The organism is Pseudomonas sp. PA-5-4B, from assembly GCF_021606215.1.
GTDB classification, from domain to species: domain Bacteria; phylum Pseudomonadota; class Gammaproteobacteria; order Pseudomonadales; family Pseudomonadaceae; genus Aquipseudomonas; species Aquipseudomonas edaphica.
The window spans coordinates 56972-113604 of record NZ_WKDB01000004.1 but is presented as its reverse complement, the minus strand read 5'-3'; the positions used below and the strand labels follow the sequence as shown (position 1 = coordinate 113604).

At 60.8% G+C, this 56633-nt stretch carries 55 protein-coding genes (1 of these 55 cut by a window edge); 27 read left to right on the top strand and 28 right to left on the bottom strand.

Annotated elements, in window-relative coordinates:
- Positions 1-206 precede the first annotated feature (206 nt).
- The 10 genes from GIW28_RS03990 (at position 207) to GIW28_RS03945 (ending at position 10031) form a co-directional block, all read left to right on the top strand.
- Positions 207-1220, top strand: a complete 1014-nt coding sequence (locus tag GIW28_RS03990) for an iron ABC transporter substrate-binding protein (protein ID WP_058421302.1) — start codon at positions 207-209, stop codon at positions 1218-1220.
- Between the two features lie 3 nt (positions 1221-1223).
- Positions 1224-2813: an ABC transporter permease gene (locus GIW28_RS03985; RefSeq protein ID WP_026013755.1), complete on the top strand. Its 1590-nt coding sequence runs from the start codon at positions 1224-1226 to the stop codon at positions 2811-2813.
- Positions 2810-3877: an ABC transporter ATP-binding protein gene (locus tag GIW28_RS03980; RefSeq protein WP_017137709.1), complete on the top strand. Its 1068-nt coding sequence runs from the start codon at positions 2810-2812 to the stop codon at positions 3875-3877. Before GIW28_RS03985 ends, GIW28_RS03980 begins: the two co-directional genes overlap by 4 nt.
- Before the next feature lie 61 nt (positions 3878-3938).
- Entirely contained in the window at positions 3939-4703 is a 765-nt protein-coding gene (locus GIW28_RS03975) for a COG4705 family protein (RefSeq protein WP_138450645.1), read from the top strand.
- A 23-nt stretch (positions 4704-4726) separates the two neighbouring features.
- Positions 4727-5149, top strand: coding sequence for a hypothetical protein (locus tag GIW28_RS03970; RefSeq protein WP_236446523.1), 423 nt, complete (start codon positions 4727-4729; stop codon positions 5147-5149).
- A gap of 82 nt (positions 5150-5231) precedes the next feature.
- Positions 5232-5897 carry a response regulator gene (locus GIW28_RS03965; RefSeq protein ID WP_017137706.1) on the top strand — a complete coding sequence of 222 codons (666 nt, stop codon included), beginning with the start codon at positions 5232-5234 and terminating at the stop codon, positions 5895-5897.
- Positions 5873-7219 carry an ATP-binding protein gene (locus GIW28_RS03960; protein ID WP_236446525.1) on the top strand — a complete coding sequence of 449 codons (1347 nt, stop codon included), beginning with the start codon at positions 5873-5875 and terminating at the stop codon, positions 7217-7219. The genes GIW28_RS03965 and GIW28_RS03960 overlap by 25 nt, the downstream gene beginning before the upstream one ends.
- A gap of 83 nt (positions 7220-7302) precedes the next feature.
- Positions 7303-8250, top strand: a complete 948-nt coding sequence (locus GIW28_RS03955) for an ornithine cyclodeaminase family protein (protein ID WP_169987182.1) — start codon at positions 7303-7305, stop codon at positions 8248-8250.
- Between the two features lie 21 nt (positions 8251-8271).
- Positions 8272-9405, top strand: a complete 1134-nt coding sequence (locus GIW28_RS03950) for an NAD(P)/FAD-dependent oxidoreductase (protein ID WP_017137703.1) — start codon at positions 8272-8274, stop codon at positions 9403-9405.
- A complete protein-coding gene (locus GIW28_RS03945; RefSeq protein ID WP_017137702.1) occupies positions 9405-10031 on the top strand; it encodes a helix-turn-helix transcriptional regulator in 627 nt (208 codons plus the stop codon). Before GIW28_RS03950 ends, GIW28_RS03945 begins: the two co-directional genes overlap by 1 nt.
- Before the next feature lie 140 nt (positions 10032-10171).
- Here GIW28_RS03945 and GIW28_RS03940 read toward each other — a convergent pair whose 3' ends face one another.
- Positions 10172-10948, bottom strand: coding sequence for an ABC transporter substrate-binding protein (locus GIW28_RS03940; RefSeq protein ID WP_138450004.1), 777 nt, complete (start codon positions 10946-10948; stop codon positions 10172-10174).
- A 387-nt stretch (positions 10949-11335) separates the two neighbouring features.
- Between GIW28_RS03940 and GIW28_RS03935 the strand changes: the two genes are divergently transcribed.
- The 3 genes from GIW28_RS03935 to GIW28_RS03925 all read left to right on the top strand — a co-directional run bounded on the left by GIW28_RS03935 (position 11336) and on the right by GIW28_RS03925 (position 13669).
- Positions 11336-12085 (top strand): response regulator, encoded by a 750-nt coding sequence (locus GIW28_RS03935; RefSeq protein WP_177034135.1) that lies wholly within the window; start codon positions 11336-11338, stop codon positions 12083-12085.
- On the top strand, positions 12082-13143 hold the full coding sequence (locus GIW28_RS03930) for an ATP-binding protein (protein WP_017137699.1): 1062 nt from the start codon (positions 12082-12084) through the stop codon (positions 13141-13143). The genes GIW28_RS03935 and GIW28_RS03930 overlap by 4 nt, the downstream gene beginning before the upstream one ends.
- 220 nt (positions 13144-13363) lie before the next feature.
- The gene (locus GIW28_RS03925; RefSeq protein ID WP_236446527.1) at positions 13364-13669 is read left to right on the top strand and encodes a hypothetical protein; all 306 of its coding nucleotides are present in this window, start codon (positions 13364-13366) and stop codon (positions 13667-13669) included.
- Positions 13670-13864: 195 nt separating this feature from the next.
- Here the strand turns inward: GIW28_RS03925 and GIW28_RS03920 are convergent, their stop codons facing one another.
- Positions 13865-14719, bottom strand: coding sequence for a DNA/RNA non-specific endonuclease (locus GIW28_RS03920; protein ID WP_236446528.1), 855 nt, complete (start codon positions 14717-14719; stop codon positions 13865-13867).
- A gap of 320 nt (positions 14720-15039) precedes the next feature.
- On the opposite strand from GIW28_RS03920, the gene GIW28_RS03915 reads away from it, so the two are divergent.
- A complete protein-coding gene (locus GIW28_RS03915; protein ID WP_017137695.1) occupies positions 15040-15936 on the top strand; it encodes a LysR family transcriptional regulator in 897 nt (298 codons plus the stop codon).
- A 105-nt stretch (positions 15937-16041) separates the two neighbouring features.
- On the opposite strand, the gene GIW28_RS03910 is transcribed toward GIW28_RS03915, so the two are convergent.
- From GIW28_RS03910 to GIW28_RS03900, 3 genes are all read right to left on the bottom strand, one after another.
- A complete protein-coding gene (locus GIW28_RS03910) occupies positions 16042-16341 on the bottom strand; it encodes a putative quinol monooxygenase (protein WP_017137694.1) in 300 nt (99 codons plus the stop codon).
- 239 nt (positions 16342-16580) lie between these two features.
- Positions 16581-17651, bottom strand: coding sequence for an NAD(P)/FAD-dependent oxidoreductase (locus tag GIW28_RS03905; RefSeq protein ID WP_236446529.1), 1071 nt, complete (start codon positions 17649-17651; stop codon positions 16581-16583).
- A gap of 47 nt (positions 17652-17698) precedes the next feature.
- Positions 17699-18553, bottom strand: a complete 855-nt coding sequence (locus GIW28_RS03900) for a helix-turn-helix domain-containing protein (protein ID WP_099547730.1) — start codon at positions 18551-18553, stop codon at positions 17699-17701.
- Positions 18554-18710: 157 nt separating this feature from the next.
- Here GIW28_RS03900 and GIW28_RS03895 point away from each other — a divergent pair, with 157 nt between their 5' ends.
- Positions 18711-19262, top strand: coding sequence for a GNAT family N-acetyltransferase (locus GIW28_RS03895; protein WP_017137691.1), 552 nt, complete (start codon positions 18711-18713; stop codon positions 19260-19262).
- Here GIW28_RS03895 and GIW28_RS03890 read toward each other — a convergent pair.
- The gene (locus tag GIW28_RS03890) at positions 19226-19717 is read right to left on the bottom strand and encodes a DUF2938 domain-containing protein (protein ID WP_026013751.1); all 492 of its coding nucleotides are present in this window, start codon (positions 19715-19717) and stop codon (positions 19226-19228) included. The two genes, GIW28_RS03895 and GIW28_RS03890, sit on opposite strands and share 37 nt — an antisense overlap.
- An 81-nt stretch (positions 19718-19798) precedes the next feature.
- On the opposite strand from GIW28_RS03890, the gene GIW28_RS03885 reads away from it, so the two are divergent.
- Positions 19799-20224 (top strand): helix-turn-helix domain-containing protein, encoded by a 426-nt coding sequence (locus GIW28_RS03885; RefSeq protein ID WP_017137689.1) that lies wholly within the window; start codon positions 19799-19801, stop codon positions 20222-20224.
- Positions 20225-20227: 3 nt separating this feature from the next.
- Here the strand turns inward: GIW28_RS03885 and GIW28_RS03880 are convergent, their stop codons facing one another.
- Complete coding sequence (locus GIW28_RS03880) at positions 20228-21112, bottom strand: LysR family transcriptional regulator (RefSeq protein WP_017137688.1); 885 nt, start codon at positions 21110-21112, stop codon at positions 20228-20230.
- 119 nt (positions 21113-21231) lie between these two features.
- Between GIW28_RS03880 and GIW28_RS03875 the strand changes: the two genes are divergently transcribed.
- Complete coding sequence (locus GIW28_RS03875; RefSeq protein ID WP_017137687.1) at positions 21232-22617, top strand: M20 family metallopeptidase; 1386 nt, start codon at positions 21232-21234, stop codon at positions 22615-22617.
- A gap of 66 nt (positions 22618-22683) precedes the next feature.
- A complete protein-coding gene (locus GIW28_RS03870; RefSeq protein WP_017137686.1) occupies positions 22684-23973 on the top strand; it encodes an MFS transporter in 1290 nt (429 codons plus the stop codon).
- 8 nt (positions 23974-23981) lie between these two features.
- Here GIW28_RS03870 and GIW28_RS03865 read toward each other — a convergent pair whose 3' ends face one another.
- Both GIW28_RS03865 and GIW28_RS03860 read right to left on the bottom strand, forming a co-directional pair.
- Positions 23982-25346 (bottom strand): ArnT family glycosyltransferase, encoded by a 1365-nt coding sequence (locus tag GIW28_RS03865; RefSeq protein ID WP_329606423.1) that lies wholly within the window; start codon positions 25344-25346, stop codon positions 23982-23984.
- Positions 25347-25529: 183 nt separating this feature from the next.
- Positions 25530-26315: an AraC family transcriptional regulator gene (locus tag GIW28_RS03860; protein WP_017137684.1), complete on the bottom strand. Its 786-nt coding sequence runs from the start codon at positions 26313-26315 to the stop codon at positions 25530-25532.
- Positions 26316-26411: 96 nt separating this feature from the next.
- On the opposite strand from GIW28_RS03860, the gene GIW28_RS03855 reads away from it, so the two are divergent.
- The 4 genes from GIW28_RS03855 (at position 26412) to GIW28_RS03840 (ending at position 28984) form a co-directional block, all read left to right on the top strand.
- The gene (locus GIW28_RS03855) at positions 26412-26663 is read left to right on the top strand and encodes a hypothetical protein (RefSeq protein WP_017137683.1); all 252 of its coding nucleotides are present in this window, start codon (positions 26412-26414) and stop codon (positions 26661-26663) included.
- A gap of 396 nt (positions 26664-27059) precedes the next feature.
- Positions 27060-27236, top strand: a complete 177-nt coding sequence (locus GIW28_RS03850; RefSeq protein WP_017137682.1) for a hypothetical protein — start codon at positions 27060-27062, stop codon at positions 27234-27236.
- Between the two features lie 257 nt (positions 27237-27493).
- Positions 27494-27949, top strand: a complete 456-nt coding sequence (locus GIW28_RS03845) for a GNAT family N-acetyltransferase (RefSeq protein WP_099547725.1) — start codon at positions 27494-27496, stop codon at positions 27947-27949.
- A gap of 15 nt (positions 27950-27964) precedes the next feature.
- Positions 27965-28984: an alpha/beta hydrolase gene (locus tag GIW28_RS03840; RefSeq protein WP_169987156.1), complete on the top strand. Its 1020-nt coding sequence runs from the start codon at positions 27965-27967 to the stop codon at positions 28982-28984.
- A gap of 100 nt (positions 28985-29084) precedes the next feature.
- Here GIW28_RS03840 and gabP read toward each other — a convergent pair whose 3' ends face one another.
- From gabP to GIW28_RS03820, 4 genes are all read right to left on the bottom strand, one after another.
- The gene (gene gabP, locus GIW28_RS03835) at positions 29085-30497 is read right to left on the bottom strand and encodes a GABA permease (RefSeq protein ID WP_178110952.1); all 1413 of its coding nucleotides are present in this window, start codon (positions 30495-30497) and stop codon (positions 29085-29087) included.
- A 246-nt stretch (positions 30498-30743) separates the two neighbouring features.
- Positions 30744-32111, bottom strand: a complete 1368-nt coding sequence (locus tag GIW28_RS03830) for a glutamine synthetase family protein (RefSeq protein ID WP_169987154.1) — start codon at positions 32109-32111, stop codon at positions 30744-30746.
- A gap of 72 nt (positions 32112-32183) precedes the next feature.
- On the bottom strand, positions 32184-33581 hold the full coding sequence (locus GIW28_RS03825; protein ID WP_236446530.1) for an aspartate aminotransferase family protein: 1398 nt from the start codon (positions 33579-33581) through the stop codon (positions 32184-32186).
- A 168-nt stretch (positions 33582-33749) separates the two neighbouring features.
- Entirely contained in the window at positions 33750-34541 is a 792-nt protein-coding gene (locus GIW28_RS03820) for an SDR family NAD(P)-dependent oxidoreductase (RefSeq protein ID WP_236446531.1), read from the bottom strand.
- 95 nt (positions 34542-34636) lie between these two features.
- On the opposite strand from GIW28_RS03820, the gene GIW28_RS03815 reads away from it, so the two are divergent.
- On the top strand, positions 34637-35542 hold the full coding sequence (locus GIW28_RS03815) for a LysR family transcriptional regulator (protein WP_017136660.1): 906 nt from the start codon (positions 34637-34639) through the stop codon (positions 35540-35542).
- Between the two features lie 112 nt (positions 35543-35654).
- Here the strand turns inward: GIW28_RS03815 and GIW28_RS03810 are convergent, their stop codons facing one another.
- From GIW28_RS03810 to GIW28_RS03790, 5 genes are all read right to left on the bottom strand, one after another.
- Positions 35655-37265: a gamma-glutamyltransferase family protein gene (locus GIW28_RS03810; protein ID WP_236446532.1), complete on the bottom strand. Its 1611-nt coding sequence runs from the start codon at positions 37263-37265 to the stop codon at positions 35655-35657.
- A 23-nt stretch (positions 37266-37288) separates the two neighbouring features.
- Positions 37289-38068, bottom strand: a complete 780-nt coding sequence (locus GIW28_RS03805; protein WP_065888097.1) for an amino acid ABC transporter ATP-binding protein — start codon at positions 38066-38068, stop codon at positions 37289-37291.
- A gap of 2 nt (positions 38069-38070) precedes the next feature.
- A complete protein-coding gene (locus GIW28_RS03800) occupies positions 38071-38847 on the bottom strand; it encodes an amino acid ABC transporter permease (protein WP_056857994.1) in 777 nt (258 codons plus the stop codon).
- 12 nt (positions 38848-38859) lie between these two features.
- Positions 38860-39669 carry an ABC transporter substrate-binding protein gene (locus GIW28_RS03795; RefSeq protein WP_236459068.1) on the bottom strand — a complete coding sequence of 270 codons (810 nt, stop codon included), beginning with the start codon at positions 39667-39669 and terminating at the stop codon, positions 38860-38862.
- Positions 39670-39745: 76 nt separating this feature from the next.
- Positions 39746-40414, bottom strand: a complete 669-nt coding sequence (locus GIW28_RS03790; protein WP_170038649.1) for a GntR family transcriptional regulator — start codon at positions 40412-40414, stop codon at positions 39746-39748.
- 434 nt (positions 40415-40848) lie between these two features.
- Between GIW28_RS03790 and GIW28_RS03785 the strand changes: the two genes are divergently transcribed.
- The gene (locus tag GIW28_RS03785; RefSeq protein WP_236446994.1) at positions 40849-41910 is read left to right on the top strand and encodes an aromatic ring-hydroxylating oxygenase subunit alpha; all 1062 of its coding nucleotides are present in this window, start codon (positions 40849-40851) and stop codon (positions 41908-41910) included.
- Between the two features lie 29 nt (positions 41911-41939).
- Positions 41940-42890, top strand: coding sequence for a PDR/VanB family oxidoreductase (locus GIW28_RS03780; protein WP_170038653.1), 951 nt, complete (start codon positions 41940-41942; stop codon positions 42888-42890).
- Positions 42891-42896: 6 nt separating this feature from the next.
- On the opposite strand, the gene GIW28_RS03775 is transcribed toward GIW28_RS03780, so the two are convergent.
- The 6 genes from GIW28_RS03775 to GIW28_RS03750 all read right to left on the bottom strand — a co-directional run bounded on the left by GIW28_RS03775 (position 42897) and on the right by GIW28_RS03750 (position 50967).
- Positions 42897-43610: a GntR family transcriptional regulator gene (locus GIW28_RS03775; RefSeq protein WP_177034113.1), complete on the bottom strand. Its 714-nt coding sequence runs from the start codon at positions 43608-43610 to the stop codon at positions 42897-42899.
- A gap of 55 nt (positions 43611-43665) precedes the next feature.
- A complete protein-coding gene (locus tag GIW28_RS03770) occupies positions 43666-45408 on the bottom strand; it encodes an acyl-CoA dehydrogenase (RefSeq protein ID WP_236446995.1) in 1743 nt (580 codons plus the stop codon).
- Between the two features lie 34 nt (positions 45409-45442).
- A complete protein-coding gene (locus GIW28_RS03765) occupies positions 45443-46678 on the bottom strand; it encodes a thiolase family protein (RefSeq protein WP_236446996.1) in 1236 nt (411 codons plus the stop codon).
- Complete coding sequence (locus GIW28_RS03760) at positions 46675-48549, bottom strand: feruloyl-CoA synthase (protein ID WP_177034107.1); 1875 nt, start codon at positions 48547-48549, stop codon at positions 46675-46677. The genes GIW28_RS03765 and GIW28_RS03760 overlap by 4 nt, the downstream gene beginning before the upstream one ends.
- Before the next feature lie 62 nt (positions 48550-48611).
- Positions 48612-50060: an aldehyde dehydrogenase gene (locus GIW28_RS03755; RefSeq protein ID WP_099547708.1), complete on the bottom strand. Its 1449-nt coding sequence runs from the start codon at positions 50058-50060 to the stop codon at positions 48612-48614.
- Positions 50061-50136: 76 nt separating this feature from the next.
- A complete protein-coding gene (locus tag GIW28_RS03750; RefSeq protein ID WP_017139056.1) occupies positions 50137-50967 on the bottom strand; it encodes a p-hydroxycinnamoyl CoA hydratase/lyase in 831 nt (276 codons plus the stop codon).
- A gap of 213 nt (positions 50968-51180) precedes the next feature.
- On the opposite strand from GIW28_RS03750, the gene GIW28_RS03745 reads away from it, so the two are divergent.
- On the top strand, positions 51181-51669 hold the full coding sequence (locus tag GIW28_RS03745) for a MarR family winged helix-turn-helix transcriptional regulator (RefSeq protein ID WP_099547707.1): 489 nt from the start codon (positions 51181-51183) through the stop codon (positions 51667-51669).
- Positions 51670-51674: 5 nt separating this feature from the next.
- On the opposite strand, the gene GIW28_RS03740 is transcribed toward GIW28_RS03745, so the two are convergent.
- A complete protein-coding gene (locus tag GIW28_RS03740; RefSeq protein ID WP_176991976.1) occupies positions 51675-53000 on the bottom strand; it encodes an OprD family porin in 1326 nt (441 codons plus the stop codon).
- A 306-nt stretch (positions 53001-53306) separates the two neighbouring features.
- On the opposite strand from GIW28_RS03740, the gene mhpT reads away from it, so the two are divergent.
- Complete coding sequence (gene mhpT, locus GIW28_RS03735) at positions 53307-54515, top strand: 3-(3-hydroxy-phenyl)propionate transporter MhpT (RefSeq protein ID WP_176991977.1); 1209 nt, start codon at positions 53307-53309, stop codon at positions 54513-54515.
- Here mhpT and GIW28_RS03730 read toward each other — a convergent pair.
- The 3 genes from GIW28_RS03730 to GIW28_RS03720 form a co-directional block, all read right to left on the bottom strand.
- The gene (locus tag GIW28_RS03730) at positions 54493-55440 is read right to left on the bottom strand and encodes a SphA family protein (protein WP_236446997.1); all 948 of its coding nucleotides are present in this window, start codon (positions 55438-55440) and stop codon (positions 54493-54495) included. The genes mhpT and GIW28_RS03730 overlap by 23 nt on opposite strands.
- 80 nt (positions 55441-55520) lie before the next feature.
- Positions 55521-56288 carry a coniferyl-alcohol dehydrogenase gene (locus GIW28_RS03725; protein WP_017139051.1) on the bottom strand — a complete coding sequence of 256 codons (768 nt, stop codon included), beginning with the start codon at positions 56286-56288 and terminating at the stop codon, positions 55521-55523.
- 73 nt (positions 56289-56361) lie between these two features.
- Positions 56362-56633, bottom strand: partial view of a benzaldehyde dehydrogenase gene (locus GIW28_RS03720; RefSeq protein WP_236446998.1) — the 3' portion only. It continues 1204 nt past the right edge of the window; the window shows 272 of its 1476 coding nt (coding positions 1205-1476); the start codon falls outside the window, past its right edge — the gene reads right to left on this strand; it ends in the stop codon at positions 56362-56364.

Sequence of the window (56633 nt, the reverse complement as noted above, 5' to 3'; positions counted from 1 at the left end):
ACATTCGCGAGCAAGCCCGCTCCCACATTTGACCTGCGTCATTTAATAGGCCTCATCACATTTGTTAACCGTTTATTTGACGTTTTTTTCTCATCTGCGCCTCTACATTCGCCGCGCCCCAACATGCAAATGATTCCTATTGGTCTAGTCTCAATCGACCCCTCACGGGCTTCCCGTGCCTACATAAAAACCGGAGCATTCAACGTATGGCTTCCCGTCTACCGTCTTTCCTCACTAAAGCCCTGCTCGCCACTGCATTGGTGGGCGCCGGGCAGGTGTATGCCGCCGAAACCGCCGGCATCGTGGTGTACAACGCCCAGCACGAAAGCCTGACCAAGGCCTGGGTTGAGGGCTTCACCGAGGAAACCGGTATTCCGGTAACCATCCGCAATGGCGACGACACCGAGATGGGCAACCAGCTTGTGCAGGAAGGTGCAGCCTCGCCGGCCGACGTGTTCCTCACCGAAAACTCCCCGGCCATGGTGCTGGTGGACAACGCCGGGCTGTTCGCGCCAGTAGCGCCGAGCACGTTGGAACAAGTGGACGCCGCCTACCGCCCCGCCCACGGCAAGTGGCTGGGCATCGCCGCACGTTCGACGGTGTTCGTGTACAACCCGAGCAAACTCAAAGAAGCCGAGCTGCCAAAATCTTTGCTGGATCTGGCCTCGCCAAGCTGGAAAGGCCGCTGGGCTGCCTCACCGGCCGGTGCCGACTTCCAGGCTATCGTCGCCGCCGTGCTGGAACTCAAAGGCGAAGCCGCCACCCTCGACTGGCTCAAGGCGATGAAAGCCAACGCGAGCATCTACCGGGGCAACAGCGCAGTACTTAAAGCCGTCAACGCCGGCCAGGTCGACAGCGGCGTGATCTACCACTACTACAGCTTTGTCGACCAATCCAAGACCGGTGAAAACAGCAAGAACACCCAGTTGCACTACTTCAAACACCAGGATCCAGGCGCCTTTGTGAGCATCTCCGGCGCCGGTGTATTGGCCTCCAGCAAGCATAAAGACGAAGCCCAGGCCTTCTTGAAGTGGATCACCGGCAAAGACGGACAGGCGATCCTCAAGGACGGCAACTCGTTCGAATATGCCGTGGGCCAGGGCGCACAGTCCAACCCCAAGCTGACACCGCTGGCCCAGCTGGACGCGCCGAAAGTGGACGCCTCCAAGCTCAACAGCAAAAAGGCCGTCGAACTGATGACCCAAGCCGGACTGCTCTGATTGCTGCCTGAACCTTTAGCTCCCGCCTTAACGCAGGCGCAACCGCGTAAACGCGCCCACGGTTTGTTTAAAAGCCGTGGGGGCACGTGGGTCACCAGTTTGTCAGTAGTGGTGTCGCTGCTGGCGCTGCTGCCCATTGCGTTTGTGATCGGCGTGTCCTGGCAAATCGGCTGGGCGCAGATTGAAGCGTTGGTGTGGCGTCCGCGTGTGGGTGAACTGCTGGTCAACACCGTGTTGCTGGTGGTGTTCACCCTGCCCTTGTGCGTGGTGCTGGGCATTGCGCTGGCGTGGCTGACCGAGCGCACCAACCTGCCAGGGCGCCGTGTGTGGTCGCTGCTGGCGGTTGCGCCGCTGGCGGTGCCGGCGTTTGTGCACAGTTACGCCTGGGTCAGCCTGGTGCCGTCGATGCATGGTTTGCCGGCCGGCGTGCTGGTCTCGGTGATTGCCTATTTCCCGTTTTTGTACTTGCCGGTGGCGGCGACCTTGCGCCGGCTCGACCCTGCCATTGAAGACGTGGCCGAGTCCCTGGGCCTCAAGCCCTGGGCGGTATTTTTTCGCGTGGTGCTGCCGCAGTTGCGCCTGGCGATCTGCGGCGGCGCACTGCTGGTGGGCCTGCATTTACTCGCAGAATACGGCCTGTACGCGATGATTCGTTTCGATACGTTCACCACCGCGATTTTCGATCAGTTCAAATCCACCTTTAACGGCCCTGCCGCCAATATGCTTGCGGCGGTGCTGGCGCTGTGTTGTTTGGCGATGCTCACGGCGGAATCCGCTGCACGCGGGCATGCGCGTTATGCGCGGGTCGGCTCCGGCAGCGCCCGCGAGCAACGTATTGTGAGCCTGCGCACGCGCACCACGCTGCTTGCCCTTGGCTTGCAAGGGCTGACCTGTGCGCTGGCCCTGGGTGTGCCGTTGATCACCCTGGGCAAGTGGCTGATCGCCGGTGGCCGTGAGGTTTGGCAGTTCAACGAACTGCTGCCCGCGCTGGAGCAGACCGTGCTACTGGGCGTGGCCGGTGCCGTGCTGACCACCTGTGCGGCGGTGCCGATTGCGTGGCTGTCGATTCGGGCGCCAGGGCGTTTACAGCGCATCCTGGAAAGCTGCAACTACATCACCAGCTCGTTGCCCGGCATTGTGGTGGCGCTGGCCTTGGTCACAGTGACCATTCATTTCGCCCGGCCGATCTACCAGACCACCATCACCGTGCTGCTCGCCTATTTGCTGATGTTCCTGCCACGGGCGCTGGTGAGCCTGCGCGCGGGTATCGCCCAGGCGCCGGTAGAACTGGAAAACATGGCGCGCAGCCTCGGCCGTTCGCCGGGCCGCGCCCTGTGGCTGATCACTTTGCGGCTGGCCGCGCCTGCTGCGGCTGCGGGTGCGGCGCTGGTGTTCCTGGCGATCACCAACGAGTTGACCGCCACCTTGCTGCTGGCGCCTAACGGCACGCGCACCCTGGCCACCGGTTTCTGGGCGCTGACCAGCGAAATCGACTACGCCGCTGCCGCGCCTTACGCGCTGATCATGATCCTGTTGTCACTGCCGTTAACCGGCCTTCTCTACCATCAATCCAAACGCACGGCAGGCCGATGAACGCCCTCGAACTCCACGCCCTCTGCAAGACCTTCGGCACCCAGCGTGCCCTGGCGGACGTCTCCCTCGCGGTGCCCACCGGCAGCCGCACAGTGATCGTCGGGCCTTCGGGCTCGGGCAAGACCACCCTGCTGCGCATGATCGCCGGCTTTGAATTCCCCGACACCGGCAGCCTCACGCTCAACGGCCAGGTATTGGTCGACGCCACCCACGCGGTGCCGGCCCACCAGCGCCAGATCGGCTATGTACCGCAGGATGGCGCGCTGTTCCCGCACATGACGGTGGCCGACAATATCGGCTTTGGCCTGGCCACCCAAGGTGAAGCCCGGCACACGCGCATCGCCGAACTGATGGACAGCGTGGCCCTCGACGCCAACATGGCCCGGCGCTGGCCCCATGAACTGTCTGGCGGCCAGCAGCAACGCGTGGCACTCGCCCGGGCCTTGGCCCAGCAACCCCGGTTGATGTTGCTGGATGAACCGTTTTCCGCGCTGGACACCGGCCTGCGCTCGGCCATGCGCAAAATGGTCGCGCGCCTGCTGAGCGACGCGGGCATCACCACGATCCTGGTCACCCATGATCAAAGTGAAGCGCTGTCGTTTGCCGACCAATTGGCAGTGATGCGTCAGGGGCGCCTGGTGCAGGCGGGCCACCCGATGGACCTGTACCAATACCCGGTCGATGAGCAAACCGCGTTGTTCCTCGGCGAAGCGGTGGTGATGCCCGCCCGTATTGAAGCTGGCTGGGCGCATTGCGGGCTGGGCCGTGTGCCGGTGGACAGTACGGCGGACCACGCAGCAACGCGGATCATGCTGCGCCCGGAGCAATTGCAGCTGAGTACCACCGACCTGTCGGGCTGCCGTGGTGTCGTGACCGAGCGCGAATTCGGCGGCAATACCTGCACGTTGACCGTGGTGTTGCAGCCTGCCGAGGATGAACCGGGCCAGGCGATTCTGGTGCGCAGTTCCGGCCTGCAAGCCCCGCCCACCGGCAGTGTGGTGCACCTCACGACACTCGGCACGGCGCATGTATTGAAAAAAACCCAGGCCCTCAGTCTCAGCTAAGTGTCGGGGCTTACCTTCTCCCCTGCGCCAACCACTGCGCAGTCAAGGAGAGGTAACCCCGATGAATGCCACAGCAGCCCGTTGGCTGAACAAAGTACCCGAGGTGACGCTGTCATTCTGGGTGATCAAGATACTGTCCACCACCGTGGGCGAAACCGGCGCGGATTACCTCGCCGTGGATGCAGGCTTCGGCGCCGGCTGGACCAGCATCGGCATGGCCGCTTTGCTGGGGCTCGCGTTGTTCGGACAACTGCGCACCAAGGCCTACACGCCGTGGATCTACTGGCTGACGGTGGTGCTGGTGAGCATCGTCGGCACGCAGATCACCGATATCCTCACCGATAAGCTCGACGTCAGCCTGTACACCAGTACGGCGATTTTTTCGGTGCTGCTCGCGCTTAACTTCATCGTCTGGTATCGCACCGAGCGCAGCCTGTCGATCCGCGACATCGTGACCCCACGGCGCGAGTGGTTCTACTGGACCACCGTGCTGTGCACCTTCGCTTTAGGCACCGCCGCCGGTGACCTGGCCACCGAAGCCCTGGGCCTGGGCTTTACCCTCGGCGCGGTGATTTTCGCCGGTTTAATCGGCGTGACACTGCTGGCCTGGCGCCTGGGCGTCAACAGCGTGCTGACCTTCTGGATCGCCTACATCCTCACCCGCCCGTTCGGCGCCTCCCTCGGCGACCTGCTCACCCAAGCCAAGACGTACGGCGGCCTGGGCATGGGCGCCAGTTGGACCAGCGCGTTGTTCTTGTGCGTGATCGTGTTGCTGGTGGCCGTGGCGCAAATCAGCATCGGCAGCCGTAAAACCCTCATTCAATAAATTCTCACTCCAAGGAAACTGCCATGAGCAAAGTTCGCAATGTGATCCGCCACGCCGCCATTGTTTCAGCGATTTTCATGCTGGGCATCGCCACCGGTTGTTCCAAGCCGGCTGACAAACCTGCCAGCGCGGCCAACCCCACCAGCAGCCAGCGCCATATGTCGCAACTGGGTGATCTGTCGGCGTTTCGTAACATCGCGGTAGACGTTTCCGATCTTGTCGCCAAGAACGACCTGTCAGGTGCCAAAGCCCGCATCAAAGACCTGGAAACCAGCTGGGACAGCGCTGAAGCCGGGATCAAGCCACGTGCCGCCAACGACTGGCACGTGCTCGACAAAGCCATCGACCGCGCCCTCTCGGCCCTGCGTGACGGCAACCCTAACCAGGCAGAGTGCAAAGCCTCGATGGACGACCTGCTCAAGACCTTCGACCTGATGAAGGGCTGATATCGGACAAATGCCTGCCCAGGTGCTTCAATACACACGCGGCGATCACCTCGCCGCGCGTGCTTTTTGTGCGGAGAGACTTATGCGAATACTGCTGGTCGAGGACGACCCGATGATTGGCGATGCGATCCAGCGTGCGCTCAGCGACGCGAGCTATGCCGCTGACTGGGTCAAGAATGGCCTCACCGCCCTCGCCGCCCTCGACACCCATCCCTATGACCTGGTGCTGCTCGACCTTGGCCTGCCTGGCAAGGATGGCCTCGACGTGCTGGACACGATTCGCGCACGCAACAACCCCGTGCCCTTGCTGATCATCACCGCCCGCGACAGCCTCGACGACCGCCTGCGGGGCCTTGACGGCGGCGCCGATGATTACTTGCTCAAGCCCTTCGATATCCCGGAACTGCTCGCACGCATGCGTGCGGTATTACGCCGCAAAGGCGGCAGCGCTCAATCGTTGCTGGGCAATGGCGTGGTGACGCTGAACCTGCTCACCAAGCAAGCCAGTACGCAAGAACAGCATGAGGTCGCCCTTTCCAGTCGCGAATTTGCGCTGCTGCAAGCGCTGTTGATTCGTCCCGGCGCCATCCTTTCGCGCAGCGAGTTGGAAGACCGCTTGTATGGCTGGGGCAATGAGGTGGAAAGCAACGCCATCGAATTCCTGATTCACGCCTTGCGGCGCAAATTGGGCACTCACGTGATCAAGAACGTCAGGGGCATGGGATGGATGGTTTCAAAAAACGTCTGAGCGAGTCAGTGCAACTGCGCCTGTCGGTGGCGTTATCCCTCGCTATTTTGCTGGTGGCCTTGGTGGCCAGCGTGTTCGCCTTTGTCTCGGCGTTTGAAGAAACCCACGAACAGCAGGACGCCACCTTGCGCCAGGTGGCGATGCTGTATGACCGCCAGCACATGACCCTGCAATACCCACAAGGCCCGGCGCTTAAAGGCGATGACGAAGAAACCCGGGTGATCATCCAGCACCTGAGTGACAGCCCAAGGGCCACGGGCACCACGGATGAAGCCTTGCCTTTGCCGTTTCCGGCCAGCCTCGCCGATGGCCTGTCCACCGTCGCCATGGTCTGCGAAAATTTTCGCGTGCTGGTGCACACCACCGCCCGTGGTGAACGCATCGCCGTGGCCCAGGAATCCGATGCCCGCGACAAAGACGCCCGCGAAAGCGCCTGGCGCAGTTTGTTGCCGTTCCTGATTCTGTTTCCGGTGTTGTTACTGGTGGTCGGCGACTTGGTGCGCAAGTTGTTTCGCCCCATTGGCGTGCTTGCCGCAGAGATCGACCAACGGGCCGAGCAGGAACTGCACCCGATTGAAGAGCAGCACCTGCCCAGCGAAGTACGCCCGTTTGTGGTCGCGATCAATCGCCTGCTGGCACGCGTCGGGCAGTCCATGGACAGCCAACGGCGCTTTGTCGCCGATGCCGCCCATGAACTGCGTTCACCGATGACCGCCCTGGCGCTGCAAGCCGACCGGCTGGCCGCCACCGAGCTGTCGCCCGTCAGCCGCGAGCGGTTTGAGCCGCTGTCACGCGGCATTCAACGCGGGCGCAAACTGATTGATCAATTGCTGAGCCTGGCGGCGGCGCAGTCGGCGTCTGAGCGGGCGCAAACCACACTGTCGGTGCATACCGTGTACCGCCAGATACTGGAAGATTTGCTGCCATTGGCCGAGAGTAAACAGATCGATATAGGCGTTGAAAGCACCCAGGATGTGCAGGTGACGTTCAACGAATTGGACCTGTTTACGCTGGTGAAAAACCTGGTGGATAACGCCATTCGCTACACCCCGCCGGGTGGGCGTATCGACCTGTCGGTTGCGCTGACTGCCGACGGCGCTCAACTGCAAATCAAAGATTCCGGCCCCGGCATTACGCTAGAGGAACAGGCGCGCGTGTTCGATCCGTTCTATCGCAGCCTGGGCACCGACGAGGCCGGCTCCGGGCTTGGACTCTCGATCGTCAAGGTGATTGCCGATCGCACAGGCGCACGGGTGCAACTCGCGTTTACTGACGCCATTGCGCAACGGGGCTTGTGTGTCACGGTGTGGCTGGCGAAGTAACGTGCAGTTTTTTCTGACGTGGATATTGCCCAACAGAACTAAAAGTCCATAATGGACAAATTAGTTTATCTGCGGAGATTGCCATGTCCAGCACGCCCCTTGTCATGAATCAGGCCCAGGCCCGTGAATTGCTCACCCAGGTCGATGTGCCCCACATTCTGCACAAGCTGTTCCGCGACCTGGCGGCCGGGCTGGCGGTGCAGCCGGCGCAGCAGCTGGTGGAGTTCCCGCATGGGGCCGGCGACTTTATCAACTACCTGGGCGTGCTGGCCGATGAGGGCGTTTATGGCGTCAAGACGTCGCCCTACATCGTGCGCGAGCAAGGCCCACTGGTGACGGCCTGGACGTTGTTGATGTCGATGCACAGCGGCCAGCCGCTGATGCTGTGTGATGCGGCCGAGCTGACCACCGCGCGCACCGCTGCCACCACTGCATTGGCGGTGGACGTGCTGGCGCCTGCTGCCGCGCGGCGCCTGGCGATTATCGGCAGTGGCAAGGTGGCGCAAGCGCACCTGCACTACGTGCGCAACCTGCGCGACTGGCAGCAGATTCGCCTGTATTCACCGAGCCTGGGCCACGCCAGCGTCGACACCCTCGCCCACCTCAAAGGCCTGGACCCGCGCCTGACCCTGGCCGACAGCTGTGACAGCGCCGTGGAAGACGCCGATGTGATCCTGCTGTGTACCTCATCGGCCGGCCCGGTGCTCAACCCGGCGCGTTTGCGCAAGCCAGCGCTGATCACCTCCATCAGCACCAATGCGCCACGCGCCCATGAAGTGCCACCCGCCAGCCTGCACGCCATGCATGTGTTCTGCGACTATCGCCAGACCACGCCGGGCGCGGCCGGTGAGATGCTGATCGCCGCCGAGCAACACGCTTGGGACAAGCGCGCCGTGATCGGCGACCTGCCGGAGTTGCTCAGTGATATGGCGCAGCGCCCGGACTATGACCGCCACGTGTTTTTCCGCTCGATCGGCCTGGGCCTGGAAGACGTCGCACTGGCCAATGCCCTGTACCAAACCCAGCGCTAACCATTGTTTAAGGAGATGTTTATGAGCCATGCAGACTTCATCATCATCGGCGGCGGCATTGCCGGTGCATCCACCGGGTTCTGGTTGTCGCAGCATGGCAAAGTATTGGTGCTGGAGCGCGAAAGCCACCCGGCCTATCACTCCACCGGGCGCTCGGCGGCGCTCTACACCGCGGCTTATGGCACACCGCAAGTGCGCGCGTTGACCCTGGCCAGCCGTGCATTTTTTGATAACCCGCCGGCAGGCTTCTGTGAGCACCCGTTGCTGACGCCACGCGGGGAGATCACCGTGGATTTCAGCGGCGACCCGGCGGAACTGGAGCGTCAATACCAGAGCGCCAAGGCCACGGTGGCGCAGGTGGAACGGCTGAGTGTCGATGAGGCGTGCGCACGCTTGCCGATTTTGCGTCGTGAAAAAGTCCACGGCGCCATCTTCGACCCGACCGCCAGCGACATCGACACCGATGCCCTGCACCAAGGTTATTTGCGTGGTATCCGTCGCCATCACGGCGAAGTGCGTACCGACAGCCCTGTACTGGGCCTGAGCCGTGACGCCGACGGCCTGTGGCAGGTGCGTACCCAGGACGCGACCTACACCGCGCCGATCATCATCAACGCTGCCGGTGCCTGGGCCGATCAGATCGGCGGCCTCGCTGGCGCGGCGTCCATCGGCCTGCAGCCCAAACGGCGCTCGGCGTTTATCTTCGCCGGGCCAGAGGGTGTCGACACGCATGGGTGGCCGATGCTGGTGGCCCTCGACGAAGCCTTTTACATGAAGCCTGACGCGGGCATGTTCCTCGGCTCACCGGCCAACGCCGACCCGGTCGAACCCCAGGATGTACAGCCCGAAGAGCTGGACATTGCCATGGGCATTTACCAGATCGAAGAAGCCACCACCTTGACCATCCGCCGCCCGACCCGCACCTGGGCCGGGCTGCGCAGTTTTGTGCCTGATGGTGATTTGCTCGCGGGCTTCGACCCGCAGGTGCCGGGGCTGTTCTGGGTCGCGGCGCAGGGCGGTTATGGCATCCAGACCTCACCGGCCATGGGCCAGGCCAGCGCGGCGCTGGTACGCGGCGCACCGTTGCCGGAGCCGCTGACGCGGTTTGGCCTGGACGCTGGTATGCTCTCGCCCGTCCGCCTGGAGCCGCATTGATGAGCATTGCTGAACAAGAAAACGTTGTGCAGAACTTTCGGGCGATCGCCGATGCGATCGCCACGCTGTTCTTTCCCCACGCCGAAGTGGTGCTGCATGACTTGCGCACGCAAAAGGTCGATTACATCGCCAACAACCTGTCGAAACGGGCCATTGGTGACGACTCCTCCCTGGAGGACATGCTCAGCGATGACATCCGCGAAGTGAATATCGGCCCGTACGAAAAGCTCAACTGGGACGGTCAGAAAATCCGCAGCCTGAGCACGGTGCTGCATGACCACAAAGGTCGTCGGCTGGCGGTGCTGTGCATCAACCTGAATATCTCGTTGTTCGAAAACGCCAAGGCGGCGCTGGACCTGTTCCTGTCACCGAGCAAGCTGATCCCACAGCCGGATTCACTGTTTCGTGATGACTGGCAGGAGCGCATCAACACCTTCTTGCATGCCTGGATGCGTGAACGTCAGTTGAGCCTGAACCTGCTGACCCGCGACCATAAGCGTGAGCTGGTGCTGGCATTGCATGCCGAGGGCGCGTTCAAGGGCAAGAGCGCGTCGAACTACGTGGCGAATGTGCTGGGGATGGGCCGGGCGACGGTGTACAAGCACCTTAAGGAATTGAAGGGCTGAACGATCGTTCATCAACTGTGGGAGCTGGCTTGCCTGCGATGGCATCAACTCGGTATTCCTGATGTACCGAGGTGTCTGCATCGCAGGCAAGCCAGCTCCCACATGTGACCGAGTATGGCTTTACTGTTGCTGTTACACCCTCAGTCGCCGTAGATATCGGACTTGAAATACTGCTGTGAAATCTTCTGATACTCGCCATTCGCGCGGATGCCGTCGATGGCCGTATTCAGCTCACTGACCAGTTCGGTATTGCCCTTGCGCACTGCGATCCCGGCGCCCTCGCCCACGTATTTGGGGTCCTTGAGTTCCGGCCCGACGAAGGCGTAGCCCTTGCCGCGTGGCATCGACAAAAAGTCACTCAACGGGATGGTGTCGGCAAAAATCGCATCCAGGCGCCCCGCCGCCAAATCCATGTAGATCTCTTCGTTATTGCTGTAGCGCTTGACGTTGATGCCCTTGGGCTCGAACACCTCGGTGGCATAGCGGTCGGTGGTGGTGGCGCGCTGCACGCCAATGGTCTTGCCCTTGAGGCTGGCGTACTGGTCATCCACCACCGCGCCGTCCTTCATCACCAGGCGCGAGGAAGTGAAGTAATACTTGTGGGTGAAATCCACCGATTTCTTGCGGTCTTCGTTGATGGTCATGGATGACAGGGCCAGGTCGATTTTCTTCACTTTAAGCGAAGGGATCAGGCCGTCGAATTCACCTTCCACCCACACGCACTTGACCTTCATCTGCGCGCACAAGGCATTACCGATGTCGTAGTCGAACCCGACGATCTTGCCGTCCTGGGTCTTGGAGGCGAACGGTGGGTAGGCCGCCTCAATGCCGATACGCAAGGTTTTCTCAGCGGCCAGCACATGGCTTGAAGCAAACAGGCCCAGGGCCAGTGCAGCGATCAGCGCGGGTTTCTTCATGGTCGTTATCTCGCAAGTTGTTGTTGGTTTGGCAAGCGTGAAGAAAGAGAGGCATAGGCTTTTTGTACTTATAATTCCATATTGGACTTTTAGGTATTATCCGTCAATCCATCCCGCCTCCTACGCGCTCGGGCACAAATTAGTGCCCGCCTCCATCGTTTCTCCACAAAACCTCCCATGAATGCGCACGTTGGTTGCGCACACTTGCGTTCACCGTTGCGTAGATTTACCAGGAGAACACGATGATTCCTGCTCTGGAGGTCAGCACCCTCACCCAGAAGCTATGATCACTACTGGCAAACGTGGCCATGGACCGGCAGCCACGATAAGGCAGATAAGCACGAGCGCAGGGATGCACAGGCTCGCCGCGTATTCACCGAGCAGACCATGACTGATTTCCCCGTTGCATCGATTCCCCGCCCGGACTGCGTCAGAGAACCCCAGGCCCTCGTGCTGATTGCCGAAGATGAGCCGCAAATCGCCGACATTCTGGAGGCTTACCTCAAACGCAGCGGCTTTCGCACCGCCCACGCGCGTGACGGCCAACAGGCGCTGGACATGCACCTGGCGCTCAAGCCGGAGCTGATGTTGCTGGACGTGCTGATGCCCCACGTGGATGGCTGGCAAGTGCTCGCGCAAGTGCGCCAACGCGGCCATACGCCGGTGATCATGCTGACCGCGCAAGACCAGGACATGGACAAGCTCATGGGCCTGCGCATCGGCGCCGACGACTATATCGTCAAGCCGTTCAACCCCGCCGAAGTGGTGGCGCGCACCCAGGCGGTACTGCGCCGCTCCATCGCTTATCGCGACCGCGCCTGCCCCACGGTGCTGCGGGTGGACGCGTTTGAAATTGACCTGGAAAGCTACGAAGCCACGGTGACGCTGGTCGGCCGCCGAGTGCCGCTGGCCTTGACCGTCACCGAATTCAGGCTGCTGGCGCAACTGGCCAAGGCACCGAAACGGGTGTTCACCCGCGCCGAGCTGTTGGCCCAGTGTTCACCGGAAAGCGACAGCCTGGAGCGCACGGTCGACAGCCATATCAGCAAACTGCGGCGCAAGCTCGAAGACCTCGGCGTGCAGGGTGTGCCCACCAGTATCCGTGGCGTCGGCTATCGGTTCGGGAGCATGGTGTGAAAGGGCTCAATGGCCTGAGCCGCCAGATCATCTTGTCGATGTGCGCCGTGGTGCTGTGCGTGATCGCCCTGGCGGTGATCGGCTCGTATATTTTTTACGCATTGCTGTGGACCTACTGGCCGCTCACCGACGCCGAAGTGGATGCCTGGCTGCCGGCCAAGGCTGAATGGGTGTGGATGGGCCTGACCACGTGCGTGAGCCTGGCGGTGGGCTCGATTGTGGCGCTGAAACTGTCGCGGCGAATCCTGATGCCGCTCAACTCCGTGGCCGAGAACCTGCGCAAACTGGCCGACGGCGACCTGGACGTACAGGCCGTTGCCGGTGACCAGTCGATCGGCGAAGCGGCGATCCTGGTCAATGACTTCAACAGCATGGCCAAACGCTTGCAGCGCATGGCGCAGGAGCAAGCGTTCTGGAATGCCGCCATTGCGCATGAACTGCGCACGCCACTGACTATTCTGCGCGGGCGCCTGCAAGGGTTGGCCGAGGGTGTATTCGAACCCGACACCGCGCAGTTCTATAGCCTGCTGGGCCAGGTCGAAGGCTTGACGCGCTTGATCGAGGATTTGCGCGTGGTGGGCCTGGCCGACAGTGGCTACCTGGAACTCAACCTGCAAGAAGCCGACCTGGCGACAGGCATCGAAGACGATGTACGGTTGTTCGAACCGAGCCTGGTGGCCGCAGGTTTTGTGCTGCAACTGGACCTGCAACGCCGCACGATGCGCTGCGACCCGGCGCGCATTCGCCAGGCCTTGCTGGCCCTGCTGGATAACATTCGGCGGCACGCGACACCGGGCAATGTCATCGTCCACCTGAGCACCCGCGACGGCTTCAACTACCTGCGCGTGCGCGACGACGGCCCCGGCATCGACGAAGGTTTTGCCGCGCGCCTGTTTGACGCCTTCCAACGCGGTGAAAACTCCCGCTCACGCGCCCAGGGCGGCAGTGGCCTGGGCCTGGCCGTGGTGCGTGCCATCGCCCTCGCCCATGGCGGCGCCGTGACCTGCCGGCGTATGGAAAACGGCGGCACGCTGTTTGAACTCAGTTGGCACGTTTGATTGGGCGAGGCACGGTGATGCGTATGTTTTTTTCGGTGTTTAAGCGCCCGCCCCGTTATCGGCACTTTGCTTTATTGGACGCAAAGCAGGTGTGTATTGCGTTTAAAAGCTGCCGCACAAAACCTGTCGGCGAGCATTGGATAGAAGTCGAACGGGTCAACCTGTCTTGGCTGGGAACCACGCTCCCAGGCTGCGCCCGTACCGTTGAGCGAGTGTATAAATGAGCAATGACGTGTCCCGACTCGAAGCCTCGTTAAGGCTGCACACGGCCCGTTTGAAAAGGTTGCAGCGTTTCTGGGTGCCGCTGCAACGGCGTGCCCCGAAGTGGGTGCTGGCGTTGTGGATTGCAGGCATCTTCATATCGCTGGCCACCCAGTGTCACGAGCACTGGCTGGTGACCGCACCGATGATCTGCACATTGATCGTGGCGGAGATTATCGTCGATGAGCGGCAAATGACGCTGTTATTGCGCGTCGACCAGATGCGTGACCTGCTCAGAGAAGCACGCAACCGCTATCTGTGTTGATAAGCGCAGGTTGCTGGCGAGCCCTTGCGCAATCATCGTAGTCAATTTTGATCAGCAGATTCTTCAGGTCCGTGAACTACGCCTGGACTAAGTGAAGGCCGAGCGAAGCTGACAGTAAAGGCCAGTATCTGCACCGGTAACCTGTGGCGAGGGAGCTTGCTCCCTCGCCACAGAAGTGATACGGATCCTTAACTATTACAACGCTTGCTTGCACCCAATGCGCCCCGGCAACTGCCCTTGCCTGGCCTTCAACGCGGCCTGCACCGCCTGCGGCAGATCACTCCAGAACGTCAGCCCGGAGCGCTCTTCGATTTGACTCACGGGCACCTGGTAATCGCAGAAGTTCGCGCCTTTGGGCGTTTCCTGGTTCATGACGAACGAGGCGTACATTCCGCCTTCAGGCGAGCTGCCGACAAAGATGATTTTCCAGTAGCCACTGGGAATGGTGTGCACCTTGTTCGTACCCGGCAGCGTGCCGACAAAATGCTCATACAGCGGCCCGGTGGCGACATACACCGCGTCGATCCCCGCCTGCTTGCTCAGGTTGCGCTCCTGGTCTTCCAGGTGCGCCCACGGCCCCTGGTTGAGGTCGGACTTCTGCGGGGTGATGTTCGACAGGTAATTGAGGCTTTGCCAATCGGCTACCCCCGCCATCGAGGCGAGGTTGGCCTGATGGCCACGGTCGACTTTGAGCGCGACATTGGCGCCGTTGTAATCCACCGGGTCGAGGGTTTCGCCGGCCGGAATGTCCGGGTCGGTCTGCCAGTCGCGCGCGCGGCCGCTGGCGGGGGTGGTCTTGGTGATTTTGTACGACACCCAGTTGGCAAACTTGGTCGAGCCATTATTGTTCAGGGTGTACGCCTGGCGGTTCAGCGTCAGTGGGCTGCCACCGCTGGGGCAGCCGACCGAGCAGTTGTCGAACTGCCAGGCCTGTTGGGGCTGGGCTTGCGGTGTGACGGCCGACTCACGGGTTCTGTCCGGTGTGGTACAAGCGGCAACCAGCGGGATCAACAGAAACGCGAGGTGTTTGGACTTCATACTTCCATGCATGGTGTAGCTCCTTGGGATGATTCAATGACAGAAGGTCTGTCGGCGGCTGCGATCCATCGCAAGCCGACATAAACATTAAACCACTTAAACGTTTCAAATTGCGTACAGGTTTCAGTGGGCGCTAAAAAAACCGATCACGCCGCGCAAGCCCACATTCAGATCGCGTTACATCAGGTGGCTGCTCTGCTTTTTATCCGTTGGTGAGGATCACTTCAATGCAGGTGATTGGACACGCAGGCCTTACAATGAGAGGGTCTGCTGCGGGTGCAGGCACGGGCACTTATCCTGACCGCTCACTTATTCCCAGGCTGGGGCTTTAAATGGACATCAAGCAACTCAAATTCCTGATCGCGCTGGAGCAGACCCGGCACTTCGGCCAGGCGGCTGCGCGCTGCCATATCACCCAGCCGACCCTGTCGATGCGCCTGCGCAATCTGGAGGATGAGCTGGGCCTGGAGCTGGTCACCCGTGGCCAGCGCTTCGAAGGCTTCACCCAGGCCGGCGAACGCGTGTTGGCCTGGGCCAGAACCCTGCTCGCCGCCCATGACGGTTTGTTTGCCGAAGCGGCGGCGTGTCGCGGGCAGTTAGTGGGTAGCCTGCGCCTGGGGCTGGTACCGCTCAGCGGGTTCAACTCGATCAGCTACATCCAAGGTCTGTCCCAGACGTTTCCAGAGCTCAAATTCAGCCTGTCGTCCATGAGTTCGGACAAGATCATCGAAGCCCTGGGCACCAATCAACTGGATTTGGGTGTGTGCTACCTGGACCACGTAAACCCCAATTACCTGGAGGTTTTTGAACTGGGCGAAACCCGCGTCGGCCTGCTGTACGACACGCGCCACTTCCAGTTCGAAGGCACCGAAATGAGTTGGGAAGATGCCGCGCAGTTGCCCCTGGGGATGATCAGCAACGGCATGCATTATCGAAAATCCATTGACCTGAGTTTCCGCAGCCGTGGCCTCGACCCGCAGCCCATTCTCGAAAGCGACTCGACCTATCAGTTGTTCCAGGCGATCCACGAAGGTTTTTGCTGCGCGATCATGCCGCTGGACAGTGGCATGGAAAACCCGATCGAGAACCTCGCCTTTATCAACTTGCCGGACGCCAGCGTGCTCGCGCCACTGGGGTTGGTGATGCGCAAGACCGAACCGCGCTCGGCCATCGCCGAGAAGTGTTTTGCACACGCCAAACAGATGTTTGCCGGCAACGGCACGCACTGATCTGCAGCGCGAAAGGACGAACACTCTGACTGTGGCAAGCCTGCTTGCCACAGGTTCAGCGTCGCACCACCGTTATGTCGATAACGGTGCAAGATGACGAATGGCTCAGTTCGACACTTGCTCAAGGAAAATCAGCTGCAGCGGCTCGCTAAGCAAGTCGTCGGCCGTGGCTGCAAATTGCTTGAAGTACGGCGTGGCAAAATGCGCATCGAGGGCCGCCTGGTCCTTGAACGACTCACGCATGTAGAAGGTGCCGGGGGCGTCGCGCAGCTCAAACAGCACATAGTCGAGGTTACCGGGCTCGGTGCGCGTTGGCGCAACCAGGGCCAGCAGGCCGTGTTTGAGTGCCTGCTGTTTGCCAGGTTTGGCTTTGAGTACGGCGATGGAAACCAAGGGTTTTGACACAGGGGTCGCTCCGTCAGGGGAATGGCTCGCACAACCTGCAATCAACAGCGCAAGCAGCGTCACACCCGTAGAAGTGATGAGGTTTTTAAATACCATGTTGATATACGCCGCAGGTGGTTAAGGAGAAACCCAGCGTAATGAAACCCCGGCTGCGTTAGCCATCCGCTCGGGGCGCATAGACTTTCAATGGAATGTTGAAAGTGATTGAAACGGCAGCTGACGATACAAGGTTCTGGCGCTCACACCCGAAAACGCATCGGCCGAAAGTTGCCCAGCAATGGCGACGCGACACCGGTGATCAGCTCTTCGCTCAAGAGCCGCGCCAAGGTGGGCGCCAGGGTCAAGCCTGGATGGGCGCTCAAGATATAAAGCCCGCCGTCGTCGCCCGCTGGCCCCACAATAGGCAGGTGGTCGTCAGACAGCGGTCGCCACCCCACCGCTACGGACTTCAGCGCGATGGATTGTGCACCGTTCAACTGCCCACGAATGGCCTCAAGGGCTCTGAGCCCAATGGCAGCGGGGCCATTTTCGGGCGTATCGTCGATGTAGTCTTCAGCCGCAATCAGCGTACAGGTGTCGCCTTGACGAGCCTCCATATCGGCGTTCGAAACAATGCCATTGAGCAGCGCCTGCGCCACTTCAAACTTCAACAGAATCGCCGGAGACGGTCGAATGGGCAGATGCAGGCTTTGGCCAACTAAAAGATCAAGCACTCCCAAGCCCGCAGCCAGTACCGTTTTTTTGCCATACCAATTGCCTGCCTGCGTACTGACGCCCACAACCTGGCCATTTTCAACGAGCAACTGGCTGACTGCACAATCGCAGACTACCCGTGCGCCAAAGCCTTCAGCGGCCAGAACCAGGCACTCAATGGCTTCGACCGGCGAGATGATCCCTGCCGCCTGCGTATAACGGGCGTGAAGAGGCGGGTGAGCAAGATTGGGCTCAATTACTCGGATTTCAGCCTGCGAAACCGTACGCGGTTGAAGGGAAGAAAGGTTCAGGCCCGCTGCTGATGCTTGGGGATTTTCCGGGCAGACGCCATAGGTCAATTCTGCACACCAACGCAACGGGAACGATGGCAACGCAGCCTGAAGGTGGTGGTAATCATCCATCACGTTTTGCGCCAGATGCTGCACGGGTTCAATCAACGCACTGGCATTGATCCACCCAAAGGCATGGCCGCTGGCACCGCTGGCAGGCCGGGCTTCTTCAATAAGCATCACGCGCTGCCCGGCCTTGGCGCTGTAATAGGCCAAAGCCGCACCATGAATGCCGGCCCCCACAATAATCAGATCGTATTGGTTCATTAAAACAACTCCCTTGCCTGGTACTTGCTTCTTCCCTGGGCCGCAGATCAACCCTGCCCGCTTGCCGCATGCTGATGCCTGCGATAGCCGGAAAGTGAAACCCCGGTTTGACGCTTGAAATAGCGGCACAAGTAGGAAGCATCGGCAAAGTTGAGAGCGTCCGCCACACGACCAATCGCCAGGTTACTGTAAGAAAGAAGCGCCTTGATCTCCAGGGTGACCTGCCGATCGATCAAGCCCTTGGGGCTGTCATTGAAAAACGCCTTGGTCAGCTGCGACAGGTAGAACGGCGTGATACTCAACGCATCGGCGTAGAACTTCACTTCTCGATGACGGGTGCAATGCTTGCCAATCAGCTCCCAGAACCGCCAACTGAGCATTTCCTTGCGGCTGAACGCCCGACCGCCCGCTGGTTGGGCCGGAAGTTGTTCGGCGATCTTCAGGAAAAACGTCTGCAGCTGGTTGCGCAGCATGATGTGCCGGTAAGTGGGACAGTTGCCCGCGATGTCGCGCATCTGTGCGACCCAGCCCTCTATCAGCGGCCTGTGGCACGGGGCAAGCACGCAATGGGGATGGTCATGCAAAAACACAAACAAGGGGTTTGGCAGTGGGTAGGCCACCTCCGCTGCAAAGCGTTTGGGTATCAGGCAAAAAAACACGTTGAACTGGCGTGAGTGGCGCTTGAACAAGGCAATCGTGTCCTCAGCCAGAACCAGCACATCACCGCGCCTTACCGCATGCTCTTTGAAATTCAGAGTAAGGCGCGCACTGCCCGACAGGCATACCAGCAAGGTCAGGTACGCATGACCGAAAGCGAGCGGCAGCCCCAGCCCTTCGGCCAAGGTGGTCTCGCCCATCAGTAGCGGGTCATCGGGGGAAGAAAGTTTCGGAATGTGATGCATTAAGCCTCAGCGCTGCAACCTGCAAGAGCGTAAATCCTATCATCAGCGGACAGAGGAGTTTCGATAAGTACCGAAATCGCCAAGGTACTGGCGTGTACCGATCAGGCGCCTGTCACTAGGCTGTGCCAAACGAACCCATCGCTGACGGACACAGGCCATGCCACTGAACACACAACGACTCTTGCTGCGCCCCTGGCAAGACACAGACGCCGCCGACCTTTACGAATATGCCAAGGATACCCGCGTCGGCCCCATCGCTGGGTGGCCGCCGCACACCAGTGTGCAGAAAAGTGCCGAGATCATCCGCACCGTCTTCAATCACCCAGAAGTCTACGCCGTCGAACTCAAAGAGAACCACCGCACGGTGGGCTGCGTGGGCATCCTGATCGGCAGCCACAGCAACTTTGAGATCAGCGAGCGTGAAGGTGAAATCGCCTACTGGATCGGCGTGCCGTACTGGGGCAAAGGCCTGATCCCCGAAGCCGTGCGCGAAGTGATGCGACACGCCTTTGAAACCTTGCACCTTGAAGCGCTCTGGTGTGGTTACTTTGCCGATAACACCCAGTCCTGTAGCGTTCAATCGAAGTGTGGCTTTCGCGTTCATCACACCGAGGAAAACCGTTACAACGCCTTCTTCGACGATTATCGGACCGAGCACATCAGCCGTATCACTTACCAGCAGTGGCTGGAACATACTCCAGCCAGATAAAGCCCCACGCCGAACACCGCATGACTGATCAGACTGCGCAGGCAGTTCTTGCCCGGCGTGGGTGTCCTGGAGGAGGCAAACCCCGCGCCCATGGCAGGTTGTATGACACACAGCGGGACAGCCACGGTGGCGATACCCAGCACCAATGCCGGCATGAATGTGGGCGCCTGCAACCAGTCGACTCCTTCTATCCCCACCAGCAGCAGCGCAAACACAATCCCGGTGACGTAGTGCGCGATCCAGCCCAGGGCGACCTCGCCCTGCACGGGCGCCGCTTGGGCAATGCTGCGATGGGTAAACTGCCCTTGGCACGCATGCCCGACCCAGCGCCCCACGAAGGCGAAATTCAGCGTGGGCACCTTCAGTGCCTTCATCAACAGCATCCACATATCCATCACGACCGTAGCCCCGGCCCCCAATAAAATTACCTGTGCAGCCACGTGCAGCGATGCCATATCGACCTCTAATTCATGGACCCATTTAACCTGCGCAGGCATCATAGAAGTTGAAGTCAACTTCAAGTCAAGGGTCTGGTAATGGATATCACTGAGGTGGTCAAACGCACGGGCGTGCCGGCTCACACCTTGCGTTTTTATGCGAAGAAAGGGCTCATCACCTCCATCAGCCCGCCCGGCGCTCGCCGTCAGTTTGGCGCGGCGGTGATTGAGCAGTTGGCGGTGATCGCCCTCGGCCAGGCGGGCGGCCTGTCGCTGGACGAGATACAGGCCATGCTGTCCCCCAATGGCCAGGCCACGGTGGACAGAACGCTGCTGCTGGCCAAGGCCGATGAACTCGACGCGACGGTCAAACAACTGCAAGCCATGAGCCGCGGCTTGCGCCACGCTGCGGCCTGCCCTGCTCCCGACCACGCGCAATGCCCGAACTTTCGGCGGTTACTCGACATTGCCGCCGCGGGGGCGTTCAAGCGTGCCAGGCACGCGGGCGCGAGCCTGACACGTTAGTGTTCAGTTGACCCGTTGCAGGCAGCCGATCAAGGTCTCGATAAAGCCTTGCAACGAAACGGGCAGCGTACGTTTAGGCATAGTCAGCACCTGAATGGTGCGGTCGGAAAATCGCGAGTTCGACAGCGGCACCGAGACCAGGTCACTGCTGTCGTTCACCCGCTGGCTGATCGCACCACCAAACGCGATGGTGTCGGAATGGCGAACAAACTCATGGATCGCGCCGGAGTAGTTGCAGGTCATTACATGGTTGAAGTGCAGCCCTTCCATTTCGCACACCAGATCGAACAACTGCCGCAGAGTCGTACCTTTTGGGGTCAGCGCCAAGGGGAACGGCAGCAGCGCACGCAGCGGCAATGTCTTGAGCGTCGACAGCGGATGACCGGCACGCATCAGCGCGCGAATGGCCGAGCGACTTGAGTAGAGGATCTCGACGCCATCAGTGGGCGCGGTGCTGAACGTCAGCCCTACATCGGCATCGCCACGTTTGATTTTTTCTGCGCACTCAAGCGGCGACATCACCTCCAGCACGTACTGAAAGGCAGGGGCTTGCTGGTAGTGCTGGATCAGCACATGGGGCAGGAAATAACGCGAAAGGCCCTCTGTGGACACCAGGCGAATTACCCGCGCACCAGGGTAATCGCCGCCGCGCAGCTCCGACAGCAACGCTTGCTCTTCTAACGACGCACGTCGGGCATGGTGGGCCAGTGCGTTACCCGCCGCCGTCGGCTCCATGCCCCGTGGCCGACGCTCGAACAACGCCACGCCGACACTCTCTTCCAGCAACGCGATCTGGCGGCTGACCGCGCTGGGCGCGATGTGCAAGCGCTCACCAGCGGCGGCCAGGGAGCCAGAATCGAATACGGCCAGAAAGTAACGGTAATCCACGGGTGTCTTCCTTAAAAAAGCATCTATTAATTAGAACCCAGTCTTCAAAAAACAGCAATATACAGTCTGCTAGGTGACTTCTATATTGGCCTGAATCTTTTAGCCGTATCGGAACGCTCATGTCCAAGCAACAGGCACTTGCCAGTGTTCGCCAGCACTTCTCTGCCGGCCATTTCGAAACCGACCTGCGTCGCCGTGTGGCGATTCGCAGTGAAAGCCAGGCACCCAGCCAGGCGCCCGAATTGGCGCGCTATCTGCACGAGGAAATGCAACCGGCGCTGGAGCGCATGGGCTTTGCCTGCCAGCCGCTGCACAACCCGACAGGCGCAGGCCCATTGCTGTTCGCTGAGCGCCACGAAAGCGCCGACCTGCCGACCGTGCTCACCTATGGGCATGGCGATGTGGTCCTGGGTTACGCCGAGCAATGGCGTGAAGGCCTCGACCCTTGGGTGCTGACGATAGAAGGTGATCGCTGGTATGGGCGCGGCACCGCCGACAACAAGGGCCAGCACAGCATCAACCTGGCGGCGCTGGAAGCGGTGATTAACGCTCGCCAGGGGCGCCTGGGGTTTAACGTCAAGGTGCTGTTTGAAACCGGGGAAGAATGCGGTTCGCCCGGTTTGCGTGAGGTCTGCACGGCTCACCAGGCGCTGCTGCACGCCGATGTATTTATCGCCTCGGACGGTCCACGCCTGAACGACAGCCGCCCGACGCTATTTCTCGGTTCTCGCGGTTCGGCACTGTTCTCCTTGCAGGTGCAGGCCCGCGACAAAGGCCTGCACTCTGGCAACTGGGGCGGCGTGATGTCCAACCCCGCCATAGTGCTGGCTAATGCATTGGCCAGCCTGGTGGATCAGCATGGCCGCATTTGCTGCCGAGGGCTGGTACCCGCTTCGATCCCCGACTCGGTGCGTGACGCCATTCATGACCTGGGCATCGATCAACATGCGCTCGGCCGCCCACTGGATGTGGATTGGGGTGAGCCAGGGCTGACCCTGGGCGAACGCCTGTTTGCCTGGAACACCCTGGAGATTCTGGCGTTTACCGCCGGCAACCCTGCCAAGCCGGTGAATGCTATTCCACCGTCAGCCATCGCGCATTGCCAACTGCGTTTTGTGGTCGGCACCGACTGGCAGAACCTGGAACACCTGTTGCGCGAGCACCTGGATGCGCAGGGTTTTCACAGCGTGAACATCGTGATCGATCGGTGCACACCCAGCACGCGCCTGGACCCGGACAATGCCTGGGTGCGTTTCGCGAAAAAAGTCATCAGCGACACCACGCCCAGGCAGGTCGCGGTACTGCCCAACCTTGCCGGTACGCTGCCAAACGACATTTTCGCCGATGTGCTGGGGCTGCCCACCGTGTGGGTTCCGCACTCCTACCCCGGCTGTTCGCAGCATGCGCCCGATGAACACCTGCTGGGTTCGGTGGTACTCGAAGGCCTGCAGATCATGACGGCCCTGTTCTGGGAACTGGGCGACATCGCGCACTCGCGCGCCTGATAAAAACAATGGGCTCGACCCTTTGCCTCTGCCGCTCACACACTTACAAAACCAGGAGCGTCGAACATGACAGCGTTATCACCTACCCTTGTGACACCGGCAACCGACCCGGCCAAATCCATCTGGAAACCGGTCGGCGCCGCCTTGATCGGCAACACCCTCGAATGGTTTGACCTGTCGGTCTACGCCTACTTTGCGTTGACCATCAGCAAGGTATTCTTCCCCGCCGCCGACCCGGCCGTCTCGTTGTTCCTGGCCTTCGCAACCTTCGGTATTTCGTTCCTGATTCGCCCCTTGGGCGCTGCGGTGCTGGGCTCGTATGCCGACCGCCAAGGGCGCAAGAAAGCCTTGAGCCTGTCCATATTGCTGATGCTGATCGGCACCGCCATGATCGCGGTAATGCCGGGCTATGCAAGCATCGGAATCATCGCACCCATCGGCATTTTGTTTGCCCGCCTGCTGCAAGGTTTCTCCGCCGGCGGCGAGTTTGGCAGTTCAACCGCGTTCATGATGGAACACGCGCCGCAAAAGACCCGCAACTTCGTCGCCAGCCTACAATTTGCCAGCCAGGGTTTTGGTGTGGTGATTGCCTCGCTGTTCGGCTACTTCCTGACCACCTGCCTTAACGATCAACAGATGCTCGACTGGGGTTGGCGCGTGCCGTTTTTCTTTGGTTTGATCCTGGGTCCGGTGGGGCTTTATATCCGCCGCACGGTGGAGGAGTCCCCCGACTTCAAGGAAAGCGAGCCGGGCTCGCAGCCGTTAAGGGACGTACTGTATTCACAGAAGACCTTGTTGCTGGTGGCCATGGGCGTGTTGATCGTGTCGACGGCCTCCAACTTCATGATCAAATACATGCCGTCCTATGCCGCCACCACCTTGAACATACCCCAGTCATCGGGCTTTTTGGCGACCCTGACCGGGGGCTTGATCCTGACCCTGGTCACACCGGTTGTCGGCTTCATTACCGGCTTTGTCAGCCGTATCAAGATCATGCTGTGGGCCTCGATCCTCTATATGTTGATGATCGTTCCGGCGTTCATGTGGCTCAATACAGTTCCCAGTGCCACGTCGCTACTGCTGGTTGTGTCGATGATGGCGTTGATCAAGGCCGTGTACTTCGCACCACTGGCCTCACTCATGGCCGATGTGTTCCCGGTGCAGACCCGCGTCACGGGCATGTCGCTGAGCTACAACCTGTCGGTGACGATTTTCGGCGGGTTTGCGCCGGTGATCGCCACGGGGCTGATCGCGCTGACAGGTTCGCAACTGGCCCCCAGTTTTTATCTGATCCTGGCGGCCGCCCTGAGCATCAGTGCCTTGTGGGTCGCCAAACGAAAGTTAAAACTGCGATAGCAACGCGCCTACCAGAACCAATAAGGCAGAAACTTGGGTGTCGGCTCATCGGCCAATTCCAGGTGGTAAGTAATCGAATTAAAGAAGAACATATCCAGGACCAGGAAGGCGGCAGCACCAAAACACAACAGTACGAACTCCCGGTGTGGATGTACATGAAACCGTGACGTCACCCAAGGGCGAATGGCAATAAGGCTGATCAACCCGACACACGCGCCAAGATAGTTAGGCCGCAGCGGCGTCGCTGCAAACACGCCATAGAGGAAGGCAAGTAACAGCATGCCCAGGCCGACCATAGGTAAGTTGAGGCAGAACTTCAGCAATTTGTCGCGGGTACTTGCAAAGCGCTGGCTGCGATCCACGAAGATATACGCGGCCAATAATGAAATCGCCGGCGTAATCGAAAGAATGTAACGCGCTTTCTTGGAACTTGGAATCGTGAACAGTACGATCACTACCAATAACCAACCCGTCAGGTACAGCAGCATCTGAGTGGCCGGCGCCGGCGAGCGATCCAAGAAGTGTTTGCCCGTCTTGATGATCACGTTTAATGCGATAAAGGCTGTGACGCCATAGGTGAGCAAGCCTGCAGAGAAGTAGAAGTAATAACGCGGGGCGTGATCAGTGCCAAAGCGCCCCAAGCCTTGCATAACCAGCACCTCTTGCACAAAAGCCTGCCCACCTTGCAGGTAGGCCGCGCCGCTCAGCACTGTGATACCTACGGCCAGCACCAGGCCTGCGAGCAAGCAGAACACCACCAGCAGGCGCCATTGTCGACTTAACAGATAATAGGAGGCGACCACGCCCGCCGGGCCGATCAGGCCAATAGGGCCACGAAAGGCAAAGCCCAGCGCCAGGCCCAGGAGTACCGGCAGCACATGAAAACGGTGCGGGTGCAGTTGGCCCGCATAAGCCAGGTAAAAACACATCACGGTAAACAGCGCCGGGTAGATGTCCAGCGCCAAGGAATTCACGCCGTCCAGAAATGACCAGGTAAACAGCGCAAAGACCACCGCATAGGCGCCCCATTTTTTTTCGTGCAGGGCACCCAGCTTGTAAATAAACACCAGCATCAAGGCAGCCGCCACGCAAAAAGGCAGCCCCATCGACAGTATGGATACACGCCCAAACGGCAAGGAAACCAGGTACACAAGCAGTGTATTGAGCACCGTGTAATCGGGGTATGGCTGCAGGTCATCAGCAATGGGAAACAGTGTCACGCCATGGGCGAGCATATACTCGGCAAAGTCGACAAAGCGTGTGGTGTAGTTGAGCACGGCCGGTTTGTATTGCAGCACAGCCAATACAATAAACGCCACTATAAATATTGATGAACAGGGCTTGTTTACAGCCAGTTCCTTTAGCCTTTTCATGCGCGCCTGCTGCCTGTCGAAAACGCGCAGGCTAGCATGTTGTTTTTTCGCTCATCCAGACTGCAAAGGTAAAGAGTTGTAAAGGTTATACGCCCTGTTTATTCAGTTTAATTCGACCTGAACAACAGCTGAATAACCATCATTAAAAGTGCAAACCACTAACTTCAGGTATTGATTTTTTACTCATAAACTCTCATGCGTTGTGAAGTAACGCCCAGGCGTCACCCCAAACGTGCGGCGAAACAGCGCGATAAAAGCACTGACGTTGTCATAGCCCAACTCCAGCGCCACACGCGTGACCGGCACACCCGCCGCCAGCCTCTCCAGCGCGCGCAACAAACGCACGCGCTGGCGCCACGCGGTGAAACTGAACCCCGTTTCCAGCGCAAAGCGACGTGTCAGTGTGCGCGGAGCGATGCCCGCCCATGTCGCCCATTCCTGCAGGTGGCGCTCGTCATCCGGGCAATCGGACAGCGCCTCAGCGATCTTGCGCAGGCGCGCATCCTGAGGCATCGGCAAGCCCAGGGTCACACGCGGCAAGGTTCGAATCTCATCCACAATCACCCCGGCCAAGCGTTGCTGCGCAGCATCCAGTTCAGGGCTCTGCCAGGCGGCAGCGCGCATCACCGCCTCGCGCAAAAGGCCGGAGGTGGCCAGGATGCAAGGCGTATCCGGCAGCTCGACACAGCCCTGCGGCGACACGTAGACACTCCACCCCGCGAAGGGACCATGGGAGCGCGCGCCATGGGCGACATTCGGCGGGATCCACACCGCATGGGTCGCCGGCACCACCCACTGGCTGACGCCGGCGTCCACCGATAACAAGCCCTGGCGTGTGCCCAGCAACTGCCCACGCGCATGGCAATGGCGTTCGGTGATACGCGGTTCAGCGCCCACTCGGACCACGGCGACAACCAGCGGGTCATCGACAGCCGTTAATACCGAAGTGGGAATCAGCGGAGCGGACATAAGTGGCCTTAGCGGACTATTGATTGTCTTCAATAGCGTACCTAGGCCACATTGGTGCGTCTATAGTCGCAGCCTCAACTCCCAGGAATACACCGCATGCGCGCCGAAGAACTGTTGCCCGATGACCAGAACCAGACTGAACGCCACGGCGTTGTGATCCGCAAAGGCAGCGTCGGAGCCTTTCTGGTGAATGCCCAGGCCTGGTGTGATCCAAACACCGATGCACACCTGCGAACCGTCGCCGAGCAGGACCTGCTGGCGTTGCTCCCGGCGTTACGTGCCCTTGGGCTGTTCGAGGTGTTCAGGATTCGAGACCCGCAGTTGCAGCGCCTGGTGGATCAGTATTGAGCGCACGACTGGCGGACGGGTTGCTACCAGGATGCGGCCGATCTGCTGGCGCAATACGCACGTGCGGATGGCGGCGCGCAGCTGAGTTAAAACAACCCAGCCTACGTAATGCCAGCCAGTTAAGCGTTCGAGCTGACAATCACTGACCCGTGGCGAGGGCGATTGGCCCCGCTGGAGTGCGTAGCAGTCCCATTTTTGGGGCCGCTTCGCGCCCCAGCGGGAGCAAGCTCCCTCGCCACAGTTGCGAGGCGACAAAACTCAGACCACTGTTTATCCACACAGCATAAAAAATGAAGCACGCTTGCGCTGTAGAAAAATAGCGCTATGACGGCAGTCATACGCTTCGGGCCATGTCGACCCGCATTCAAGCACGCACTTTACTTAAGGATGAGTATCATGAACGACGACTTGCAGCAGTCAGGCGCTACCACTACCACCCAGGCCACCGTCTCGCAGGAGCAGATCAAAGCCGCAAGAGTCCTGGATTTCACCTGGACACCTGACGCCAACACGACCAGCACCATCGTCTCGACAGATTACATCGACTACCAGGTTGATACCTCCACACGTTAGCAACCCAGGGGTGCGAACAAATACGCTCAATCCACTCGATGAGCTGCAAGCCAGTACCTTCCAGGACGGCCCGGTCTTCCTGGCATTGCGCGTCAGGCCTGGTGCTTGACACGCTGACAGCAAAGCGCTGGCCAAGGAGGCGCTCAAGGCCAGCGCTGGCTGTATGCTGCTGATGCACTTGCCCGCTGTTCTTTTTTTGAACACTGCAAACGCCTTCAACACTAATACATTACCCATTCGCCCCAACGGTGATTCCAATGGCCCAAGACCGACACTCGCCGGCCCATGAAAACCGGCTAATCCGCCAGGCCACGCCTGATGATGTGCGCGCCCTGGTGGAGTTGGACGCCTACGCCACAGCCCACGCTCATCGACGCGTGTTTATCCATGACGCGGTAATTAGCCAGCGATGCCTGGTCGTCGTCATTGCCGGTGAATGCACGGGCTACCTGGTGTTGACTGATGAGTTTTTCAGCTACGACTTTGTTGCGCTGGTGGTTGTGTCGCCGATACATCAACGCCAGGGTCTGGCGCTGCAATTATTGGCGGGCGCAGAAGCGTTGTGCAAAACGCCCAAGTTGTTTGCGTCAACCAACGCCTCCAACCTGGCGTCCCAGGCCATGCTCGCCAAGGCCGGGTTTATACCGAGCGGGCGAATCGAGAACCTTGATGAGCATGACCCTGAGCTTGTCTATGTAAAGTTCGTGCGCTAATCAGGAGGATTTCCTTTGACCACTTCCACGCTGACTTCGCGTTTTTACAGCACGCCCCGCCATACCACGCACTATCTGGAGTCGGGCCCGGCCGATGGGCCGTTGATGATCTTCCTGCACGGCTGGCCAGAACTAAGCCTGATCTGGCGCGCGCAGATCGAGGCGTTCGCTGCCCAAGGCTGGCACTGCGTTGCACCCGACATGCGCGGCTATGGGGGCTCCTCTGCGCCCTCCGACATCAACGCCTACACCCTTGCACACATCGTGGCTGACATGGCAGAGCTGCATGACCATCTCGGTGGCGCACCCGCCATCTGGGTGGGCCATGATTGGGGCAGCGTGGTGGCAGGTGAACTGGCCGCCCATCAACCGCAGCGCAGCCGTGGCGTGGTGCTGGTGTCGGTGCCGTACTTCCCGAGCACCAATGCACTGCCCACGCTCGTCCCGCTGGTGGACCGAACGCTCTATCCGGCGGACCAGTACCCTGACGGTCAATGGGATTACTACCGCTACTACAACACGCACTTTGCGTCTGCTGTCGCTGATCTTGATGCGGATAAAGCCGCATCGCTGGCGTCGATTTATCGGCGAGGCGACCCGGCGAATATCTCCAAGGTGACGTCAAATGCCGAAGTGACCCGCAAAGGTGGACGGTTTGGCGAGGCGCATCGGGCGCCACCTACTCGACCAGACCTGGCGCTATGGCCGCAGGCGGACTTCGCTGCACTGGTACGCAGTTTCGAAGAGCATGGTTTCCGCGCGCCCTGCGCGTGGTATCTGAACGACGATGCCAATATCGACTATGCGCACCGAGCGCCCGATGGCGGTCGCCTGTCATTGCCCGTGTTGTTTGTGAACGGCGACTACGACCCGATGAATACCATCAAGGGCAATCGGTTGGGCGACCCCATGCGCGCGGCTTGCGCAGACCTCAGTGTAACCAGCTTGTCCGGCGGGCATTGGTTGCCGGTGGAGTGCAAGACGGAACTGGTTGAGGCTATAAGCACTTGGCTGCTGGGTAGAAAACTCGGGTGACGGTCGAGACAAAAAAACACCGAAGTGTCTATTACGTAAATCGCAGGCAAAAAAACCACTCACCTCTGGATAAGCCAATAACAGTGCGCCGACCGTGCTTTCATGGGCGCGAGACGGCGGGAATCGGTTTTTGTACAGAGTGGGGCTCCCGCGCGGTGATGACGCCGACCAGTGATATCAGCAAGGCCAGGCCGATCGTCGAAGACACCTCGAAGCGATGCTCGGGCGTTAAAAGCATCACCGCCAATGCACAGCAGATAAATACAATTACCGCCCAGGTGAGCCAGGGAAACAGCCACATTTTGAACGTCAGCAGAATATTGCGCTGTTGCAATACCTTGCGCATGCGCAATTGTGAAACGGCGATCACCAGGTACACCAGCAAGGCGATGGCGCCCGAACTGGCCAGCAAAAACTGGAACAGCCCAGCCGGCATGAAGTAACTGAGCAAGGTCACGCCCGCGCCCAGGATGGTGCTGGCGATCACCGCAGCCCTGGGCACACTCTGTGCCGAGGTCTTTTTCATCAAGGCTGGCGCGTCCCCACGCTTGCCCAGTGAATACAGCATGCGCGAAGCAATGTAGATGGAGGAGTTCATGCAACTGGCCACCGCAATCAACACGACGACATCCACCAGCAGCTTGGCATGGGGAATGTTCATCAACTCCAGTGCACGCTGATAAGAGCCGACCGACGCCAGCAACGGGTCATTCCAGGGCACCACGGAAATAACCACGAAGATCGATAACACGTAAAACACGCCGATGCGCCACATCACCGAACGTGTCGCTCGGGCGATATTCTGCGCCGGGTTGCTGGACTCCGCAGCCGCAATAGTGACGGCTTCAGTGCCGATAAAACTGAACATGATGGTAATGAATGCGCCGACGACGGCCGACAAACCATTAGGCGCAAAGCCTCCATGCTCATCCATCAGTCGGCTCAAACCGCTGGCCTCCCGTTCGGGAATCCAGCCCATCAACACCGCGCCCCCCAGGCCGATAAAACCTATGATCGCCACCACCTTGGCCATCGCGAACCAGAACTCGAATTCGCCGTACTTGGACACACTGAACAAGTTGGTAACCACCAACAAAAAGATCGACAACAAGGCAAACAGCCAAGCGTCGATCTGCGGGAACCACTGGTTGAGAATATGCCCGGCGGCCAATGCTTCGATGGGAATCACAAGCACCCAGAACCACCAGTAAAGCCAGCCGATGGTGAACCCGGCCCAGCGGCCGATGGCTTGATCGGCATAGGTTGAGAAGGAGCCTGTGTCGGGGTTGGCGACCGCCATCTCTCCCAACATTCGCATTACCAGCACCACCAGCAGGCCGGAAAACAGGTAGGCCAGCATCACCGCCGGGCCCGCCGCCGCAATGGCATGCCCAGACCCGACAAACAACCCCGCGCCGATAATCCCTGCAATGGAGAGCATGGTGACGTGACGCGGCTTGAAACCCTGCGCCAGCTGGCCGCTTGCATCCTTCGAACTTGGGCTGTTGATCATTCTTATTGTTCTCTGTGATCGGCTTTAAGACGTTCTGACTATAGGGTCAGGCGATCATCATTCTCCAATGACGAGTCACAATACGCGGCCTTCCAACCGCAAAAATAGCCTCATAACGGCACACTAGTGCCTGATATCGACATGCAGTGCGCTTCATAAGGCACAACACGTGTCACATTGAGTTGATCCAGCACCTCAGCAGACGTGCGCGGAGCGCCGTGCAATCCCAAACTGACGGGCCAGCATTTATGCGTGAGTGAGGTACCAGCGCCAGTCCTGTTCTCCGACTTCAGCATTGAATTGACGGAACTCGCGCCACTTGATCGCCAGGAACACCTTCAGGAACTCAGCGCCCAGCGCCTCACGTGCCCAGGTTGAACGTTGCAGTGCCTGCAAGGCTGTCAGCCAGTCGGTGGGTAGAAAATCGGTCGCCTGTTCATAGCCATTCCCCACAATCGCCGCGCCGGGATCGCTTTCATGCGTGATGCCGTAGTGAATGCCCGCCAGTAACGCGGCAGCGGCGAGATAGGGGTTGGCATCGGCACCGCAAATGCGGTGTTCGATATGCCGACTGATTGCAGGGCCGCCGGGCACGCGGAACGAAACGGTACGGTTGTTGACGCCCCAACTTTTAGCCAGCGGCGCGTAACTACCGGTTTGAAAGCGTCGATATGAATTGGCGTGGGGGCAAAATATCGCCAGAGCGTCAAACAAGGTCTCCATCATCCCGCCGATGGAGTGCCGCAACAATGGCGTGCCCTGTGGGTCTTCGCTCGCATACAGGTTATTGCCGTGCTCGTCGGCAAGGCTGACGTGCAGGTGCATACCGCTGCCGGCCTGATCGCTGAATGGCTTGGCCATGAAGCACGCTTGCAGCCCATGTTTGTTGGCCACACCCTTGACCAGGCGTTTGTAACGTACGCCTTCATCAATGGCCTGGAGTGCGTCGAACCGATGCTCCAGCGTCAACTCGACCTGGCCTGGCGCGTACTCGGATATCGCCGTACGTACCGGCAAGCCCTGCAGCGCGCACGCCGCGTAGAGGTCATCCAGAAACGGTTGCAGCTGCTCCAGCTCGTAAACGCCATAAACCTGTGGTGCAACAGGGCGTACGCCATTGGCCTGCAACGCCGGCTGCGGCCGACCGTTGACGTCGCGTTGTCGGTCCAGCAGGTAAAACTCCAACTCAACGGCCATGACCGGATGAAATCCATCGGCTTTCAGCCGCTCGATGGTGCTCACCAGTACGTGGCGCGGGTCCGCCGGTGCGGCGGGAATACCTTGGGTCGGGTGCATGCTCACCTGCACTTGACCGGTGGGGTTGGTGCGCCAGGGTTGCAAGGTCAGGCTTCCCGCCAAGGGGTATGTCCAACAATCGGCGTCAGCAACCTCCCAGACCAAGCCTGTGTCTTCTACGTCTTCACCCTGCACGGTCAAGGCGAGAATGGAACTGGGCAATGGCCGACCATTTTCGTAGATCGCCAGCAGTTCGTCGCGATGCAACAGTTTGCCCCGTGGAACGCCATTCGCGTCGATAAGGAACAACTCGATGCTCAGCACTTCAGGGTGGGCCGCCAGATAATCCAGGGCCTCTTTTTTATCCGCAAATTGCATGTCAAACCTCTTAGCGCTCATTCAAGCGACTGGCAGTATGTAAGAACAATGGCGTTTTCAGACGTGCCGTTATCAAGCGATAACCCGCGCGCCAGGCAGGGCAAGCAGCGTGGTCAGCGCGTTATCCAACTCAGCGATCAGCCGGTCGATATCCGCATCACCTGTTTGCGGACAGCACAGGGTCATGTTGTGAAAAGGCGTGATCAGGATTCCGCGATTGATCAAATAGAGATGCAACGCCATTTGAAGGCTGTCGTGAAAAGCCGCCTCAGCTTGCGCGCCTGTTCTTGGCGGTGTGGCACAGAATTGAAATTCACAACGCGCGCCCAACTCTGTTACCGACCAGTTCAGTTGGTGCCGCTTGAACAACCCTCGAAATCCCTGGGCCAGCCTTGAGGCCAGCGCCAGCATGTGCTCGTATGCAGACTCGGTCATGACATCTTCGAGACTGACGCGCATGCAACGCATCGCCAGTGCGTTGGCGGACAGCGTCGTTCCCATGCCACTGTGGCCATGCCCACCGCTCTCCTCGCTGATGGTCTTCTGGACGTCGCGCATGGCCGAGGCGATTGGCTCGCTAACGCCAAACACCGCGCAAGGCACGCCACCTGCAATGGGTTTACCCACCACAAAAAAGTCGGGTTTCAAATCCCACTGGCGCGTGCATCCACCGAGGCCGGTGGAAATAGTGTGGGTCTCATCAATGACCAACAGGCTGCCATATTTAAGGGTCAGCTCTCGACACGTTTGCATGAACCCCGGATCCGGCAGGACCATGCCAATGTTCGTCATCGCCGGCTCGCACATCAGCGCGCACACATCACCCTGAGCTAACGCCGCCTCCAGTGCGGCGACATCGTTGAAGGGGATGGAGCGACTGTATTGGCTCAAGTCGTAGGCTTGGCCCACAAGACCTGAACGGTGCACTGTCTTGCCGTCGCGGTAGCGCACCATCACGTCATCCACGGTGCCGTGGTAGCAGCCATCGAACACCAGCAAGACCTTGCGCCGGGTGATAGCGCGCGCCCAGCGCAGCACATAACGGTTGGCGTCAGTCGCATTGGCGGTCACTTGCCAGTAAGGCAGCTCGAATCGCTCAGCCAGCAACTCACCGCAGACCACCGCGTCTTCGCCCGGCAGCATCGTGGTCAAGCCATTGTTCGCCTGTTCGGCTATGGCGCGGGCAACAGGATCAGGTGAATGGCCAAACATCGTGCCGGTGTCGCCGAGGCAAAAATCGATGTATTCATGACCGTCGACATCGGTGAAGCGCGCCCCTTTGGCACGCTGAACGAAGAGCGGCGAAGGCATCGACCAGTCGCTCATCCAGTGCATGGGCACACCGTTGAACAGATTCGCCTTGGCGCGCTCGGCAAGCGCCAGTGAAGTGGGGTTGTTTTGTATAAACCGGGCACGCTCGGAGGCGGTAAAAGCAGCAATCGCTGATTCACTGATTCCACTTTTCGACATGATCAATACCCCATGTTAATTATCAAATTAATTAAAAGTCCGTTGCTGACTGACAGCCGGATACGGCTCAAAGAACTCATAGGTTCTTTGATACATCACGCTTTTATAAATCTCGGTTATCGCCCCCGCCCACCCTCGTGGATTGAGCGCGCTGGCGCGTATTCAAACTTAATAATCGCCGTGAGGGGCTTTGTTCTCGACCAGACAGTTCCCGCCATCCACCACAAGGACGTCCCCTGTGATGTAACTGGCGTCAGGCGATGCCAGAAATGCAACCGCCGCCGCCACTTCGCGGGGGCTGCCTGCGCGCCCAATCGGGGTGAAACGCCCCGCCTCGGCTTCAACGGGGGTGGTTGAACCCGTGGTGATCCAGCCGGGGGCCACGCTGTTGACGGTAATCCCCTGGCTGGCGACTTCAAGCGCAAGCCCCATGTTCATGCCCACCATCGCTGCCTTGGCGGCGCTATAAGCGGCTTCCCCCGGATTGCTCCCGCGGGTGCCCGTGGTGGAACTGATATTGACAATGCGCCCGTAGCTTCTCGCCTTCATACCGGGCAACACGGCTCGGGTCAGCAGAAAGGCAGTGGTCAGGTTTCGGGCCAGTGAAAGGTTCCAGTCATGCAGTTCCATCGACGCCAATTCCGAGAAAATCTCAGGGCTGCCGTGCATGGACATCCCGGCATTGTTCACCAGAATATCGACCCGTCCCCAGACTGACTCTGCCCACAGGCTGAATTCACGCACCAAGTTTTCATCAGTGAGGTCTACAGGTCGGCCTTCAACTTCAAACCCTTCACGGCGCAGCTCTTTAACCCGATCCACAATGCGGTTGCTGCTGGCAGTGATGATCAACTTCGCTCCGGATGCACCTAGCCTGCGAGCAATAGCCATGCCGATCCCGGATTCACTCCCGGCACCACTGACGAGTGCAACATACCCTCTCAATTGCGTATCCAACATGGTGTGCCCCACGTACTTCATTTGAAAGAGAGTAGAAACTAGGCGAATAAATCTGATACATAAAGACAATCATCATCAGAAAATCTGACAACCCCATGGCGTTTACCAGTGAGTCACTTAAGATTTTCCTTTCGGTCATCGACAGCGGATCCTTTTCGGCGGCGGCGCGAAAATTAGGCCGGGTCCCCTCGGCCGTCAACATGGCGGTGTCGCAGCTTGAAGCAGAGCTGGATTTGTTGCTGTTTGACCGATCAACTCGCAAAGCCATTCCTACCGCCGCCGCCAAGGCACTTGAGCCCCAGGCACGACAGGTCGCGAGCCAGATCAACCTGCTGGATGCGCATGCCCTCCAGCTGCATCAGGGGTTGGAGGAACGCTTGGTCTTTGCGATGGCGCCGGAGTTGCAAACAGGCGTATGGAATCGTCCGCTGTCGATTATCGCCAGGGAGTTTCCCACGCTTGAAATCGAGATTCGCTCCGCGTCCCATCCGGAGGCAATGCGCATGCTCCATGAAGGGCGTGTGCAATTGGCACTTGGATTTGAACGACCAGGGCTTGACGAGCGGGAAACATTTCTTGAGGCGGGGAGCCAGTTGTTAGTCGCGGTTGCTGCTCCGGATCACCCTGCGGCGGCCGGCAAGAAAAGCCCCTTGAGCGAGGAGCAACTGGTCAACGTTCGGCAGATCATCGTCGCCACAGGAGGGCCTGCAGACTCTGACCCACGTGTTGTGCTGTCGCGGCGGATTTGGCACAGCGACAATTATCTGGCCACGCTGGACCTGGTGCAGCAAGGATTGGGTTGGGCTTATCTTCCAAAATCGCTGGTACACCCTCTCATCACGTCAGGCGCTTTGACGGAGGTGGTGTTTGACTACATGCCGAGTCAGATGCGGTTATGGGTCGATATCATCTGGGTAAAAAACCGGCCCCTGGGACTGGGCGCGCTTCGTTACCTGAGCCTGATACGCGAAATTACGCAGGGCGAGCCTCGTCGTATTTGATGAGTCAAAGTGCACATTGAGGCTTGCGGCGGCGCCAACCCGCCGTCGCGAAGATCAAACAACTCATCACCCCGTCATTATTGGCCGTCTGGCCCAGCGCTTGTGTAGCCGCTCAACAAACCGCGATATGTGAGTCCGCCCTTGGCTCAGTGCCCCCGCACAACACGCCGGTGGCCGGGTCACGCAGGATGATCTGCCCACGCCCGTAGTCGGTCAGGTCGCTGTCGGTCTGCACCTTGTGCCCGCGCCGCGCCAGCGCATTGATCAGGTCGCGCGAAGCTCCATGTTCGATGCCGACCTTCATGTCGCCCAGCCATTGCCAGCGTGGCGCGTCCAATGCCGCCTGGGGGTTGAGGCCGAAGTCCACCAGGTTCATCACCATCTGCACATGGCCCTGGGGCTGCATGTAGCCGCCCATCACGCCGAATGGGCCAAGGGCCTGGCCGTCCTTGCTGAGAAACCCCGGGATGATGGTGTGGAAGGTTTTTTTGCCCGGTGCCAGGCAATTGGCATGGGACTCATCGAGGCTGAATTCCTGCCCGCGGTTCTGCAAGGCGATGCCGCTGTCGGGCAGCACCACGCCGGAGCCGAAGCCGTGGTAGTTGCTCTGGATGAACGAAACCATATTGCCTTCGGCGTCGGCGGTCGCCAGGTACACCGTGCCGCTGGCATGGGGGGTGCCGGGTTTGGGCGGCTGCGCCTGCTCGCCGATCTCGCCACGGCGACGGGTGCTGTAGTCGTCACTCAGCAAGTCGGCCACCGCCACGCGCATGTGCGCTGGGTCGGTGATGTAATGCAGGCCGTCGCTGTAGGCCAGCTTCATGGCTTCCAGCTGGCGATGCCAGGTTTGCTGGCTGTCGCGGTGATCGAAGTTGAAGCCTTCGAGGATCTTCAGCGCCATCAGTGCAACCAGGCCCTGGCCGCTCGGCGGGATTTCCCAAACATCCACGCCCCGGTAATTGATCTGGATCGGCTCCACCCACTGCGCGCGGTAATCCTTGAGGTCGCTGGCGCGCAGGTAACCACCGCTGGCGCGCGAATGCGCATCCAGGCGCTCGGCCAGCGCGCCGCGATACAGGCTTTCGCAGCCGGTGGCGGCGAGTTCTTCCAGGGTACGGGCCTGGGCCGGGTTGCGGAAAATTTCGCCTGCCCGGGGCGCGCGACCGTCGATGAGGAAGGTGTCGAACCAGGCTTGCAGCACGTCATCGCGGTGCGGGCTGAATTCGTTCAAGGATATCTGCCATTGATGGGCGACCACCGGCGACAACGGGAAACCGTCGCGCGCCAGGCTGATGGCTGGCTGCAGCAAATCGGCAAACGGCAATTTACCGAAGCGTTTGGACAACTCGGCCCACGCCGACGGGCAACCGGGCACCGTCACCGAGGTCCAGCCGTACAGCGGCATCTGTTGATGCCCCGCCGCCTTGACCGCCTCGATACTCAAGGCGGCCGGCGCATGGCCGTTGCCGTTCAGGCCATGCAACTGGCCCTTGCACCACACCAGCGCAAAGGCATCGCCACCCAGGCCACAACCGGTAGGTTCTACAACGGTCAGCGCAGCGGCGGTGGCGATGGCGGCATCAATGGCATTGCCGCCCTTTTGCATGATTTCGATGCCGGCCTGGGCCGCCAGCGGCTGGGACGCCGCGACCATGCCGCGACGGGCAAATACGCTCTGGCGTTGCGACGGGTAGGGGTATTCGTGAGCGGAGAATTTCAACATGGCAAAGGCTCTTCAAAAAAAGGTCATAACACGCGGCTGAGAAACGCCCGGGTACGCGGATGGCTGGGACGGCTGAAAATCTGCTCCGGCGGCCCTTGTTCGATCAGCTCGCCCTGGTCGAGCACCACCACGCGGTCGGCCACTTCACGGGCAAAGCCCATTTCGTGGGTGACCACCACCATGGTCATGCCCTCCTCGGCCAGTTCCTTCATCACCTGCAGCACTTCGCCGACGGTTTCCGGGTCGAGGGCGCTGGTGGGTTCGTCGAACAGCATCGCCTGGGGTTTCATCGCCAGCGCACGGGCAATCGCCACCCGTTGCTGCTGGCCACCGGAGAGCATCGACGGATAGTGGCTGGCCTTGTCCGCCAGGCCGACCCGCGCCAGCAAGCCCCGAGCCTGTTCCAGCGCCTGGGCACGCGGCACGCCGAGCACCTGGATCGGCGCTTCGATAATGTTTTCCAATGCGGTCATGTGCGGGAACAGGTTGAAGCGCTGGAACACCATGCCGATGTCGCGGCGCTGACGGGCGATGTTGCGCTCCGAATCACGCACCAGGCTGCCATCGGCGCGTTCGCGATAGCCCATGGCGCGGCCGTTGACGCGAATGCGCCCGCCCTGGATGTCTTCCAGCAGGTTGATGCAGCGGATAAAGGTGGTCTTGCCGGAGCCGGAGGCGCCGATCAGCACCACTACTTCGCCGCGCCGCACCTGCAGGGAGATGCCCTTGAGGATCTGCAACTCGCCGAACGACTTCTGGATATCCTGTGCGTCAATGATCAGCTCTTCACTTTGGTGCGCCATGGTTAACGTCCCCTCAGCAGTTTCAGGGTGCTGCGACCGAACATGCGGCTGGCGGCCGGAGGTGGCGCCGAAGGTCGATCGGACTGGCCGAAACGGTGTTCAAGCCAGCGTTGGAAAAAGCCCCACAGCGTGGTCAAGGTCAGGAAGTAAATCGCGACGACCAGGTACAACTCGAATACGCGAAACGTCGCCGAGGTCACCATCTGCGTGCTGAGCAACAATTCCTGCACGCCGATCACACTGACCAGGGTGGTGTTTTTGAGCATCACATTGAACTCATTGCCCAGCGGCGGCACGATCACCCGAAACGCCTGGGGCAGCACGATGCGCCGCATCAGCTTGCCGAACCCCATGCCCAGGGAACGCCCGGCTTCGTACTGGCCCTTGTCCACCGCGCCGATGCCGGCGCGGATGATTTCGGCCATGTACGCGCCTTCATTCAGGCCCAGGGCGATGATCGCCGCCTGGATATTGCCGGGGATGATCAGCCCGAACAGCTCGATGTCCTCGAAGCGGAAGATCCCGCCCGCTGCCAGTGCGGTGTACAAAAACACGATCTGCACCAGCAGCGGCGTGCCGCGCATCAGCCACACATAAAGGCGTACCGGCAGGTGCAAAAGCGGGTTCTTCGACAGGCGCAACAGCGCCGCCGCCAGACCCAGCGCACAGCCGAGCAGCATCGCCAGCACGCTGATCAGGCAAGTCAGCCACAGCCCGGTGAGGTAGACCCCACTGGGTTGCAACAGGTATTGCCAGAACACATCCCAATTGAAATTCATCGTGGTAGAACCTCAGTCGAGTGTGTCGCTGCTGACATGCCATTTGTTGAGCAATTGCACATAGCTGCCGTCGCTGCGCATGTCGCTGATGATCTGCTGCACGGCGGCGGTCAGTTGCGGGTCGTCCTTGCGCATGCCCAGGCCGGTGAGGATGCGGCTGAACGCAGGCACCCCTTCCTGAAACAGCTCCGGGGCCATCGCCGCGTAGTAACCGGCGGTTTCCACGGTGGTGCCATAGGCGTCAACCTGGCTGATGCGCAGCGCCTGGAACGCATCGGTGTCAGTGTTGTAGACCACCAGTTTCATCGGTGGCTTGCCGGCCTTGGCGAGGCTCTCGTTCTGGGTGTCGAGCAGGGTCTTGATGGTAGAGCCGTTGAGCACCGCCACCTTGCGCGTCGACAGGTCATCCAGGGTCTTGATGCCTTTGGGGTTGCCCTTGGGCACCACCACCGACTGGCTGGAGTACATGTAGTTGACGATGTCGATCACCTGGCGCCGCTCGGGTTTGTCGAACAGTTGGTCGAAGATCATGTCGCACTGCTGGGCAAGCAGCGCCGGCACCAGGCCGGAAAACGGAATGACCCGCCATTGCACGGTTTTATTGCCCAGGCGCTTGGCGATTTCCAGGCCCAGGTCGACGGTGAGCCCACGCGGTTTCTGGGATTCGTCGAAGGACACCAGGGGCGGTGAATCCATCCCCGAGCAATAGGTGAGTTTGTCGAGGCTCTTCAGGCGTTCAGGCACCTGGACTGCGGCGCAGGCCCATTGTGTACAGAGACCCAGGGTGACAGCCACCAGCAAGGCGCGGTGTTGTTTATGCATGACCAGACACTCCACTTCGTTAAATAACGGGGCAGGAATCAACGTCTAAACATGGGCGGGTTGGGGCCCGCCTCTTTTATTTTTCCAATTGCAGAAATTGAATCAGCAGCGGCACGGTGCTTTCGATGTGTTCGCGTACCACAGCTTCGGCACCGGCGGCGTCACCGGCGCGAATCGCGTCGAGGATTACGGCGTGTTCCTGGCGCGCACCGAGGGGTTTTTCGCTGTGCTGCAGCCACAAGCGCATGGGCGCTTCCACCAGCGAATACAACGCCGAAATCTGCTTGAGCAAGCGTGGCCGGCCGCTGAGCCCGCACAGGTATTCGTGAAAGGCACGGTGGCAACGGACCCACGCGGCGCTCTCGTCGCGGTAGTCATCCATCTCGTCCAGCAGCCGCTCCAGAGCCGCCAACTGGCGCTCACCGATGCGGCTGACCGCGACGCGCACCGCCAGGCCTTCCAGTGCGCTGCGCATCTCGAACACTTCGTACAGCTCAGCGATATCCAGGCCGCTGACGATGGCACCGCGATTGGGCCGCAGCGTCACCAGGCCCTGGGCATCCAGGCGGCGGAAGGCCTCACGCACCGGCATGCGGCTCATGCCGATCTCGCCGGCGATATCCTCGGCGATCAGGCGATCGCCCTTGCGGAAACGACCGCCGCAGATGGCGTCGAGCAGGAAGTTGTAGGCCTCCTCCTCGGCAGTGAGGGGCTGGCGGTCAACGTGAGCGGGAGCAAATTGCATTGGCGGCCTCTTTGTATTTTTGTATCCAATTATCCACGAATACAAAAAAGCATAACGCGTGCCAACACCTGCCGCAGAACATTAGTCATTGATTTAAATGAAGTCTTCCGTTCGGGTGGGGGAAATTGCGCAAAGCGGGTAAAGCGATTTGCTACCAAATGACGCAGCAACTTCCCATTTCTGCGCAAAAAAGTAGCGGATGTCCGGTGAAGGGCTTGGCTACGCCCGATGATCTAGACAGGGTATTTTTTGGCAGGCCTTTCTTTGCCATCAGCGCACCAAACGTCGCCCACTCAATGGATCCAGTAAAAACCCATTGATCGATAATCGCCCATAATAACCCCAAAATAACTGCCATATATATTGACTCATAGCAGCTCTGGAAATTTAATGGATCCATTAAACAAAAATAATTAACCAGCCAGAGAGTTGCCATGTACCCCAAAAACACTTGGTACGTCGCCTGCACACCCGATGAAATCGCCCAAAAACCCCTGGGTCGGCAGATCTGCGGTGAAAAAATGGTGTTTTATCGTGGCTCGCAAGGCAGCGTCGTAGCCGTCGAAGACTTCTGCCCCCATCGCGGCGCACCGCTTTCACTGGGTTATGTCGAAAATGGCAACCTGGTGTGCGGCTATCACGGCCTGGTCATGGGGGCCGACGGTAAGACCGTCGAAATGCCCGGGCAGCGGGTGCGTGGTTTTCCGTGCAACAGGACCTTTGCCGCGGTTGAACGCTATGGTTTTATCTGGGTATGGCCCGGCGATCAGACCCTTGCCGACCCGGCGCTGATTCATCACCTGGAGTGGGCAGTGAGTGACCAGTGGGCGTACGGCGGCGGGCTGTTTGACATCCAGTGCGATTACCGCCTGATGATCGACAACCTGATGGACCTGACCCACGAAACCTACGTCCACGCTTCCAGCATCGGCCAAAAGGAAATCGATGAAGCGCCTCCCGTCACCACGGTTGAAGGCGACGAAGTCGTCACCGCCCGGCACATGGAAAACATCATGGCTCCGCCGTTCTGGCGCATGGCCCTGCGCGGCAACAACCTCGCCGACGATGTGCCGGTGGACCGCTGGCAGATCTGTCGCTTCACCCCGCCCAGCCATGTGCTGATCGAAGTCGGCGTGGCCCACGCCGGCAAGGGCGGCTACCACGCAGCGCCCGAACACAAGGCGGCAAGCATCGTGGTCGACTTCATCACCCCGCAAACCGAGACGTCGATCTGGTATTTCTGGGGCATGGCGCGCAACTTCAACCCTCACGATGAGGCGCTGACCGCCAGCATTCGCGAAGGCCAAGGGAAGATTTTCAGCGAAGACCTGGAGATGCTCGAACGTCAGCAGCAGAACCTGCTGGCCCACCCGCAACGCAACCTGCTCAAGTTGAATATCGATGCCGGCGGCGTGCAGTCGCGCAAAATCCTGGAGCGACTAATCGCCAAGGAACGCACCCTCGAACCACAACTGATCACGACCACCACCGCCTGAACGGCGCGACAACACTGCGAGGAGCGAACATGATCGATGTGGTGGTGGTATCCCGTATTAACGAAGCCCAGGACATTTGCAGCTATGAACTGGCCAGGGTCGATGGCCAGCCGCTGCCCGCCTTCAGTGCCGGCGCGCACATTGACGTGCATCTGCCGGACGGGCTGGTGCGCCAGTATTCGCTGTGCAATCACCCCGAGGAGCGTCATCGCTATCTGATCGGCGTACTCAACGACCCGGCTTCTCGCGGCGGCTCGCGCAGCTTGCACGAGCAGGTACACGAGGGCGCCCACCTGACGATCAGCGAACCACGCAATCTATTCCCCCTGGCCCATGAAGCGCGACGCAGCCTGCTGTTCGCCGGCGGCATCGGCATCACCCCGATCCTGTGCATGGCCGAGCGCCTGGCCCATGCAGGTGCGGACTTCGACCTGCATTATTGTGCTCGCGCCAGTGAGCGTGCTGCGTTTGTACAGCGGCTCAAGGCGTCACCGTTTGCCGAGCGCGTGTTCCTGCATTTCGATGAGCAGCCCCACACGGCCCTCAAGACTGCCGAGGTGTTGGCTGCGCCCGCAGACGATGTGCACTTGTATGTCTGCGGCCCCGGCGGCTTCATGCAACACGTGCTCGACAGCGCACGGGCACAGGGCTGGCAGGAGGACTGCCTGCATCGCGAGTACTTCTCGGCGGCGCCAGTGGACAACAGCCTCGACGGGAGCTTTTCGGTGAAGCTCGGTAGCAGCGGCCAGGTCTTCACGATCCCCGCCGACAAAACCGTGGTCCAGGTCCTGGAAAGCCAAGGCATCGAGATTGCCGTGTCCTGCGAACAAGGGATCTGTGGCACCTGCCTGACCCGTGTGCTGGACGGCATCCCGGAGCACCGCGACCTGTTCCTCACCGAGCAGGAACAGGCGCTGAATGACCAGTTCACGCCCTGCTGCTCACGCTCGAAAACGCCACTGCTGGTGCTGGACATCTGAACCGTGTCACGACGCGGGCAAAATCACCTTCATGCGCGCGTCGGCGGTGGTTGAACTGAAGATCTCGGCATAACGCAATGTCGCATTGGCGTGTTCGCGCATGATGGCTTCGGCGCGCGCGCCCTGGCGATTGACCAGGGCATCGAACACCGAGTGATGCTGCATGTGGGCATAGTTGAAGCGTCGGTATTCACGAGCCATGTCCTCACGATCCACCGCCAGCGCGGTCACCGATGCGAAGGGCAGGTGATCATTGCGTGCCAGCGCATCCGTGATCGCGGGGTTGTGGCTGCCCTCCACAATGACCTGGTGAAAGCGCATGTTCAGGTCGTGGTAAACCTCGAGGTCATCTTCGGTCACGTAGCCTTTCTCGAACAGTTGGTCGCCTTCCACCAGGCAGCGCTCCAGCGCCGCACGCGCCGCGTCGGAAAGACCCTGCTCGGCGGCTTGCCGTGCAGCCAGGCCTTCCAGCACACCGCGCACTTCGACGGCGCCGGCAATGTCGCTGGCGCTGACCGACCGCACCTGATAGCCGCGCCCGCCAAACGGCACCAGCAGCCCTTCCTGCTCCAGGGTACGAAATGCCATGCGCACCGGCATGCGCGACACACCAAAGCGTTGCGCCGTAGGGGTTTCCATCAGGCGCTCCCCCGCCACCAACTCCCCGCTGGCAATCATCTTGCGCAGTGCAACCAGCACCAATTGACCGGGCTTACTCATCCAGGCAACTTCCAGAAAACGTGGCCTGCCATAGTACCGCAAGCATCCGATCCCGTCAGACGAACGCCAGCGCGGCGCGCGCCCCCTCTATGGCACCCAGGTGTTGCGCCAGCCGCGACGGCAGGTAATCGAAAAAGAACCCGGCGCTTTGCAGCTTGGCGGCACGCAATGGATCGTCTTCGGGCAATGCCCTGGAGACCCGCGCAGCCCGCGCCCAGGCAAAGGCCAGCAACGCCACGCCACAGAGCTGGAGGAAATCCGGCGCGGCCCGATAGGGGTATTCACTGTCTTCCTGCGCGCGTTCATGCATGGCGCTCACCACACTGGCCAGCGCGTCGCACAGGCTGCCTAATGCGCGGGAGAACCCTGCGCACTCGACATATTGCACGCCCTGCCCGGCCTCGGCACGCAACTCGGCCAGCAGCAGGCCAAAGGCTCGACCTTCATCCCCCAGCACTTTGCGCAGCAACAGGTCATTGGCCTGGATCTCGTTACTGCCCTCGTAGATCATCGCGATGCGGCTGTCCCGCAGGGTTTGCTCGATGGCGAACTCGGTGACATAGCCGTAACCGCCGAATACCTGCAGCGCATTGCTCGCCTGACGAAAGCCCTGCTCGGTGAAAAACGCCTTGATGATGGGCGTCAGCAAAGGCGCCAACCGGGCGGCCGACGAATCCTGGCCATGCTCGGCTTGATCCAGCAGGTGCGCCGCCCAATAGCCGATGGCGCGCATGCCCTCGCTGGTGGTGCGCAGCTCCAGCAACACGCGGCGCATGGCCGGGTGATAACGGATCGGGTCAGCGGCCTGGGCCGCCACGTCTTCGGGCCTTGACGGTGCACGCATCTGCACACGCTCGGCAGCGTACTGCCGGGCATTTTGCCAAGCCGCCTCGACATGCCCCAGACCTTGCAGGCCGACATGCAGGCGCGCCGAATTCATCATCACGAACATCGCCGCCAGGCCCTGATTGGCATCACCGATCAGCCAGCCTTGGGCGGCGTTGAATACCAGGGAGCAGGTGGCGCTGCCCCTGATGCCCATCTTGTGTTCGATACCGTCGCAATGCACACCATTGGCCCGGCCATCGTCCAGCTGCTTGGGTACCAGGAACAGTGAAATGCCGCGACTGCCCGGCGGCGCATCGGGCAGGCGCGCCAGCACCAGGTGCAGAATATTGGCCGTGAGGTCATGCTCACCGCCGGAGATAAACAGCTTGCTGCCGCTCAAGCGATAGCTGCCATCCGCCTGGGGTTCAGCGCGACAGCGCAGCAAACCGACATCGCTGCCAGCCTGGGACTCAGTCAGGCACATGGTGGGCAACGCCTGGCCACTGACAATCTCCGGCAAGTAGCGTGCCTGCAGCCAAGGGGCGGCGTGAGTCTTGAGGCACAGGTAGGCGCCGTGGGCGATCCCGGTGTACATGGCCCAGGCATGGTTACTGGCGTAGAGCATTTCTTGCAGCGCCGCATCAAGCAGTTGCGGCAGGCCCTGCCCGCCCAGCTCTTCGGCGCACGCCAGCGCCGGCCAACCACCCTCGACGTAAGCACGATAGGCCTCGACGAAGCCGTCCGGGGTGCTGACCTGGCCCGCCTGCCAGCGGCAGCCCTGGCGATCACCGCGGCTGTTCAACGGCGCCAGCACGCCCTGGCTGAAGCGTGCCGCCTCCTCCAATACTTGAAATGCCAGCGGCAGGTCGAGGGCCTCGAACGCCGGGTTGCGTCGCCAGCTGTCGGGCGCCTGCAACCAGTGTTCGAGGACAAACTGCATATCGCGCAGGGGCGCCTCATAGCTCCACATCGGGACACCTCATCAACTAAAAAGAATCACGTACTCAAGCGCGAAAAGCAGGGTTCTCGATCAGCAGCGCCATGCCCTGCCCGCCGCCCACACACGCCGCGGCAATCCCGTAGCGCAGGTTGTGCTGACGCAGTTGTCGGGCCAGGGACATGACCAGGCGCAGGCCAGTGGCAGCCAGTGGATGCCCCAGTGCCAGCGAACCGCCCTGGACGTTGAGGCGGGCGCTGTCCAGCTCAAGTTCATGGGCCACCGCCAGCACTTGGGCGGCCTGGGCTTCGTTGATCTCGAAGCGGCCGATGTCATCCAGATTCAACCCGCTGCGTTGCAGCAGCAGACGAATCGCCGGTGCCGGGCCGATGCCCATGAACTCGGGGGCCACGCCGACCACCGCGCTGGCCAGCAACCGCGCCAGGGCCGGCCGCATGCAGGCCGAGGCGCGGCCCACCAACGCCGCCGCCGCGCCATCCACCACGGCACAACTGTTGCCGGCGGTTTGCACGCCGCCGGGATGCACGGCGCGCAAGCGTTTCAAGCTCGCAAGGTCGGTGGGCCGAGGGTGGCTGTCCTCGCTGACGGCAGCGGTCCGACGCGCCAGGCTGATGCCTCTGGGCTGGTATCCCTCAAGCTCGAATAGCTGGTTATCGACCGCCACCACCTCGTCAACCCAAGCGCCGTCACGCTGCGCCTGCAACGCTCGCTGGTGGCTGGCGCAGGCGTAGCGGTCCACCGCCTCGCGGCCCAGACCATAACGGCGCGCCAGGTTGTCGGCCGTGGCGATCATGTCCAGGCCCGGGGCCGGGTCGTACAAGGCCTCCCACAGAAAATCCTTGAACTGGACCTCGCCGCCAAGACGAAACCCGCCCCTGTGGGTGTAAGCCGCGATGGGGTTGCGCGACATGGATTCACTGGCCACACACAAGGCCAGTTGCACGCCGTCCCGCAGTTGCCCGGCAGCCTGGCGCAACAGTTCGAAACCGGTGGCGCAGATGCGCTGCACCCCCAGTGCCGGGACCGCTTGCGCCACCCCGCTGTACAAGCCGATATGCCGTGGCAGCAAGTAGGCATCGAAACTGGCCTGGGCCATGGAGCCGGCCAGAACGCTGTCCACTGCCTGCGGTTCAATACCCGCCCGGGCCAGTACCTCACGGCCTACCTTGATCCCCAGGTCGATGGGTGAGACCTGAGACAGTGCTCCACCCAGGTCAATCCAGGGGGTGCGCACGGCCTCGAGAATTGCCACATCGGCAAATGCCGAATACTGCCCGCTCAAGGTTTCGGCTCGGCGCGCAGGATCGTGGCCTCTTCGCCGCGATACAACGCCTCGACCTTGGCCGCGCGCCATTGCAGCACGGCGCGCTGGTTGATCGAACCTTTGTCGGTGATTTCCCCACGGTCAATGGACGCCGGCTCGTCGAGCAAGGCAATCCATTCCAGGCGACTGGCATTGCCAGTGGCCTCGCGATTGAGGCGCTGCAACCAGTCGCCGAACCACTGGCGCACCGGCGCGCTGGCCAGCACGTCGGCGTCGCTGGCGGCGGCGTCCAGGCCCGCCAACCGACGGCATTCGTAGAGCCTGGGGAACACCAGTGCTCCGAGGCACTCGCGATCGGGCGCGGCAATCACCAGGTCCTGCACATAGGGCGAGCCGTCGAGCACCGCGCGATTGCGCAACGGACCCACGCTGACAAACACCCCGGAAGAGAGCTTGAAATCCTCGGCAATTCGCCCATCGAACATCAGGCCCAGTTGCGGCTGCCGAGGGTCGGCGAGCTTGATCGCGTCTCCTGAACAGTAGAACCCCTGCTCATCGAACACCTCGGCGGTTTGCTGGGGCGCTCGCCAGTAACCCGGCATGATATGCGGCCCGCGAAAGCGCCCTTCGAACTTGCCGTCCACCGGCACCAGGCGCACCTCGCAGCCCGGCGCGGGCAAACCGATATAGCCGGCCATGGACAACGGCCCGGTAGTGAAGGTGCAGGACGGCGCGGCTTCGGTCATGCCCAGCCCGGCCATCATGCGGATGCGCTCACCGCAGTGCTGTTCGGCTACGCGGTCGAGGCGATCCCAGATACTTTGGGACAGGCCGGCGGCGGCGAAGAAGAACAGTTTCATCCGCGCAAAAAAACGCTCGCGCAACTCGGCGTCCTGTTCCAGGGCGTTGACCAGCTCTTCCCAGCCCTTGGGGACCGTCAGGTAAGCCGTGGGCGAAATTTCCTTGAGGTTGCGCAAGGTCTGGGCAAAACCCTGGACCGTGGGCTTGCCGTCGTCCAGATAAAAGGTGCCACCGTTGTAGAGCACAATGCCGACGTTGTGGCTGCCGCCAAAGGTGTGATTCCACGGCAGCCAGTCCACCAGCACCGGAGGTTCCTCACCGAACACCGGAAACGTCTGCAGCAGCATCTGCTGGTTGGCGCAGAGCATGCGCTGGGTGGTGATCACGGCCTTGGGCAATTTGGTCGAGCCCGAGGTGAAGAGAAACTTGGCAATGCTGTCGGGACCGGTGGCATTGAAGGCCTGCTCGGCCTCAGCGCCCCCCGGCGTGTGCAACAGGCTGGCGAAGCTTATCTGGCTGCGCCCGGGCACTTGGCCGCGCACGCAGATCAACGGGGTTTCGGCCGGCAATACGGCCTCGATCGCACGCTGGTAGGCCGCCGCATCGCTGACGAACACCAGCCCGGGTTGCAGCAGGTCACAGACATGCCGTAGCTTGGCGAAATCCTGGGACAACAACGCGTACGCCGGCGAGACCGGGCAGTACGGAATACCGGCGTACATGGCGCCGAGGGCGACCTGCAAATGCTCAATGTCGTTGCCGGACAGCAAGGCCAGCGGCTTGTGCGCCGACAGCCCGTAGCTGAGCAGGCCCTGGGCAATTGCGCGCACGCTGTCGAGCATTTCGCGGTAGCTGACACGGCGCCAATCCCCACCGGCCTGGCGTGCCGCGATAAACGTCTGCTCGGGCCGTACCCGAGCCCAATGCACCAGGCGATCGAGCAGGCGCGCCGGCAACTCGGCCAGGGGTTCCAGGGAGCGCATGTGCAACACGCCGTGTTCTTCAGTGACCGCCACCGGTGCGTGGCCGATGGAGACCTCGCGGTATCGCGGTGCGGGCTGGGGTTGCGGTCGGAATTCGGAACTCACAAGGATGTCCTCCAGCAAGGCGGATCACAGCCGCCTTGTTATTGTTATGTCGCAGCAACTGCTCAGATCGGGTAATGCCGTGGCCCGTTCTGCAAGGTCACCCAGCGCAATTGCGTGAAGTGCTCAATGGACGCCTTGCCACCAAAGCTGCCGTACCCACTGGACTTGACTCCACCAAACGGCATCTGCGCTTCGTCATGCACGGTCGGGCCGTTGATATGGCAAATACCCGACTCGACCCGCTGCGCCAGTGCCAGCGCGCGCCCGGTGTCGCGACTGAAGATCGCCGCCGACAGGCCGAACTCGGAATCGTTGGCCAGGCGCAACAAGGCTTCATCACCGTCTCCGCGCAGCAGGACGGCCACCGGGCCAAAGGACTCTTCGCGGTACAAGCGCATGTGTTCGGTGACGCCATCGATCAGGGTCGGCTGCAGGATGCTGCCCTCGAGCTGGCCGCCTATCACCAGTCGCGCGCCCTTGGCCAGGGCATCGTCGATCAGGGCCTTGATGCGTGTGCCGGCGCTGGCGTCCACCAGGGAACCGAGTACCGAATCCGCCGCAGCAGGGTCACCCGCACGCAGGGTCGCGACCTTGGCCGCCAGCTTGGCGGTGAACGCATCGGCGACCCTGGCATCGACAATCAGGCGTTCGGTGGACATGCAAATCTGGCCCTGGTTGAAATAGGCGCCAAAGGCCGCCGCCGCCACAGCCGCGTCAAGATCGGCATCGTCGAGCACCAGCAACGGCGCCTTGCCACCCAACTCCAGCAACGCCGGCTTGAGGTGACGCGCCGAGAGCTCGCCGACAATCCGCCCGACATGGGTCGAGCCGGTGAAGTTGACCCGCCGCACGGCCGGGTTGGCGATCAACCGCTCGACAATCGCGGCGGCATCCGCCGGGGCATTGCTGATGACGTTGACCACGCCATCGCCCAGGCCGGCGTCCTGCAATACCTGGCCGATCAGGCGGTGCACTGCCGGGCTCAGCTCCGAGGCCTTGAGCACCACGGTGTTTCCGCAGGCAAGCGGCATGGCGATGGCGCGCGTGGCGAGGATCACCGGAGCGTTCCACGGCGCGATGCCCAGCACCACACCGCACGGTTGACGCAAGGCCATGGCGAAACTGCCGGGAACATCGGAGGGGATCACTTCCCCCGTAATCTGGGTGGTCATCGACGCCGCTTCGCGCAGCATATTGGCCGCCAGACGCACGTTGAAGCCATACCAGTTCGCCATGGCGCCGGTCTCGCCGGCGGCGGCGATGAATTCGCTGCTGCGCGCCTGCAATTGCTCGGCAGCGTTGAGCAAGCGGGTGCGGCGTTCGTTGGGCGCCAGCGCCGCCCACGCGGGGAACGCGGCGTGGGCGGCGGCGACCGCGGCGTCGGCATCTTCCAGGGTCGCCGCAGCCACCCGCGAGACCACTTCACCGGTCACTGGGTTGCGACGTTCGAAGGTTCGACCGTCACGGGCGGGGCACGACTGGCCGCCGATCAACAGGGGCACGTCCAGCATGGTGATTCCTCTTTATTGTCTTTATCGGGAATACGTTCAAGCAGGGTACAACGGCGCGGCCAGGCGGCCGCGCCCTTCAGCGTTTATAGGCCTGCAAGCCAGGCTTGATGCTCTTGTCGTCGAGGAACTGTTTCATGCCCTGCTCGCGACCGCCTTCGGTGTCGAGCAGGCGCGACTGATCGAGCTTGGCGTAGAGGTAATCCTCGTTCTGCTCCCAGGTCAGTTCACGGCAGCGCTTGAAGCCATGCTTGGCGGCACGCAGCACCACCGGGTTTTTCTCCAGCAGGTTGCGCGCCAGTTCGATGGTCACTTCGCGCAGTTGAGCCAGGGGCACGCTTTCGTTGACCAGGCCCATTTGCGCGGCTTTCTGCCCGCCAAAGGTCTTGCCGGTCATGATGTAGTACAGCGATTGACGATGGCCCACGGTGTCGGCCATGGCCTTGCTCACCAGGTTGCCCGGCGGGATGCCCCAGTTGATTTCCGAGAGGCCGAAGGTCGCTTCGTCGGCGCAGATCGCCAGGTCGCACGCCACCAGCGGGCTGAAGCCACCGCCGAAGCACCAGCCATTGACCATGGCGATGGTCGGTTTGGCGTACATGCGCAGCAGTTTCCATTGCCATTGCGAGGCTTCGCGGCGGATTTTTTCCTGGAGGATTTCCGGGCCGGCATCCACTTCGCGGAAGTATTCCTTGAGGTCCATGCCCGCCGTCCAGGCTTCGCCCGCACCGGTGAGGACCAGCACGCCGGCGGCAGGATCCTGCTCGAGGGTTTCCAGGACGTCGATCATTTCCCGGTTCAGGGTCGGACTCATGGCGTTGCGTTTTTCCGGACGATTGAGAATGACCCAGGCGATGCCTTCTTCGATCTCAACCTTGACTGTGGTCCAACGGCCTTCGTAATTGCTCATGGCGGTACGCTCTTGTTCTGGGTGTGAAGATGATTCGAAATTAAACCGCAAATATAGTTATGTCAATTAACTATTAATCTGAATAACCAATATTTTTCCTGCTTAAAACCCGCGCGGTGCAGGCGCTTTCAAAACCCGGCATAGCCATAGCGCGCCAACACCGGCAAACTAGATACTCTTATTAACCTGCACCTTCTGAGGATTGCACTGCCAATGGCCAAGCCTTCCACCATCGCCACCGCCAGCCAGGCCCTGCCCGACAACGACGAGGTACGGCCGCCGCTGGATTCAGCCCTGGACGATCTGATCGGTTACGCCATGCGCCGCGCCCAGCTCAAGCTGTTCCAGAACCTGATCGGCCGGTTATCGGACCACGACCTGCGCCCGGCGCAGTTCTCGGCCCTGGCGATCATCGAGCAGCACCCCGGGCTGATGCAGGCCGACCTGGCTCGCGCCCTGGCCATCGAGCCGCCCCAGGTGGTGCCATTGCTGAACAAGCTGGAAAGCCGCGCTCTGGCCGTGCGGGTACGCTGCAAACCGGACAAGCGCTCCTACGGGATCTTCCTCAGCAAGAGCGGCGAAACCCTGCTCAAGGAACTCAAGGCGATCGCCGCCCAGAGTGACCTCGACGCCACGGCCGCCCTCGACGGCCAGGAACGTGAAGAGCTGCTGCGCTTGCTGAAGAAGGTCTACCAGGACTGATCGGCCTACCAGAGCGCCACGGTGTAGAGCACCAGGAAACGGGTCTGGTTTTCATCGCGAAAGGCCGCGCCGCTCGGGAAGTCATTGCGGTAGATCGACTTGCGCGCCATGAACCCGACGTTCTTCAGCGGGCCGCTCTGAATCACATACCCCAGTTCCATCTGGAACTCGCGCTCCTTGCGATCCTCGGCGTTCAAAGCGGCCAGTTCGATGTGGTCGCCACGCACATAGCGCAGCCGAGTCTTGAGCCCCGGCACACCCGATGCCGCGAAGTCATAGTCGTAGATGGCTTGCCAGGTGCGCTCCTTGGCGTTGAGAAAGTCCGAGCTCATGGTCAGTTCGCTCATGCCCATCAACTCCGTTCCCGAGATATAGGGCGTGGCCGTCTCCCCGCTTGAGTGCATGTAGCCAAGGCTGACGCGATGGCCGCCCAGGCGGTAGCCAAACAACGCCGAGAGGTTGCGGTTATCCACCTTGCCCGCCTTGGCACTGCCATCCTCACGGCTGAAAAAACTGCGCAGGTCGCTGGTGAGCACGCCATCACCCACCGGCAGGTTGTGCAGCAGCGCCAGAGTGTCCTGCTGATAGAGGTCCGCGATCTGCGAGTGATAGACCCGCAGGCTGAGGTCTTTGTTGACCTGGTAATCACCGCCCACATAAGCCAGGTGCGAGGTGGTGGCGGTGGCGTTGAAGCGCCGGTTGGGTGAGGCGATGGTCATGGCCTGGTAGTCGGTGGAGTCGCGCTTGTTGATGCGGTCGATATAGCCCGTGTTGAGGGTCAGGCCATCGATGTCCTTGGAGCTCAACGTGGTGCCGCGAAACGTTTGCGGCAGCAGCCGCGACGGACTGGCAAAGGCAAACGGCAGGAAGATCGACACATCGCCGGCCTTGACCGTGGTTTGGGCGAACCGCAGTTTGGCGGTTGGGGCCAGGCGCGAGTAGTCGTCGGCGGCGCGCTTGTCGCTGGCCGACACCGGCAACAACTCGGTACCGCTGCGGTCCGGCGAAGAGTCGAGCTTGACCCCCATCAACCCGCGTACATCCAGGCCAAAGCCGACCGGGCCAGGGGTGTAACCCGATTCCAGGTTGAGGATGAACGCCTGTGCCCATTCCCGTGCGGCGGTCTTCGCACCGTCATCCTTGTAGTCGCGGTCCAGGTAGTAATTGCGCAAGGTCAGGGTGCCGTGGCTGTCGTCGATAAAGCCTGCAGCCCACAGCGAACCGGGCAGCACGCTCAAGGCCAACAATGCCATCAGCCGGCGTGGAGTGTTGTTCGACACACAGGAGACGGACGCCGCTGCAACGGCGTCCTCCATAGGGAGTTCTGGCATGTTCGATGTCCATTTTTGTTGTTGTTATTGGGTTGGCGCACGCGCGGCCCTGTGAGCCTCGCAAACCAAGAATGGAAACAGCCGACGGTACTCGTCAACCGTAACTGACCGATAATCGAACATTAATAAAGCTATCTATTTTTTATCCATGAACAAACAAATATCTCAATCAATTGAATTTAATGACTTTATTCTGTTTTTTTACTGATTTTATTCCACGATTCATTTTTTAGTTATATTTGTTATCTTAATCCTTAGCAGCCACTCAAGCTCGCCACCACAACAAAAACAACAATGAGGTTTGCCATGGACAGTCCATCGCGTCGTTCGACGCTGACTATTGCGTTGTGCTTTATCGTTGCGCTGATCGAAGGGTTCGATCTGCAAGCCGCCGGCACCGCCGCCGCTGGGTTACGTCAAACCTTCGCCCTGGATCCGAAGATGCTCGGCTGGGTGTTCAGCGTCGGCATCATCGGCCTGCTGCCGGGGGCGTTCTTCGGGGGCTGGGTTGCCGACCGGATCGGGCGCAAGAAAATCCTGGTCAGCGCCGTGCTGCTGTTCGGGTTGTTTTCACTGAGCACCGCATTTGTCGAGAGCTACTCAAGCTTGTTGCTGGTGCGCTTTCTCACCGGCCTGGGGCTGGGCGCCGCGTTGCCCAACCTGATCGCGCTGTGCGCCGAAGCGGTGAGCGAACGCAACCGTGGCACGGCCATCAGCGTGATGTACTGCGGGGTGCCGCTGGGGGGAGCATTGGCCGCGGTGGTGGCGATGTTTTCCAGTGAGCACTGGCAGACCACGTTTATTATCGGCGGCCTGGCGCCCTTGCTGGCCGTGCCGCTGATGATCCTGCTGCTGCCTGAATCCAGCGCCTTTCGCCAACAGTTCGACAACACGCACGGCGCCCGCCCCTCCACCGGCCAGGCGCTGTTCGGCGACGGTCGCGCGCGCACCACGCTGGCCTTGTGGCTCAGCTACTTCTTCACCCTGACCGTGATGTACATGCTGCTTAACTGGCTGCCGTCGCTGTTGCTGGAACAGGGTTTCAGCAAACCCCAGGCGGGCATGGTGCAGATGCTCTTCAATATCGGCGGCGCCCTGGGGTCGCTGCTCGGCGGCGTGCTGCTGGACCGCTGTAATGCCCTCAAAGTGGTGCTGTCTGTGTACGCCGGGCTGCTGGCGGCCCTGGCCGGGGTCGGGCTGTCAGTGGGCATCGTGCCCATGGCCATTGCCGGCTTTGCCGCCGGTTTGTTCGTGATGGCTGCGCAGTTGGTGCTGTACGCCTCGGCACCGCCCTCGTATCCCACCTCGGTGCGTGCCACCGGCGTCGGGGCCGCCGTGGCAGTGGGCCGCCTGGGTTCGGTGGCCGGGCCGCTGGCGGCCGGGCAACTCCTCGCTGCCGGCGCCGGCACCGCGGGGGTACTGCTGGCGACGTCCCCCGGGGTGGTGATTGCCGCACTGACCATCATCAGCGTGATGGTGCGTACCGCGCCTACTAGAACTTATGCAGCCAGTTGAGCACCAGTTTGTTGCCCTCGGTGCGGTTCTGCGCCTGCTGTTCAAAGTAGGCGTTTACCGATAGCACCTCCTCCTTGCTGAACGCATAGACCAGGCCTGGGCCAATGGCCCAGACCTTTTCCCGGCGCCCGCTCACGGCGTGCCCATCGACCTGGGTGTCGGTGATCTGCTTCAACCAATAGCCGTTCACCCCCACGCTCAGTTGCTGGCTCAAGGCATATTGCAGCGTCAGGTTGGCATGCAATGCCTGGCCGGCCTGGGTATCGGAAACATCCCCGAAGCCAGCCTGCGGATCATCATTCTTGCCATTCCACAGGTACATGAAACGCCCGCTCGCCGACCATGTCGGGCTGAACCAGTACGTCGCCGCGTAATACGGATTGAATGACCAGAAGTTGCTGCCGGGGTTGATCGAGCGATGGCGGTCATAGGCCCCCACCGGGATCGAAACATCAGCCTCGACACGCTGGGTCAACAGCGGGCTGCCATCGGCGCGATTCAGAGTTGGCAGTTGCAGGAAGGCACCGACAGTCAGGTCACCGAAGCCAGCACGGGAACTCAGCGCCACATTGTTCAACCCATCGTCGACATTCACCCGGGCCAGGGAAGTGTTGATCAGGGTGAAGCCGGGCATCGCGCCATTGGCCAGGGGTTGGCCGACGTAGATGATCTGCGTGGTGGGCGCCACCACTTCCAGGTCCTGCCTGGGCAGCGCCAGCTTGTTGCCGTTGGCATCATTGAAACGGCTGGCCCGCGAGTAGGTCAGGTACTCCTCCAGGTACCAACCGGGGCCGGCCGGCGCTGGCGAGCCGTCGTAGAAACTGGTGGTGCCGAGGTTGAGTCCGGGCAGGTCGTAAGCATGTGCAGTCGATGTCAGTGCGACAAATGTCGTGGCCGCAACCGTCCGCAAGATAGGCTTGAGCATCTTGTATGTCCTGTATTTTTGTTGTTGTTCAAGACTCCCGGCACGAGGGGCCGCACCGGGATTTATTGCTGTGGCAGGGCCTACACGTAGGTGGCGGCCAAACCGCCATCCACCGGTAGATTGACCCCGTTGACCCAGCGCGCAGCATCCGAGCAGAGGAAGGCAATCACCGCCGCCACCTCATCGGCCAGGGCTGGACGGGTCATGCGCTGGCTGTCCTCGGCCACCCGCTGCGGCCCGAGCATGCTGACGAAATCGCCGAGAATCGGGGTAAACACCGGCCCCGGCGCCACGCAGTTGATACGCACCGAGTGATCGCGAAACCAGCCCTGGGATTGTTGGAAGCTCCACACGATCAGCGCCTCCTTGAAGTATTGATAACAGCTGCCCTGCTCCACCGGATTGGCCGCCAGCCACTGCTGCCCGGCCTCGAAGCTGGGTATCGCGGCCAGCGCCTTGTGCAGCTCCAGCCGTTGCGGCCATTGCGCGCCAAGCACCGAGGCGACATTGACGATGCTGCCGCCCGCCGGCATGCGTGGCAGCAGCGATTGAGCCAGGTGCCGCAGCCCCAGGTAATTGACCGTGGCCACCGCGTGCACGGGCGCCGTACCGGGCACACCAGCGATGTTGCACAGCCCGTGGACCCGCGCGGGCAGGCGCGCCACCAGCGCATCAATGCTGACAGGGTCACCCAGGTCAGCCTGGAAGAAACCATCCAGGGTCAGTTGCGGTTCATGGCGATCCACGCCGATCACCGTGGCCCCCTGGAAACGCGCGAGCCGCGCCAGTTCGGCGCCAATGCCTGAAGCGACGCCGGTGACAATCAGGGTTTTGTTGTACAGGTTCATGTTCAAGCCCTCTTATTTTTGTATAGGCACGGGGGTAACAAAGCGATGAGCCAGCGCCCAGAACGGCTATGGCTCAGAATGGATAGACAGGCGGCGTATTTTTCAGCGTGACCCACTGCCACTGGCTGTACTCGTCCCAGTCGGCCGGCCCGCCGACGCTGCCGCCGTTGCCGGAAGCACCGCGCCCGCCGAACGGGTTGATGCATTCGTCGGCCACGGTCTGGTCGTTGATGTGCAGCAGGCCGCAGTCCAGCCGCTCACCGATGGCCATGGCGCGCCCAACCGACGGCGAGATGATGGCGGCCGAGAGGCCGTACTCCGTGCGGTTGGCCAGTTCGATCGCTT

Coding starts and splice junctions, on each gene's coding strand:
- GIW28_RS03790 (WP_170038649.1), bottom strand. CDS start 40,414: ATGCAATTTGCTCCCGCTCACGTTGACCGCCAGCCCCTCACTGCCGAG.
- GIW28_RS03870 (WP_017137686.1), top strand. CDS start 22,684: ATGACAGCGTTATCACCTACCCTTGTGACACCGGCAACCGACCCGGCC.
- GIW28_RS03830 (WP_169987154.1), bottom strand. CDS start 32,111: ATGCAATTTGCGGATAAAAAAGAGGCCCTGGATTATCTGGCGGCCCAC.
- GIW28_RS03780 (WP_170038653.1), top strand. CDS start 41,940: ATGATCGATGTGGTGGTGGTATCCCGTATTAACGAAGCCCAGGACATT.
- GIW28_RS03975 (WP_138450645.1), top strand. CDS start 3,939: ATGAATGCCACAGCAGCCCGTTGGCTGAACAAAGTACCCGAGGTGACG.
- GIW28_RS03970 (WP_236446523.1), top strand. CDS start 4,727: ATGAGCAAAGTTCGCAATGTGATCCGCCACGCCGCCATTGTTTCAGCG.
- GIW28_RS03890 (WP_026013751.1), bottom strand. CDS start 19,717: ATGGCATCGCTGCACGTGGCTGCACAGGTAATTTTATTGGGGGCCGGG.
- GIW28_RS03895 (WP_017137691.1), top strand. CDS start 18,711: ATGCCACTGAACACACAACGACTCTTGCTGCGCCCCTGGCAAGACACA.
- GIW28_RS03850 (WP_017137682.1), top strand. CDS start 27,060: ATGAACGACGACTTGCAGCAGTCAGGCGCTACCACTACCACCCAGGCC.
- GIW28_RS03865 (WP_329606423.1), bottom strand. CDS start 25,346: ATGAAAAGGCTAAAGGAACTGGCTGTAAACAAGCCCTGTTCATCAATA.
- GIW28_RS03800 (WP_056857994.1), bottom strand. CDS start 38,847: ATGAATTTCAATTGGGATGTGTTCTGGCAATACCTGTTGCAACCCAGT.
- GIW28_RS03925 (WP_236446527.1), top strand. CDS start 13,364: ATGAGCAATGACGTGTCCCGACTCGAAGCCTCGTTAAGGCTGCACACG.
- GIW28_RS03950 (WP_017137703.1), top strand. CDS start 8,272: ATGAGCCATGCAGACTTCATCATCATCGGCGGCGGCATTGCCGGTGCA.
- GIW28_RS03795 (WP_236459068.1), bottom strand. CDS start 39,669: ATGCATAAACAACACCGCGCCTTGCTGGTGGCTGTCACCCTGGGTCTC.
- GIW28_RS03820 (WP_236446531.1), bottom strand. CDS start 34,541: ATGTTGGATACGCAATTGAGAGGGTATGTTGCACTCGTCAGTGGTGCC.
- GIW28_RS03845 (WP_099547725.1), top strand. CDS start 27,494: ATGGCCCAAGACCGACACTCGCCGGCCCATGAAAACCGGCTAATCCGC.
- GIW28_RS03770 (WP_236446995.1), bottom strand. CDS start 45,408: ATGTGGAGCTATGAGGCGCCCCTGCGCGATATGCAGTTTGTCCTCGAA.
- GIW28_RS03745 (WP_099547707.1), top strand. CDS start 51,181: ATGGCCAAGCCTTCCACCATCGCCACCGCCAGCCAGGCCCTGCCCGAC.
- mhpT (WP_176991977.1), top strand. CDS start 53,307: ATGGACAGTCCATCGCGTCGTTCGACGCTGACTATTGCGTTGTGCTTT.
- GIW28_RS03875 (WP_017137687.1), top strand. CDS start 21,232: ATGTCCAAGCAACAGGCACTTGCCAGTGTTCGCCAGCACTTCTCTGCC.
- GIW28_RS03855 (WP_017137683.1), top strand. CDS start 26,412: ATGCGCGCCGAAGAACTGTTGCCCGATGACCAGAACCAGACTGAACGC.
- gabP (WP_178110952.1), bottom strand. CDS start 30,497: ATGATCAACAGCCCAAGTTCGAAGGATGCAAGCGGCCAGCTGGCGCAG.
- GIW28_RS03935 (WP_177034135.1), top strand. CDS start 11,336: ATGACTGATTTCCCCGTTGCATCGATTCCCCGCCCGGACTGCGTCAGA.
- GIW28_RS03900 (WP_099547730.1), bottom strand. CDS start 18,553: ATGCATCACATTCCGAAACTTTCTTCCCCCGATGACCCGCTACTGATG.
- GIW28_RS03955 (WP_169987182.1), top strand. CDS start 7,303: ATGTCCAGCACGCCCCTTGTCATGAATCAGGCCCAGGCCCGTGAATTG.
- GIW28_RS03750 (WP_017139056.1), bottom strand. CDS start 50,967: ATGAGCAATTACGAAGGCCGTTGGACCACAGTCAAGGTTGAGATCGAA.
- GIW28_RS03915 (WP_017137695.1), top strand. CDS start 15,040: ATGGACATCAAGCAACTCAAATTCCTGATCGCGCTGGAGCAGACCCGG.
- GIW28_RS03825 (WP_236446530.1), bottom strand. CDS start 33,581: ATGTCGAAAAGTGGAATCAGTGAATCAGCGATTGCTGCTTTTACCGCC.
- GIW28_RS03990 (WP_058421302.1), top strand. CDS start 207: ATGGCTTCCCGTCTACCGTCTTTCCTCACTAAAGCCCTGCTCGCCACT.
- GIW28_RS03725 (WP_017139051.1), bottom strand. CDS start 56,288: ATGAACCTGTACAACAAAACCCTGATTGTCACCGGCGTCGCTTCAGGC.
- GIW28_RS03860 (WP_017137684.1), bottom strand. CDS start 26,315: ATGTCCGCTCCGCTGATTCCCACTTCGGTATTAACGGCTGTCGATGAC.
- GIW28_RS03815 (WP_017136660.1), top strand. CDS start 34,637: ATGGCGTTTACCAGTGAGTCACTTAAGATTTTCCTTTCGGTCATCGAC.
- GIW28_RS03885 (WP_017137689.1), top strand. CDS start 19,799: ATGGATATCACTGAGGTGGTCAAACGCACGGGCGTGCCGGCTCACACC.
- GIW28_RS03945 (WP_017137702.1), top strand. CDS start 9,405: ATGAGCATTGCTGAACAAGAAAACGTTGTGCAGAACTTTCGGGCGATC.
- GIW28_RS03775 (WP_177034113.1), bottom strand. CDS start 43,610: ATGAGTAAGCCCGGTCAATTGGTGCTGGTTGCACTGCGCAAGATGATT.
- GIW28_RS03805 (WP_065888097.1), bottom strand. CDS start 38,068: ATGGCGCACCAAAGTGAAGAGCTGATCATTGACGCACAGGATATCCAG.
- GIW28_RS03785 (WP_236446994.1), top strand. CDS start 40,849: ATGTACCCCAAAAACACTTGGTACGTCGCCTGCACACCCGATGAAATC.
- GIW28_RS03755 (WP_099547708.1), bottom strand. CDS start 50,060: ATGCTGGACGTGCCCCTGTTGATCGGCGGCCAGTCGTGCCCCGCCCGT.
- GIW28_RS03905 (WP_236446529.1), bottom strand. CDS start 17,651: ATGAACCAATACGATCTGATTATTGTGGGGGCCGGCATTCATGGTGCG.
- GIW28_RS03960 (WP_236446525.1), top strand. CDS start 5,873: ATGGATGGTTTCAAAAAACGTCTGAGCGAGTCAGTGCAACTGCGCCTG.
- GIW28_RS03740 (WP_176991976.1), bottom strand. CDS start 53,000: ATGCCAGAACTCCCTATGGAGGACGCCGTTGCAGCGGCGTCCGTCTCC.
- GIW28_RS03940 (WP_138450004.1), bottom strand. CDS start 10,948: ATGAAGAAACCCGCGCTGATCGCTGCACTGGCCCTGGGCCTGTTTGCT.
- GIW28_RS03965 (WP_017137706.1), top strand. CDS start 5,232: ATGCGAATACTGCTGGTCGAGGACGACCCGATGATTGGCGATGCGATC.
- GIW28_RS03980 (WP_017137709.1), top strand. CDS start 2,810: ATGAACGCCCTCGAACTCCACGCCCTCTGCAAGACCTTCGGCACCCAG.
- GIW28_RS03920 (WP_236446528.1), bottom strand. CDS start 14,719: ATGCATGGAAGTATGAAGTCCAAACACCTCGCGTTTCTGTTGATCCCG.
- GIW28_RS03730 (WP_236446997.1), bottom strand. CDS start 55,440: ATGCTCAAGCCTATCTTGCGGACGGTTGCGGCCACGACATTTGTCGCA.
- GIW28_RS03810 (WP_236446532.1), bottom strand. CDS start 37,265: ATGTTGAAATTCTCCGCTCACGAATACCCCTACCCGTCGCAACGCCAG.